We start from the raw sequence: 57671 nt of genomic DNA on the forward strand, positions 1-57671 counted from the left end.
GGCGCCGTTGGTCGGCTGGTCCTCGGTGCCCGGGATGGCGAACTCCTCCAGCGACGCCCAGGCGTCGTTGAACGGTCCCCAGTCCTCGGTGATCCGGCCGTACTCGGACTCCAGCCACAGGTAGTAGCTGAACGCCTCGGACGTGGTCTCGTGGCCGTGGTCCGGGGCCTCGACGATCAGCGTCTCGATGGCGTGGTACGGCACCTTCAGCCCGTTGAAGGTGCGGTAGTAGCCGCTCGACGGGTCGTTGATCTTGTTGTACAGGTCGAGGAAGTCCTGCTGGTACTCCGAGGCCTGCGGTGAGATCTCCTGGACCGGTACGGAGCCGGCGTCGTGGCCCGCGGCGGTCGCCTTGAAGACGGCCTTGGCCAGGTCACCGGTGGTGTCCGCGGAGTTGACGGGCACCTGCTGGACGCGGTCCCAGTTCTCGGGGGTGAACGTCAGCTCCGACTTGGCCGCGCTGATGTCCTTGGTGCCGGAGGCGCGCTCCAGGGTCACCCGCACGTCCGAGGACGGCTTGGCGGACAGCTTGATGCCGACGGTCGTCTCCCCGCCCTGCTTCACCTGCCGCGCGACGGGAGAGGCGATCACGGCCGGCTTCTCCAGGACGTTGACCAGGGACGGGTGCGAGCCGGCCGGCTTGCCGTCCTTGTCGTACGCCTTGGCGGTGATGGAGTACTGGCCCTCGGGGGCGTTCTTCCACTCGCCCTCGAACGGGGCCTTGGAGTCGGTGGCCAGCAGTTTGCTGTCCGCGTAGAACTCGACCTTGGCGACGTCCCCGGTGGTCTTCGCCTTCAGCGGCACGCCCTCGGGGGCCAGCGCGTAGTTGTCCGCGCCCGTCTCCGAGGAGGTGAGAGCGACGCCGATGGCCTGGGCCTCGGCGGATCCGGCGGTCTCGGAGGCGAAGGTCGTCCCCGGCACCACCCCCGCGACGAGAGCGGCGAGGGCGAGTCCTCCCGTGACCGGGCCGGGCCGTAGCCTGCGCCGTAGGTGTGATCTCATTGCCTGCTGGTTCCTCTCTGTCACATGGTGTGGGGCCATATGTGTGGGGCATGGAGGGGTGGTGCTGTCCGGCGTGGACGGGCGCGCCCGGTCGGGGTGTGCGCGTCACACGGTGGATCCGGCCCCGTGAGTGGGCTGTGCGGTGCGGTGCGGCCACTCACGGGGCCGGTGATCGTGGGGGCGGAACGGCCCGGGCGCCGTGGGGTCGGGACGGCGCGGGCGGGCCGGACGGGTGGGGGGTGTGCGGCTCGGGTCCGCGGTTCCTCGTACCGTGCCGTCGTCTACGGCTTCCCGGGAGCCTTACGCGGGTGGGGGGTGGTCAGCTCTCGGCACGGTGCACTGAAACCGCTTCCAGTGCCGGGACTGTAGCGGTCACGCCGGGCTCTGAAAACCCTTACTCGTCAGTCCAGTTGGACAAAGTAAGCGGCTGTGTTCGGCACCACGCCATTCACCAGCGCTTTTGTTGACACGACGGCGGATGAATCGCCACGAGAGCCGAAGTCTCCCCAACTCGCCTCTCTGACCTGCGGGTTGGCAAGTGGTTCGGACCGCTCCTATTGACAGGGCTACCGGCCGCGCTCACTCTAAGAGCGCTCCCAGGTCCTGACCGACGGAGCCGATCACCGGCCGGCCACCGCGCACCCCGTCGTCGGCGCGAGCCCAGTGATCGTCCCGGCACGGCGGCCCGGGCCGGACGGAAGCGACTGCCCTGACCCGGCCTCCGTCCGGCCGACCGCACACCGGCCGCCGTGCCACCGCACCTCCCCGCACCGCGAGCTCCGCCCCCACCCGCACCGCCCGCACCGCCCGCCGCACCCCGCAAGCACCACCCCGCCGCACCACCCGCAAGCAGCACCCCACCCGTACCGCCCCACCGCGAGCACGGAGGCTTGCAGATGAACCCCATCCGACAGCGGACGGGGGACGGACCGCCGCGACGGCGGCCCTCGTCCCCCGTCGCGCTGACGGCTGCCGCGCCGGCCGGCCCGCCGGCGGGCCGGCCGGTGCGGGACGCTGCCGCGGTGGGGAACCGCCGCCTCCTCCCTCCCGGCCGCACCGGGGAATCCCCGTGCGGCGGGAACCGTCCACCCCGAGCTCCGGCACGGCCGACCCCCGCCCGGTCCGTGCCGGATCGGGCGGCCGGGCGGCGCGCACCCCGGCCCTCCGCGGCCGGACGCCGGTCACCGTCCCGGCGGATGCCGCGCCGCCCGCGCCGTCCACCCCGCGGCCGCCGGCCTCCCGGCCGCGGCCGACGCACACCCCCGCCCCGACCCCCGCCCCCTCCGCGGACCGGCCCCGCCCCCGGCCCGTGTCCGGCGCCCGGCGCCGCCACCCCCGTCCGCCGGACAGGCGCCGGACCCCCCGGCCCCTCACGCTCCGGCCCCCGCACCCCCCGGGAGGACTCCACCGACGCCAGCTCCCGCAGCCCACGTCCCGCCCCTGACGTGCCCGGAAGCGCTCCAGATCTCCCTCCTGGAAGCGCTTCCACCTCTCCGGGCCCCGGGCCGGGACCGCTCTCCACCCACCCCCCATGGAGCTTCACCCATGAAGAAATCCTCCTGTGCGGCGGCCGGTGCGGCCACCCTGGCCGTCGCCGCCTTCCTGATACCCGCCCCCGCCGGAGCTTCCGAGGCCGGGCCGGCGGCCGACAGCACGTACTACGTGGACCCCGAGACCCAGTCCGCCAAGTGGGTCGCCGCGAACCCCGGCGACTCACGGGCGGCGGTGATCCGGGACCGGATCGCCTCCGTGGCGCAAGGCCGCTGGTTCACCACGACCAACACCGGCGAGGTCCGTGCCGAGGTCGACGCCTTCGTCGGCGACGCCCAGAGCGCCGGGCAGATCCCGATCATGGTCGTCTACAACATGCCCAACCGCGACTGCGGTGGGGCGAGCAGCGGCGGAGCCGCCAACCATTCCGTATACCGGCAGTGGGTCGACGAGATCGCGGCCGGCCTGAACGGGCGTCCCGCCGCGATCATCATCGAACCCGATGTGCTGGCGCTGATGTCCAACTGCCAGGACGCCTCGCAGCAGCGGGCCACCCAGGAGTCGATGGCCTACGCGGGCAAGGCCCTCAAGGCCGGCTCGGCGGAGGCCAAGGTGTACTTCGACGCCGGCCACTCCCGCTGGCACTCCCCGCAGGAGATGGCCTCCCGGCTGGCCGCCTCGGACATCGTGAACAGCGCCGACGGCATCTCCAACAATGTGTCGAACTACAACCACACGGCCGACGAGGTCGCCTACAGCCAGGCCGTTCTCAACGCCATCGGCTCGAACGAGCTGACCGCCGTGGTCGACACCAGCCGCAACGGCAACGGCCCGGATGCCCGGGGCGAATGGTGCGACCCGCCCGGCCGGGCGATCGGCACCCCCACCACCGCCGACACCGGCCAGGACCGGATCGACGCCTATCTGTGGGTCAAGCTCCCCGGTGAGGCGGACGGCTGTGCCGCCGCGGCCGGGCAGTTCGTGCCGCAGCTCGCCTACGACATGGCCAACGCGGCGCCCGCCGCTGCCACTTCTTCTTCCAGAACTGCTTCCGAGGACGGTGCACGATGAGTGAATCCCGAATCAGCCCGGTGACAGTCGCGTCGGGCGGGAGAGGACTGACCGGCGCGCTGAACCGCAGCAGCGGCCATGTGCTGGGCCTGTTCCGGATCGTCGTCGGCTTCCTCTTCGCCTGCCACGGCGCCGCGACCCTCTTCAACGTCCTCGGCGGTCCGCACGGCGGCGTGGTACCCGAGGTCGGGGCCTGGCCGAGCTGGTGGGCCGCGGCCATCCAGCTCGTCGGCGGCGGCCTGGTCATGCTGGGCGCCTGGACGCGCGTGGCGGCCACCATCTGCTCCGGCTCCATGGCGTACGCCTATTTCGTCAGCCACCAGGGCGAGGCCCTGTTCCCGCTGCAGAACGGCGGCGAGGCCGCCGCGATGTTCTGCTGGGCCTTCCTGCTGATCGCCGTGCTCGGCCCCGGCAGGCTGGCTCTTGATTCGCTTTTCCGCCCGGCGGAGGAGAGGGAGCGGGAGAGCGACGGAAGGAATGCGCTCGCCGTGTGAATTCCGTGCCATTGCACGGATCCGCACAGCCCGGATTACCCCGTATAAAGATCCCTTCGGAGCCCACCGCTTTTCGGTGACGTCACCCGGTGACGTCACCGGAAAGCGGATTGCGGAAGCTTGGCGAATTCCGTCACCGGAAAGGAGAGGCCCGGGTGCCCGGGCCGGGCCGGGGAGTGACCGCCCGGCCGCACCACACCACCCGCCGCACCTGCGGATGTCCCGGATATTCCCTGGTCACAGCGGGCTCCCGAGTTCCCCGGGCGGGCCGGACGCCATGCCGTCCGGCCCGCCCGGGGCTCCCTCGGTGCCCACCGGCCGGCGGTCGTCCGCTGCCGGGCTCCGGGCCCCACCGCACAGCGCTGTACGGAGTGCCGGGAAGTCCGCCGGCAAAGAGCGCGCCAGCCGGTTCGTACCCCACTCACGCCATGGTGGCGGGGTGATGTTTCGCCCGTGCGGCGTTCATTGAAATTCCATGTGTCGGAGGTCTTCTCAGCTTCTTCCGCCACTGGTAGCGTCCTTCGTGTGGGAGCGCTCCCATTGAGCTGTCGGGCGCTTCCCATTCCCCCACCGTCTCGCGTCGGCCAATGCGCCGCGGGATGACACCGAATAGGAGCTCAGATGACAACCGATTCCCCAGGCGGAATGCGAAAAACGCGCTTCCGTCGCGCCGTTACGGCAGTGAGCGCCATGGCGCTCGCCTCCGGTTTCATGATCGCCGCGGGGAACACGGCGAACGGTGACGAGGCGTCCTCCTCGGCGGCCGCGGCGCGCGTGGACAACCCCTACGAGGGCGCCCAGCTGTACGTGAACGAGGACTGGTCCCGGCAGGCGGCGGCGAGCGGCGGCCAGGCCATCGCCGACGAGCCGACCGCCGTCTGGCTGGACCGCATCAAGGCGATCGACTCGGGCTCCGCGGGTGAGAACACCATGGGCCTGCGCGACCACCTCGACGCGGCCCTGGAGCAGGGCGCCGACGCCCTGCAGATGGTCACGTACAACCTGCCCGGCCGGGACTGCGCGGCGCTGGCCTCCCAGGGCGAACTCGGCCCGACGGAGATCGACAAGTACAAGAACGAGTTCATCGACCCGATCGCGGAGATCCTGTCGGACCCCAAGTACGCCGACCTCCGGATCATCAACGTCGTCGAGATCGACTCGCTGCCCAACCTCATCACCAACGTCGGCAGCCGTGAGACGGCCACCGAGAACTGTGACGAGATGCTGGCGAACGGCAACTACGTCAAGGGCGTCGGCTACGCCCTGGCCACCCTCGGCGACATCGAGAACGTCTACAACTACATCGACATCGGCCACCACGGCTGGATCGGCTGGGACGACAACTTCGGTCCCACCGCCGAGCTGCTGCACGAGGCGGCCACCTCCGAGGGCGCCACCGTCGACGACGTCGCGGGCTTCGCCGCCAACACGGCGAACTACGGCGCCACCGAGGAGCCGTACTTCTCGATCGACGACTCCGTCGGCGGGAAGTCGATCCGCGAGGGCTCCAAGTGGGTCGACTGGAACCGCTACGTCGACGAGCAGTCCTTCGCCCAGGCGTTCCGCGAGGAAGCCGTCTCCGCCGGCTTCAACAGCGGCGTCGGCGTCATCATCGACACCTCCCGCAACGGCTGGGGCGGCTCCGAGCGGCCCAGCGGCCCCGGCGACAAGAGCGGCACCGCCGACGAGTACGTCGACTCCAGCCGCATCGACCGCCGTATCCACCTCGGCAACTGGTGCAACCAGGCCGGCGCCGGCCTCGGCGAGCGGCCCACCGCCTCGCCCGCCCAGGGCATCGACGCCTACGCGTGGATCAAGCCCCCGGGCGAGTCGGACGGCGCCAGCGAGGAGGTCGACAACGACGAGGGCAAGGGCTTCGACCGGATGTGCGACCCCACCTACGAGGGGAACGCGCGCAACCAGAACAACATGTCCGGCGCCCTCCCGGACGCGCCGGTCTCCGGTCACTGGTTCCAGGCCCAGTTCGAGGAGCTCATCGAGAACGCCTACCCGCCGGTCAACTGACCACGGTGACGCGCGAGCTGAGCACCGGAGCCGGGTGACCGCCCGACGGTGAACCCCGGTTCGAACGCACAGCCCCGAGGGGCCCGGTACGGCCGATACGGCCGCGCCGGGCCCCTCTTCGCACGCCGGGGCCCCGGGAGGCCGGGACCCGCACCCCGGGTGGCGGCGAGCGGGGCGGCGGCCGCGAGCCGGTGAGCCGGTGAGCGGATCGTGCGGCCCTCCCGTATCCCCCTCCGCAGGACCGGAGCAACCCGGTCCCCGGCGTGTGCGTCTCCCACCTTTGGCCCCGTCCGTCACGGGCAGAGACCATTGGCCAAGAATAAAGCGGGGCAAACGTGAACTGAGTCAAGGATCCCGCTAGCACAGCGTTACGCTTTCGGTATACGGTGACGGCGGCTGGCAACCCGCCGCCCCCACCCCGGCCGCCACGCCCGGGGCCCGCCGATCCCCATCCCGCCGGAGAGGCCATGCCCGACACCCCGGAACCCCATGTCTCGGTGACCCTGGCGGAGATCGCGAGGATCGCGGGTGTCGGCCGCGCCGCGGTGAGCAACTGGCGCCGCCGGCACAGCAGTTTCCCCCGCCCGGTGGGCGGCACCGACGCCAGCCCCCAGTTCTCGCTCTCCCAGGTCGAGGAGTGGCTGCGCGCCCAGGGCAAGCTCGGTGCGGACGAGGGCGGCCGCGAACGCCTCTGGCCGCGCTTCGAGGCGCTGGGCGACCGGGAGCTGATGGGCCTGGCGATCGCCGCCGTCGGCACCCGGGCGGGCCGCGCCGAGCCGGCCGCCGGCCCCTCCCCCCGTCCCACCCCCGAAGACGCCCCCGGAACGCCGCCCGCTCCCTCCGGCTCCGTCCGCCCGCCCGTGGACGCCGAGCTGTCCGAGGCGCAGGAGCAGGCCGTGGAACAGGCGGTGCGGGTGGCGGGCGAGGACGGCCTGGCGGAGACGTTCGGGTTCCTGCTCGGCCGCTGGCTCGGCACCCACGTACGGCAGATCACCACCACCCCCGAACCTCTGGCCGCGCTGATGACGGAGCTCGCCGAGCTGGTCGGCGGCGGGCCGGGGAGCGCGCGGGCCGACGGCGGCCCCTGGACCGTGCTGGATCCCGCGTGCGGCGTCGGCGGACTGCTGACCGCCGCCGTCCACCGGTGGGGCGCGCACGGTGAACTCCGCCTCTCCGGACAGGACAGCGACCCCGTCCTCGTCGATCTGGCCGCCGCCCGGCTGGCTCTCACCGATCCGCGCGAACCGCGGGCGGGCCGCCCCGGGGCCCGGCGCGGCAGGAAGCGGGCGTCCGCCGCCCCGCGCCCCGCGCGCACCACCGATCTCCGGCCGGCGGACTCACTGCGGGAGGACGGCCCCGCGTTCCGCGGTGAGGCGGACGTGGTGCTGTGCAACCCGCCGTTCAACGAACGCGACTGGGGGCACGCCGAACTCGCCACCGATCCCCGCTGGGTCTACGGTCACCCGCCGCGGACCGAGCCCGAACTCGCCTGGGTGCAACACGCGTTGGCCTGCCTGCGGCCGGGCGGCACGGCGGTGCTGCTGCTGCCGCCCGCCGTCGCCTCGCGCCGGGCGGGCCGCCGCATCCGCGCGGCGCTGCTGCGCGCCGGGGCGCTGCGGGCCGTGATCGCCCTGCCGCCCGGTGCCGCGCCGCCGCACGGCGTGGCGCTGCATCTGTGGGTGCTCCGCTCTCCGGTGTCCCCCGCGGAGGCCGGCAGCGACCTGCTCTTCGTCGACGCCGCACAGAGCCGTCCCGGCCGGGCGGCGGGTGCCGCGCCGCCCGCCGGTCCCGGCGCGGACGGGACGGGCACGGCGACGGCGGCGGGCGCCGCGGGCAAGGCCGCCCTCGACTGGACGGTGCTGCGCGACACGGTGCTCACCGCCGTACGCGCCCACCGCGCCCCGGACCCGGACCGCGGGGCCGCCGACGCCGATGTCCCGCCGGGCACCAAGGCCGTTCCCGTCATCGACCTCCTCGACGAGCAGGTCGACCTGACCCCGGCCCGGCACGTACCGGTCGCGGCCCCGGTGGCGGGCCCGGGGCTCGGCGAGTCCTGGTCGGATTTCGGCGGCCTCCTGGACCGGCTGCGCGCCACGGCGGCCGAACTGTCCCCGCTCACGCTCGCCCCGGACGCCGCTGACGCGCCGGGCAGCCAGGGGCCGACCACGGTCGGCGAACTCGCCCGCGCCGGGGCGCTGACCGTCCACACCGGTCAGTCACCGGCGGACGGGGTGGTCCGGGACGCCGCTTCCGCGGCCGTCGACGGCTCGGTTCCGTATCTGACCGTGCAGCATCTCCTGCTGGGCAGCGCGCCCAACGGCCGGGTCTCGCACGCCGACGCGGCCAAGGGGCGCGAGACGGGCACGCTGACGGTGACCGAGCCGGACGATGTCGTCGTCATCGGCTCCTCACGGGTCTTCGACGCCTGGGTGGACGACGGCGGGCCCACGGTCCTCGGCCCCCAGATCCACGCCCTCCGGGTTGATCCGTCGGTCCTCGACCCGTGGTTCCTCGCGGGCTGCCTGCGCGCCCCGGCCAACGCCCGGCAGGCGGGCACCCACGCCTCCGCCACCTCGCGGATCGACGTGCGCCGCCTGCAGATCCCGCGCCTGCCGCTGGCGGAACAGCGGCGCTACGGCGAGGTCTTCCGCCGCCTCGCCTCCTTCGACGGCCTGCTGCGCGAGGCCCGCGCCCTGGGCACGGAGCTGACCCGCACCCTGAGCGACGGCCTCGCCGCGGGCCGCCTCACGGCGGAGGACCGGGGGAACGAGGGCTGAGCCGGGCGGGGCCCGTTTCCCGTGGCGGCGCCGCCACGCCGATGAACCCCCGAGCGCTCATCGGCGTGGCAGCGCCGTGTCGGTGGGCGGGGCCGGGCGGGGCCTCACGTCCGCACGGGCGCCGGAGCACGGTGGCGGCGGGCCCGGCGTACGGGCCGACCGGGTCCGGTGTACGGGTCGGGCGTACGGGCCGGCGGGGAGGGGGTACCGGCCCGTACGGCCGTCCGTCACTTCACCGAGCCGGCCATGACGCCCTGGACGAAGTGCCGCTGGAAGGCGAAGAAGATGGCCACCGGGACGATCAGTGACAGGAACGCGCCGGGTGCCAGGACGCCGATGTTGCTGCCGAACTGCCGCATCTGCGACTGCAGGGCGACCGTCAGCGGCTGGGAGCCGCTGTCGGCGAAGATCAGCGCCACCAGCATGTCGTTCCACACCCACAGGAACTGGAAGATGCCCAGGGAGGCGATCGCCGGCCGGCCCAGGGGCAGCACGAGCCGGGTGAAGATCCGCCACTCGCCGCCGCCGTCCATGCGGGCGGCCTCCAGCATCTCCCGGGGGATCTCCGCGAAGTAGTTGCGCAGCAGGAAGACCGCGAACGGGAGTCCGTAGGCGACGTGGAAGAGGATCACGCCCGGGATGGTCCCGAAGAGTCCGAGCGCTCCGAACATCTTGGCCACCGGCAGCAGTCCTACCTGGACGGGGACGACCAGCATGGCCACGACCACCAGGAAGACCCAGTCGCGGCCGGGGAACTCCAGCCAGGCGAAGGCGTATCCGGCGAGGGCGGCCACCACGATCACCGTGACGGTCGCGGGCACGGAGATCAGTACCGTGTTCCAGAAGGCGTCCACGATGCCCGAGTCCCGCAGCAGGGCCGTGTAGCCGTCGAGGGAGAGCCGGCCGGGGTCGGCGAAGGCGGTCCACCAGCCGCTGGAGGTGTTGTCCTCCTCGGGCCGGAGGGAGGCGACGAGCAGCCCCGCCACGGGGGTCAGCCACACCAGCCCGATGACGGCCAGAAGGACCTGTACCAGGCCGCCCCGGGTCCGCCCGGCCAGCCGGGAGACGAGACCCGGCCGCGGCGGGCCGGCGGTTCCGGCCGGGCCGGCGGCGCGGGTCCGGGCCCGCCGGGCGGACGGGGAGCCGGGCCGGGGGGCGGTCGCGGAACCGGCGGAGTCCGGCGCGGATCCGGGGGTGACGGTTCCCTGGGCGGTCATGGCTGGCTCCTGCGGAAGCGTCGGATGTTGAAGATCATGGCCGGGGTGACGGTGAGCAGCAGCAGTACGCCCAGCGCGCTGCCGAGGCCCTGGTCGTTGCCGCCGCCGAAGGACACCAGCCACATCTGCATGGCGAGCACGCTCGCCTCCTGCTGCACGGGGCCCGGGGCGATGATGTAGACGAGGTCGAAGACCTTCATCACGTTGATCACCAGGGTCACGAAGACCACCGCCAGGACCGGGGCGAGGAGGGGCACGGTGATCCGGCGGAAGATCTGCCACTCCCCCGCGCCGTCCATCCGGGCGGCCTCCAGCACGTCCCGGGGCATCGCGGAGAGCCCGGCGGCGATCAGCACCATCGCGAATCCGGTCCAGATCCACAGGTAGGCGCCGATGATCGCCGGGGTGATCAGCGCGGGGCCGAGCCAGGCGACGCCTCCGTACGGTTCGGCGAAGTTCTTCGCGGGGAGCCGGAGTTCGTAACCGCCCGGCGCGAGGCCGGTGAAGCGGTAGGAGCCGTCGGCGGCCGTGGTGGCCGTTCCCGCCACCTCGCCGTCCCGTACCGCCTCGACGGTCATCCCCGGCAGTCCGCGCTCGGCCGGGTCCACCCGGTCCGGCTCGCCGCCCCCGCCCGGGGTGAAGTCGATCCAGACCACGCCGCGCAGTTCGTCCCCGGCCGCCGGGGCCGCCGCGGCGGTACGGGCCGGTTCCGCCTCCGCGGGCAGGTCCTTGGGCGGGACACCGACGAGGGGCAGGTTCAGGACGCCGCCGGGCGACACCGTCTCCGCGGAGCGGTACGAGCCGTCGGGCCGCTTCTCCAGGATCTCGCCGTCCCGGGCCCGGGCGGTGGGGTAGCCGGTGCTCTCGTCGAAGACGTCGTGCACGCCGACCGCCACCGCGTTGAGCACGCCGCGCTGCGGGTCCTGCTCGTAGACGACGCGGAAGATGATGCCCGCGGCGAGGAAGGAGATCGCCATGGGCATGAACATCAGCAGTTTGAAGGCGGTGGCCCAGCGGATCTTCTCGGTCAGCACGGCGAGGACGAGGCCGAGGCCGGTCAGCAGCGCCGGGGCGACCACCACCCAGACCGTGCTGTTGCGGATGGCCGTCAGGGTGGCCGGGTCGCGGAACATCTCCGCGTAGTTGTCCGCGCCGACGAAGCGGCTCCCGGAGGCGTCGAAGAGGCTCCGGCCGATGGTGAAGAGGATCGGGTAGGCGACGAGCGCGCCCAGCAGGAGCAGCGCCGGCAGCAGGAAGAGGACGGCGGTGAGCCGCCTGCGCCGGGCGGCGCGCCGTCGCCCGGGGGGCACGGCGCCGTCCGCCTTCCGGAGCGGCGCCGTGCCTTCGGTGGTGCCGGGTGCCGCGGCACCCGGCGGGGAGGTGACCGACATGGGGGGTTTCAGTCCTCAGTCCTTGTAGGCCTTGGCCGCGGCGGCCTCGAGCTTCGCCGCCGTCGCCTTCGGGTCGGAGGGGTCGCGGAGGAAGTCCTGCAGCAGCTTCCACTCGCCGACTCCGGCGGTGCCGCCGAAGGCGGCCGGGGCCTGGTCGGACATGTCGAAGCGCACCGCGTCGCCGGCCTCGACCAGGGAGACGGCGATCTCGCGGGTCGTCTCGTCCCGGTACGCCTCGGGCTCGAGGGACTCGTTGGGGGAGATGAAGCCGCCCTCCGCCGCCCAGATCTCCGCGGCTTCGGGGGTGGCCAGGAACTCCACGAGCTGCTGGGCGGCCTCCGGGTTCTTGCCGGCCTTGAGCACGGCGGCCGCGTCCCCGCCGCCCACCACCGGCGGCTTGCCGTCACCGACGGCCGGGAAGGGGAAGAACTTGGCGTCCTCGCCGACCTTCTTCTTGTGGTCGCCGGCGACGATGCCGCCGACGAAGTCGCCCTCGTAGACCATGCCCGCCTCGGGGTCGTTGCCGAAGACCTGCTCGACGGACTCGGGGAAGTCGGTGCGCAGCGCGCCGGCGCCGCCGCCGGCGACGAGGTTCTTGTCCGCGAACAGTTCGCCGAGTGTGGTCAGGGCCTTGACGACGCTGGGGTGGGTCCAGGGGATCTCGTGGGCGGCGAGCTTGTCGTAGTTCTTGGGCCCGGCCTGGGAGAGGTAGACGTTCTCGAACCAGTCGGTGAGCGTCCAGCCGTCCTGGCCCGCGACGGCGAAGGCGGGCATACCGGACTCGGAGAGGGTCTTCCCGGTCTCCAGCATCCGGTCGTAGCTCTCGGGCGGTTCGACGCCGGCCTGCTCGAAGGCGCCGGGGCTGTACCAGACGGTCGACTTGTTGGACGCCTTGAAGTACAGGCCGTAGTACGTGCCGTTGACGGTGCCGTAGTCGCGCCAGACCGGCGCGAAGTGGATGCCGGCCTTCTGGTAGGTCCTGGCGGACAGCTTCTGGAGCCAGCCCTTGTCGGCGAACTGCTGGAGCACGCCCGGCTGGGGGACCATCACCACGTCGGGGGCGTTGCCGCCCTCGATCTTCGTGCCGATGAAGGTGGAGAGGCTGTCGCCGGTGGGGACGAAGCGGGTCTCTGCGCCGGTCTTCTCGGAGAAGGCGTCCAGCACCTTCTGGAAGTTCTTCTGCTCGGTGCCGGTCCACACGCCGGCGACCGTCACCGTCTCGCCCCGGAGCTTCTGGGAGCCGGAGCCGGAGTCCGCGGAGGTGCCGCCGCCGCATGCGGTCGCGGTGAGGGCGAGGCCGAGCACCGCAGTGCCGGCCGCCGTGCGCCGCCGTCTCGTGGTGTGCTTCATCGGGTGGTTCCCTTCGTGGAGAGATCGCTGATCCACCAGGCGGTGGTCGAGCCGGGGAGGATCCCGGCGGGGCAGTCCCCGCTGGCGAGCAGCGGGGTGCCGGGGACGGGCGCCGGTACGGGGTGGAGGCCGAAGTTGACCGCGCACACCAAGCCGTCGCCGCGGACGAAGGCGAGGACCTCCGGCGGGGTCTCCAGCCAGCGCAGGCCGTCCTGGCGCAACTGGGGCAGGGTGCGGCGCAGTTGGAGTCCGTCGCGGTAGAGGTGCCAGAAGGAGCGGGTGTCGGCGAGCGCCCGGTCGGTGGCGTGTTCCGCGAACCACTGGGGCTGCGGCAGCCACGGGCTGGCCGCGCCCTCGCCGGTGGTGAAGCCGAACGGGGAGGCGTGGCCGGACCAGGGCAGCGGCACCCGGCAGCCGTCGCGGACCCGGCGGCGGCTGCCGGTGCGGCGGAAGATGGGGTCGGTGAGCACCTCGTCGGGCAGGTCGACGACCTCGGGCAGTCCGAGTTCCTCGCCCTGGTAGACGTAGGCGGCGCCGGGCAGGGCGAGCATCAGCAGGGCGGCGGCGCGGGCGCGGGCCGGGCCGACGGTGGTGTTCTCGCCCGCGTAGCGGGTGACGGTCCGCACCTGGTCGTGGTTGTTGAGCACCCAGGTGACGGTGGAGCCGGTGCCGGCGATGTCGGTGAGGGCCTCGCCGATGGTCTTCCGGAAGGCGTCGACGTCCCATGCGGCGCTCAGCAGGTCGAAGAAGAACGCCTGGTGCAGTTCGTCGGGGCGTACGTAGCGCGCGTGCTCGCGGGCCGTGGGCACGGACACCTCGCCGACGAGGAGCCGGTCGAACCCGTCGCGGGCGGTGTACTCCTCGCAGACCGCGCGCCAGTCGCGCCACACCTGGTGGACCTCCGGCTGGTTCCAGGCGAGGGGGTTGACCGAGTCGCGGGCGCGTTCGTCGGCCTCCGGGTCCGGGGAGTCGGGGAGTTCGGGGTGTTTGAAGAGGCCGGCGGCGACGTCGATGCGGAAGCCGTCCACGCCGCGGTCGAGCCAGAAGCGCAGGACCTCTTCAAAGGAGCGGCCGGTCTCCGGGTTGCGCCAGTTGAGGTCGGGCTGCTCGGGGGTGAAGAGGTGGAGGTACCACTGGCCGGGCCGGCCGTCGGGTTCGGTGACGCGGGACCAGGCCGGTCCGCCGAACATGGCGCGCCAGTTGTTGGGCGGCAGTTCGCCCCGCTCCCCGCGTCCGTCGGCGAAGTGGAAGCGGGCGCGGTCCGGGCCGCCGGGCTCGTCCGCCAGGGCGGCGCGGAACCACGGGTGCTCGCTGGAGCAGTGGTTCGGGACGATGTCGATGACGACCTTGAGGCCGAGCCGGTGGGCGTCGCCGACGAGGCGGTCGAACTCTGCGAGGTCCCCGAAGGTCTCGTCGACGCCGCAGTAGTCCGCCACGTCGTAGCCGTGGTCGTGGTGCGGTGAGGGGTAGAACGGGCTGAGCCAGATGCCGTCCACACCGAGCTTCTTGAGGTACGGCAGCCCGGCGCGGACGCCGGTGAGGTCCCCGATGCCGTCCCCGGTGCTGTCGAGAAAGCTGCGGACGTAGATCTGGTAGATCACGGCATCCCGCCACCAGTGTGCGGTGGTGGTCGGTGTGGTGGTGGTGAGCATGGCTGACACCTGTTCGCTCGGTCGCTCGGCGGTGCTGCGGCCGCGCTGTTCCGGCGCCGCTGCTATGCATGCATGTTATGTAGCGATGACGAACGGGTGTCAACGAGTGTGCAGCACAAAGCGGCGAGGGTGGGGGGATTCGTCCCGTTATACGGAAGAATTCCCGGCAGGCCGTTACCTAACAGGTAAGTAGAAGAAGGTCTCCCGGAGCATCCGAGAGAACAGCGTGGGGCGGGCCGTCAGCCCTTGCGGACGATCGCCCGGAGCTCCCGCTCCAGACGCGCCACCCCGGACGCGGGCGTCTCCCGCTGCGCCATCACGTCGTGCACCACGGCCTGGACCGCCAGGTTCACCTGCTCGTAGCGCGGGCTCTTCGGCCGCGGCTTCGCGGCCAGCACGCTCTCCCGGAGCGTCGGCAGATACGGAAACCGCCGCACCAGCCCGGGGTCCTCGTACAGCTCCGCCCACACGGGCGGCAGCGCGCCCTCGGTGAGCACCCGCCGCTGGACCGTCTCACTGGTCAGATAGGCCAGCAGGTCCGCCGCCGACTCCTGGTGCCGGGAGCGGGCGTTGACCGCGAGGTTCGAGCCGCCGAGAATGCCCGCGGCGGGACCGTCCCGGCCGGGCAGCGGGACCACGCCGAACCTGCCCGCCACCTTCGACTCCGCGCCGCCGGCCAGCGCGTGGACGTACGGCCAGTTGCGGAGGAAGAGCAGCCGGCCCTCCTGGAAGGCGCGCCGGGACTCCTCCTCCTTGTAGCTGAGGGCCTCATCCGGGATCCATCCCTCCCGCACCCCGTCCGCGAGGAACTCCAGCCCCTCCCGGGCCTCGGGGGAGCCGACCGTGACCCGGCTGCCCTCGTCCGCGAGGATCGAACCGCCGGCGGACTGCACGGCCTCGGCGGCGTTCACCGTCAGGCCCTCGTACGGCAGGAACTGCCCGGCGTAGCCGTCCAGACCGTGCTCCGGGGCCACCGTGCGCGCCAGCCGCTCCAGCTCGCCCCAGGTGCGCGGCGGCTTCTCGCCCGCCCGCTCCAGGATGTCCTTGCGGTAGTAGAGCAGGCCCGCGTTGGTGACATACGGCAGCGCGTGCAGCCGCCCGCCGAAGGTGGCGGTGTCGACCACGGGCGGCAGGAAGCGTTTGACGGGGAAGCGGTCGGCGTTCAGCGGGGCGATCCAGCCGGCCGCGGCGAACTCGGACGTCCAGGCGACGTCGATGTTGAGGACGTCGTAGCGGTCGCTGCCGGAGCGCAGGCTCGTGGACATCTGGGCCCGCACCTCGTCGGCCGCCTCGGGCAGTTCGACGAGCGTGACCTTCTCGTGCGGGTGTGCGCGGTTCCAGTCCGCCAGGACGCCCCGCAGATAGCCGGTGAGGTCGCCGCCCGTCACCAGCGTCAGAGGGCCGCGGCCTCCGGAGCCGGCGGTCCGCTCCCCCGCCCCGGCCTGCGGGCCCGCGTAACCGGCGAGGATCACCGCGGCGGCGAGGAGCCCCCTACCCGCGGCCCGCGTCCACCGCATAGGTTCCTCCTTGGCACTCGGCGCCGGCGGCCCGCCCGGCGTCCAAGGCCCCTGTATACCCGTTGGGCATACGGGATACTAGGGGTCGCGACAATGTGCTGGGGCGATCGGGCTCACAGCCGGAGCCGGCCCCCCAACAAGCAGGTAGGGCCGGGGAAGGAGGCGGGAGTCCGTGCGTCTGCCCCTCCTGGCACTCCTGGCGAAGGGGCCCGCCCACGGATACGAGCTCAAGCAGGCTCTTGAGAAGCTTCTGGGCGCCGCGTACCCTCAGCCGAACATCGGGCAGATCTACGTCACTCTCGGCAGGCTGGAGAAAGCGGGACTGATCGAGGGCGAGGACGTCGCCCAGACGGCGCGGCCGAACAAACGCATCTACCGGCTCACGCCCGCGGGGCGGGAGGCGGTGGCCGCCTGGTTCGAGGAGCCGACCGCCGAGCCCCGGGTGCGGGACGAGTTCTTCATGAAGCTCGCCCTGGCTCCCGACTCGGGGGTGGCCGACCAGATCGCCCTGATCAACAAGCAGCGCCGCCACTACCTCAACACCATGCGCGATCTGTCGAAGCTGGCCGCGGCCGAGGACCGGGACAACCGCGTGGCTCAGCTGCTCATCGAGGGCGCGATGCTGCATCTGCAGGCGGATCTCGACTGGTTGGAGCGTTGTCAGGAGGAGCTGGAGTGAGCCGCGAGAACCACGAGACGGCTCCCGCCGGGGCCGGCGGGACGGGCCCGGCCCGGGAACCGGGTGCGGACACCGCCGGAGAGACGTCCCGCGCCGGTGCCGCGCCCGGTGTCAGCGGTGACGGGCCGGGTGGTCCCCTCCTGCGCGCGGAGGGCCTGGTCAAGACCCACCGCACCGACGGCGCCCCGGTCCGGGCCGTCCGCGGCGTCGACCTGAGCGTGGGCCGCGGCGAGTTCCTGGCGGTCACCGGCCCCTCCGGCGCGGGGAAGTCCACCCTGCTGCACCTCCTGGGCGGACTCGACCGGCCGGACGAGGGACGCATCTGGCTCGACGGCCGCCGGGTGGACGGCTACAGCGAGGCCCGCTGGGCGGTGCTCCGCCGCCGCGGCGTCGGCATCGTCTTCCAGTTCTTCAACCTGGTCTCCCATCTCACGGTGGCCGACAACGTCGAGCTTCCCGCGCTGCTCGCGGGCCGCTCCCCCAAGGAGGCCCGGGAGAGCCGCGCCGAGCTCCTCGCCGACCTCGGTCTGGACGGCAAGGAGAACAGCACGCCCGGCGAGCTGTCCGGCGGCGAGCAGCAGCGCGTGGCCCTCGCCCGCGCCCTCGTCAACCACCCGGACGTGCTGCTCGCCGACGAACCCGCCGGCAGCCTCGACAGCAAGGGCACCCGCGAGGTGCTGCGGCTGCTCTCCCGCTTCCACGCGCGCGGCCAGACCATCGTGCTCGTCACCCACGACGCCCGGATGGCGAGCGCCGCGGACCGGGTGATCAGCCTCTTCGACGGCCGGATCGCGGACGACGCCGTGCTCGGCGGCGGCGCCCCGCGCACCGGCGGCGTGTCCGGCGTGCTCGAACTGAAGGGCTGAACGGAATGCGTGCCACGGTGCGCTGGGTGCGCGCCGATCTCCGGGTGCACCGCGGGGAGGCGCTGTTCCTGGTGCTCGCCACGGCCGGGATCATCGCCTCGCTGCTGCTCGCGGGCGCTTTCCTCACCTACGCCGCCAACCCCTGGCAGCGGGTCTTCACCCAGTCGTCCGGCGCGCATGTGTGGATCCACACCAAGGCGTCGGCCGACGCGGGAACGCTGGCCGGGCTCGACGGGGTCCGGGCCGCGTCCGGGCCGTTCCCCACGGCGGGCGTCACCGCCGAGCTGGGCGGCGACCGGGCGGCGGTGCGGCTGCGCGCCGCCGGGGCCCGGCCGCCCGCGGTCGGCCGCCCGCTGCCCGTCTCCGGACGGTGGCTCGGCCCCGGCACCCCGGACGGCGTCGTCCTGGAGAGCTCGGTGGCCCGCGCCCTGTGGGCCGAGCCGGGTGACGCGCTGCGGGTCCGGGGCCCGGACGGCACCGTCCGCCGGCTGCGGGTGGTGGGCGTCGCCGACAGCGCGGAGCCGCGGTACGCCCCGGGGGAGAACCCCGGCACCGGCTGGGTGCTCCCCGCGGCGCTGGAACGCCTCGCGCCGGAGGAGGACCGCCGCGGCCTCGCGGTGGGTCTGCGGCTGGACGACCCGGAGGACACCGACTTCGCCGTCCAGCAGGCCGTCACCGCGCTCGGCGCCGACCAGATCGCCGAGGTGTCCACCTGGAAGCAGGCGCGGGCCGAGGCCGTCGGCGGCGACCGGCTCCTCGGGCTGCTGCTGGGCGCGTTCGGGATCGGCGCGCTGCTGGCCGCGGCCATGGCGGTCGCGGGCGCGGTCGGCACCCGGGTCCACGGCCATCTGCGGGACATCTCCGTCCTCAAAGCCGTCGGTTTCACCCCCGCGCAGCTCGTCCGGATGTTCCTGGCCGAGTATCTCGCCCTGGCACTGGCCGGGGTGGCCGCCGGAGCCCTCCTCACGGAGCTGCTCGGCCCGCACCTGCCCGGCCGGACCGGGGAGGCGATGCGGCTGTGGCGGGAACTTCCCGAGCACACCTGGGTCCCCCTGGTGACGGCGGCGGGCGCCGTGCTCCTCATCGCCGCCACCACGGCGTCCGCGGCCTGGCGGGCGGGGCGGGTCCCGCCCGTGCCCGTGGCGCGCGCGGCGGTCCCGGCGGGCCGCCGGATGTCGGGCACGGCCCGGCGCGCCCTCGGCCTGCGGCTGCCGCCGGCTCTGGTACTGGGCTGGCGCGGTGCCTTCCACCGGCCCGGGCGGTCGGCCGCCGCCGTCGGACGGCTGGCCGTACCGCTGCTGCTGATCACCGTGGCACTGAGCGCGTGGAGCACCCTCGACCGGTTCGAGAGCCGGCCGGAGGAGGTCGGTCTGGCGGCCTCCCTCGTCGTGCGCGGGGACGGGATGGACGACGGGGAACTGCGGCGGCGGCTGGCCGCCGAGGACGGGGTGGCCGCGGCGCTCCCGGGTGCGGAGGCCGAAGCGCTCGTCCCGGGCCAGACCGGCACGATCACCCTGCGCGGGCTGGGCACGGCGGCCCAGCCGTACCCGTTCTCCATCGCCGAGGGCCGGGCGCCGCGGGGGCCGGACGAGGCGGTGGCCGGGCAGGGACTCCTCGACCTGCTGCACGTGGAGGTCGGCGACTGGGTCCGCATGACCGTCGGCGGCCGCCCGCAGGTGCTCCACCTCGTCGGCCGCAGCATCGAGCCGGAGGACGGCGGGCGGGTGGTCTCCACCTCCCTCGACACCCTGCGGGAGGGCGGCGCCGCGGACGGGCCGGGCTTCTACCGGCTGGTGCCGGCGGAGGGCGCCGATCCGGCGGCCGTCGGCGCCCGGCTGTCCCGGGACGCCGACGGCGGGCTCGACGTACGGGAGACCGCCAATCCGGCGGACCGGCTGTCGTCCGTGCGGGGCGTGATCGTGGGGCTGGTCGCGGTGCTGGCGCTGATCGGTCTCGCGGAGCTGTCGACGACCATCGCCGCGGGCGTGCGGGAGCGCCGCCGTGACCTGCTGGCGCTCAAAGCCATCGGGCTGACGCCTCGTCAGATCATGGCGGTGATCGTGGCGGGCACCGGCTTCACCGCCCTGGCCGCCACCGCGGCCGGCATCCTCCTCGGCGCCCCGGCCGCCGGCTGGCTGATCGACCTCCAGGGCGCCTCCTCCGGTATCGGCGCGGGCATCGCCCAACCGCCGTCACCGGCCGCGCTGGTGCTGATGGGCACCGCCGTGGTGGCCGGGGCGATCGCCGTCTCGGTCCCGCCCGCCGCCCGCGCCGTGCGCCGGCGCCTGGCGGACTCGCTCAGCGACACCCTCTGAGGCGCCGGGGACCTTGCGATCGCACGCGCCGGACGTCGCCGGGCCCCCGTTGAGAAGCTGGACGAGGAAGGTCGTTCACGGCGTGCCTCCGGCGTCGGGGTGTTGCTGACCAGGGGTCGGCTTCCCCGCGCCGTTGGGGCCCGTCACCGCGCCCGCGCGTCCGGAGCGGCGAGCCCGGGCGGGCGGCCGAACGGCCGGTTGCGGTACCGCCTCGGGCACGAAAAACACGTCACGCTCCGCGGTGCCCTGCATCTCGACACGGGCAACGGCGTCCTGCACACTGACCGGCGCGCAGGGGGCATCCGGTGGGTTTCCGGCGGGCACGGCGGACAGATGGGACGGGAGTGCCGGTGGGGAACGCGGCCGCGGACGGAGCCGAGCAGACCCGGCGCGAACCGCCGGCGGCGGAACCGCACACCCAGGGACGGGGAAGCCGCACGGGTCCGCTCTCCCCCAGCCCGGGTTCACAGCACCCCCGGACGGGACAGCCGGGCAGGATCCGCCGCGTCTCCCGGTCCGGCAGCGGGCCCGTGCTGGGCCGGGCACTGCAGATCCTCGGCGCTTTCAGCACGGACCACCCCGAGATGTCGCTGAGCGAGCTGTCCCGGAAATCCGGTCTTCCGGTGTCGACCGTGCACCGGATGCTGGGCGAGCTGACGGCCTGGGGAGCTCTGGAACGGGGTGCGGACGGCCGTTACCGGATCGGCCTGCGGCTGTGGCAGGTCGGCTCGCTGGCGCCGCGCAGCCAGGGACTGCGGGAGCACGCGATGCCGTTCCTGCAGGACCTTTCCCAGATCACCCGCGAGAACGTGCAGTTGGCTGTACGTGAAGGGGCCGAACTCGTCTTCGTCGAGCGCATCGCCGGGTCCGGTGCGGTACCCGTGCTCACCCGCGTGGGCGGGCGGTTCGCCCTGACAGCCACCGGCGTCGGACTGGTGCTGCTCGCGCATGCCCCCGTCGACGTGCAGGAGCAGGTGCTCACCGGCCCCCTCGAGCGCTTCACGCCCCGCACCATCACCGATCCGCAGGTGTTGCGCCGCCTGCTGGCCGGCATCCGGGCCAACGGCTACGCGGTCAGCGAGCGTCAAGTCACGATGGATTCACTGTCGGTCGCCGCCCCGGTGCGCGACGGCGACAACGCGGTGATCGCCGCCGTGTCACTGGTGGTTCACCACGGCAGTGCCTCACCGCGCGCGCTGGCGCAACTCGTCTGCACCAGCGCCCGGGCCATCTCGCGCGCCATGGCCGCGCCGCGCGCCTGACGTCACCGACCGCCCGGGCCTTGCACGCGGGTGACCGCGGGCGGCGGAACACCGTCTGCCGCTCCCCCACGGGCCCACGCACGCAGACACGCAGGCACGCACCCGGGGAGTATTCCGACAATGTTTCCCGGCATCCGGAAAGGCCCCTGGGCGACGGGGCCGGCCAGCGGGCACCATGAACCGACGATGCGGCGTCCGGGCCACCACTCGCCGCCGGGCCACGCCGACCGGGTGTGCGCCACGGGCTCCGACGACCGCACCGCGCTCGGCCCCATAAGAAGCTCGGCCCCCATGAGAACTGCCGCGTCCCGCCCCTTTGGACTCACCTGCCGTTGCGGCCCGGACCGGGCCCGCCGAGAGCGGCACCGGACCCCTACCTGAAGGGAACAACCATGACCGCCTTTGTGCGAAATCAGTGGTACGTCGCCGCTTACGGCCGCGAGGTCGGGCGCGAACTTCTCGGACGGACCGTACTGGGTGAGCCGATCCTGCTGTACCGCACCGAGGACGGCCGGGCCGTGGCGATGTCCGACCGGTGTGTGCACCGCCGGTTCCCCCTGTCCCAGGCACCGAGCCGCCTGGACGGTGACCAAGTGATGTGCGGCTACCACGGTTTCACCTACGGCACCGACGGCATCTGCGTCTTCGTACCCGGACAACAGCGCATCCCGCGCACGGCACGCCTGAAGACCTACCCGGTCATCGAACAGGACTCCTTCCTATGGGTGTGGATCGGCGACCACGAGCCCGGCAGCATCGTGCCGCCGCGCGCCCCCTGGATGGACTCCCCCGACTACACCGTCGTGTCCGGGATGGAGCCGATCGACGGCAACTACGGACTGCTCGTCGACAACCTCCTGGACCTCTCCCACGAGACCTACCTGCACGGCGGCTACATCGGCACCCCGGAGGTCGCGCGGACGCCCATCACCACCGAGGTCGACGACGCGGCCGGGATCGTCTACGTGAGCCGGCACATGGACGACGCGGAGTGCCCGCCGTTCTACGCGAAGTCCACCGGCATCGACACCCGGATCACGCGGTGGCAGGACATCGAGTACCACGCCCCGTGCCTGTACCTGCTCCACTCCCGCATCGCCCCCGTCGGCGCCCCCGGCCCCGCCCCGGACGGCAGCGACCCGCACGCCTTCCATGTGGAGGTCGTCTACGGCATCACCCCCTCCACCGAGCGGACCACCTACGACTTCTGGGCGGTCGCCCGCGACTTCGCGCTCGGCGACGAGAAGGTCAGCGAGTTCCTGCACACCAGCAACCACACCGTGGTCATGCAGGACGTGGTGGCCCTCAACGCGCTGCAGAAGTCCCTGGACACCGAGAAGCCCGGCTACCAGGAGCTGAGCATCAACATCGACACCGGCGGCCTCGCCGCCCGGCGGATCCTCGCCCGCCTGGCACAGGCCGGTGCGGACCAGCCGGCCGCGGTGGCCCGGTGAGGGCCCTCCACCCCGCCGCCCTGACGGGCGACGGCGTCTTCCGTATTCACTGGCTGCTGGGCACGGACCGGCTGCTGGCCGTCTGCCACTGCGGTGCCGAGCGCCAGTTCGAGGATCCGGAGGAGGTGTGGGACTGGCTCCTGGGCCATCCCGAGGACCATCACCCCGGCACCGCCGTCGAGCCCGGCGGCTCCGGCCCCACCCGTCCCCGGCCGCACCCCGTCCCGGCATAGCGGAGGAAGAACCGTGACCACCGTGATCGCCCCGGGCGTCGCGGCCGAGGCCGAGCTCGATCTGACCGTGGCACGCAAGGAGGCCCTCGCGGAGGGCGTCGTGCGCCTGACGCTGACGCGTCCCGGCGGGTCACCGCTGCCCGAGTGGACCCCGGGCGCCCACGTCGATCTGTGTCTCGGCCCCGGCCTGGTACGGCAGTACTCACTGTGCTCCGATCCGGCCGACCGCTCCCGGTGGCAGGTGGCGGTCCTGCGGGAACCGGAAAGCCGTGGCGGCTCGGAACACGTCCACGACCGCCTTCACGAAGGGGCCCGGGTGAGGGTGCGCGGGCCGCGCAACCGCTTCCCGCTGGAGGCATCACCCCGGTACCTGTTCATCGCGGGCGGCATCGGCATCACCCCGATCCTTCCCATGATCGGCCAGGCGGAACGGCAGGGAGCCGCCTGGCACCTGGCCTACGGCGGACGCAGACGCGCCACGATGGCGTTCCGTGAACAACTCCGCGCGGCGTACGGAGAGCGGGTCACCCTCCATCCCCAGGACGAGTGCGGCGTACTCGACCTGAACGGGCTGCCGGCCACCCCTCAGCAGGACACGCTGGTCTACTGCTGCGGGCCCGAGGGTCTGCTGAAGGCCGTGGAGCAGCACTGCTCACTCGCCTGGCCACCGGGCGTACTGCGCCTGGAGCGGTTCGCTCCCGCGGACCCCGCCCCGCGGGGTCCCGGCGAGGCGTTCGAGGTGGAGCTCGCCCGCAGCGGCATCACGGTGTCCGTGCCGCCGGGCCGGAGTGTCCTCCAGGCCGTCGAGGAGGCGGGGGTGCCGGTGCTGTCCTCCTGCCGGGAGGGCACCTGCGGCACCTGCGAGACCGCCGTCCTGGACGGGGCCGTGGACCACCGTGACTCCCTGCTCACACCGGACGAACAAGCCGCCGGCGACACCATGTTCATCTGCGTCTCGCGCGCCGCCTGCCCCCGCCTCGTCCTGGATCTCTGACGGCCCGCCGCCGCCCGTGGCGCCGCCGCGCGAGCCCGCCCTCTGGCCGGTGAAGCAGGAAGAAGAGCCAACAAGCTGCGGGCGTGTTGTCGTTATGGCCGCCCGCGCCACCCGGGTTGAACGCGTGGAATCCGGTGCGCACGGCCCGGCGCCGCGCCGTGTGCGCACTCCCGCGCCGGAGGGGACGGCACTCGGCGCAACGACCGGAAAAATTCCGGAAATTCTCGCTCCCCGGGCGGGCGGCAAACCCCTTCACCCCGGCAGCCGCCCGCCCCGGACAGCCACCCGCCGCATGGCGGAGCCGACCGCTTCGACCTCCCCCTCCGCCCCGCATCCGGTCCGCCGCGCCACCCCCTCTCGGCAACACTCGCCCTCGCTATCCCAACTCGCGTTCCCTATACGGCTCTTGACCTGACTCCGGAGCACCCTTATGGTTACCCAGCTCTTACCGGTAACTCCTCCGAAATATTTCGGTAACGCTGTGTGTCGGAGGGCCGTTCGACGCTCGCGCCGTACGCACCCCCCACCTCCACCCCGCCCCCACCTGGCACCACCGCGAAGAAGGGATGAGCCGTGACCCCGACCGACACCACCACCCCCCGAGCCCCCCACAGGCTCCGCAGACTCCGCAGACTCCGCCGAACCCTGCTGTCCGCGCTGCTCGCGGGCGGCATCGCGCTCACCGCCGCACCCGCCGCCACCGCCGGTTCCACCGGCGCCGACCGCGCCCAGGCCACGATCGTCACCTCCACCGGACGCGGCGGGAACTCCGTCGCCTTCACCTTCGACGACGGCCCCGGCGCCAACACCCCGCAGATGCTGGACGTGCTGAAGAAGAACGGTGTGAAGGCCGTCTTCTGCCTCTGGGGCGACCACGTCCGGCAGAACCCGGACATGGTGCGCCGGATCGTCAACGAGGGCCATACGCTGTGCAACCACTCCATGCAGCACCAGGACATGGGCGGCTGGTCGGCCGACCAGGTCCGGCAGAACCTCGAACAGACCAATAACGCGATCCGCCAGGCCGTGCCGGGCGCCCAGATACCGTACTACCGCGCTCCGTACGGCAGTTGGGGCCAGTCCGCCGACGTGGCGGCCTCCATGGGCATGACGCCGCTGGGCTGGCGCGCCGACATCGCCGACTGGCAGCCGCCGGGCGCCGACACCCTCACGCAGCGCCTGCGCCAGGCCATCACCCCGGGCGCCGTCGTCCTCATGCACGACGGCGGCGGCGACCGCAGCCAGACCGTGACCGCCGTCGACCGGGTCATCCCGGAGTTCAAGGGCCAGGGCTGGAGCTTCGACCTGCCCGCCCGGCAGTAGCCGGCCGCGGGCCCCGCGGCCTCGGGGCCGCCACCCCGCACACCCGCACACCCGCACCCCGCACGACCCGCCGCCGCGGGGACCGCCAGGACTGGGCCGGCCCCCGCGGCGGCTCGGTCGACCCGGGCGACTCCGCCCCGCCCCACTGCGCTCGCCTCGCCCCTGGAGCCGCACCACCGCTCCCGCTCAGACCCGCATCGACCGGCTGAGGTCCGCCGCTGCACCTTTCCCGGCGACACCTCCTTCTCCATCGGCCAGGCACGCGACTAATCCCTCTGGAGGGCGCGCAGGACCGCCGGTGCTTCGTCGCTGTGGACGCGCAATTCGGTGCGTCCGGATTCCGACCGGAATGCCATGGTCGCCTCGTCGGCCGACGTCATCCGGAGTTCCGGGCAGAAGAAGTGCGCGGCCGTGCGGTCGGGGCGACTGGGCTGCCACAGGGGGGCCTCGCTGCCCAGCAGGATGTGGCCGTTCTCCCATGCGCCGTCAGTGAGTTCCGGGTCGCGGAGGTCCACGGGGATGCCGACGCTCTCGCCACGGGTCAGCTTCTGCAGCCTGCGCGCTCTGCGGCGCTTCTGGACGAAACCGACCGGGTTGAGGTGAGTGATGGCCTCCATGACGACGCGGAGGAGTCCGGCGAGGATTTCGCCCATGCGCGTTCACGTCCCTGAGTGATGTCCGGTCGGTGAGCCGTTCCCAACTTGGCTGAGCGGGTGGCAGTTGGCGTGGAGGTGTCCGAGAAGAGGTGAGGCTCCCGGTAGACGGGTTGCCGGCCGAGATCAACCTGTCCGCCCGGAGCTTCACGCGCTTTGTCTACCCATCGGGGATCGATCCGTCCAGCTCGACCCCGCGGTACCTCCCGCCTGCTGTCCGCCCGGCGCCTGAAGCGGGGAACGCGGTGGCGTCGGCTGAGCGCGGACCGGCAGGCCCTGCTGGTCCCGGCCCATACGCGGGCCACGCCGACGAGCCGCGGAGCACGGAACAACGCCCCCATCCCCCCGCAATCGTCTAGCGTCGGTCGGAGCCGGCGTGCTCCGTGCCGGCCCCCCCCGACCGGTCCACGAAGGAGACACGCCATGCCCCTGAACCGTGAAGAGCGTGAGCAGTTCCTGGCCGAACCCCATGTCGCCGCGCTGTCGGTGGACGCGGGCGAGGAGGACCGGGCTCCGCTGTCCGTGCCGATCTGGTACCAGTACCGGCCGGGTGGCGACATCTGGATCATGACGGGTCTCGGCTCCCGCAAGGAACGGCTCATCACCAAGGCGGGCCGGTTCTGCCTGATGGTGGACCGCCTCGAACCGACGATCCGGTACGTGTCCGTGGAGGGCCCGGTCGTCTCCACCACCCCCGCGAAGAAGGAACTGCTGCGGGAGATCTCGGCCCGCTACCTCCCGCCGGAGAAGGTCGACGGCTACGTCGACTTCGCCTGGCAGGAGCACGGGGAACAGGTCGTCATCACCATGCGCCCGCAGCGCTGGGTCAGTTCGGACCTGGGCCAGGTCTGAGCCGCGGACGGCGCCGGCGGTCCGCGGCGCGGCACACCACCGTGCCGCGGCCGCTCGAACGGGCCGGCTCCGTACGGCGGCCGGAGGCGCGGGAACCGAGGTGGGAACCCGGCCGGGGCGCGGCGGCGCGGCTCCGGCCCGCCCCGGCCGGGGGTTCGGGGGGAGCGGCCCGCCGGCCGCCCGCCCGTCGTCCGGCGGCCGGGCCCGGTGAACGTCATCGGTGACATCACCGGCCGGACATTGTCGACGCGGAGTACCCCACTCCCGCGGGCGGCGTGAAAAGGTGGTCCGGTGACCCGGGACGAACTCCTGAACGCCTTGGCCGCCTTGCGCCGGGCCCGTATCGGGGCGGTCCGCGCCCCGCACCAACCACTGTTGCTGCTGTGGCTGCTCGGGCGCTTCACCGCCACCGGCTCCACCGCGGTCGCCTACGAGGAGGCCGAGGAACCGGTCAGCCGGCTGATCAACGATTACGGCCCGGCCGTGATGAGCCCCGCCCTCGCCCGGCAGCGCGCGGCGATGCCGTTCGTCCAGCTGGAGCGCACGCTGTGGGCGCTGTGCGACGGGAACGGGCGGCCGATCGGCCCGGACGCGCCCGAACGCGGCACCTGGCTGCGGGAGCACGGCGCCACCGGCCGGCTCCTCCCCCAGGTCGAACAGTTGCTCGCGGACCCCGGCACGCTCACGGCCGTCGCGCGGATCCTGCTCGACCAGCACTTCACGCCGTCTCTGGAGACCGCCATCCGGGCCGATACGGGCCTGGACTCGCCCGCCGCGAAGGAGGGGGCGGAGCTGTGCCTCCCCTCTCCCGCGCGTGAGCCGCGGCGGCAGCCACCCGTCCGGGCATCCGCTCCGTCCGCCCGCCGGGCCGGCTTCGCCGAGGAGGTGCTGCGGGCCTACGCCTACGCCTGCGCCATGTGCGGCTACGACGGCGCGCTGGGCCGCAACCCGGTCGGCCTCGAAGCGGCGCACATCCGCTGGCACAGCCAGGACGGCCCCGACACGGCCGACAACGCGCTGGCCCTCTGCGCCCAGCACCACACGCTGTTCGACCACGGCGTCCTGGGGCTGACCGAGGATCTGCGCATCCGGGTCTCCGGCCGCTACACCTGCCGCGGCGACGCCGGCCGGGCCGTCGACGACCTCCACGACAAGCGCCTGGCCGCCCCCCGGCCGGGCTCCCCCGCTCCCGCGCCGCGGTACGTCGCCTGGCACTCCCGGCAGGTCTTCAAGCACACGCCGGAGCGGGTGCCCCGGTCCGTACCGGCTCAGGCGGAGGGCGGCGACCGGTAGGCACCGCCCGCTCCCCCGTCCCGGTCCCGGCCTACCGGGGCGCGTGCCGGTCGATCTCGGCGAGTTCACCGGCGTCGAAGTCGAGATTCCCCACGGCTGCGACATTGGCCTCCAGCTGCTCCACGCTGCTGGCCCCGATCAGCGCGGACGTCACCCTCCCCCCGCGCAGCACCCAGGCGAGAGCCATCTGCGCCAGGCTCTGCCCCCGCCGCTCCGCGATCCCGTGGAGCGCCCGGACCCTCTCCAGGGTCTCCGGGGTGATGCCCTCGGCGGTCAGGAAGGGGCTGGAGCCCGCGGCGCGCGAGCCCTCCGGGATCCCCTTGAGGTAGCGGTCGGTCAGCAGGCCCTGGGCCAGCGGCGAGAAGGCGATGGAGCCCGCGCCGGTCTCGTCGAGGACGTCGAGCAGGCCGTCCTCCACCCAGCGGTTGAACATCGAGTACGAGGGCTGGTGGATGAGCAGCGGTGTCCCCAGGCCGGCGAGGATGCGGGCGGCCTCGCGGGTCTGCTCGGGCGAGTAGTTGGAGATGCCCGCGTAGAGCGCCTTGCCCTGCCGCACGGCGGAGTCCAGCGCTCCCATGGTCTCTTCGAGCGGGGTGTCCGGATCGGGGCGGTGGGAGTAGAAGATGTCGACGTGGTCGAGGCGGAGCCGGCCGAGGCTCTGGTCGAGGCTGGACAGGAGGCTCTTGCGGGAGCCCCATTCCCCGTACGGGCCGGGCCACATGTGGTAGCCGGCCTTGGAGGAGACCAGGATCTCGTCGCGGTACGGGCGGAAGTCGCGGGCGAAGATCTCGCCGAAGTTCCGCTCGGCCGCGCCGGGCGGCGGCCCGTAGTTGTTGGCGAGGTCGAAGTGCGTGACGCCCAGGTCGAAGGCGCGGCGCAGGATCGCCCGCTGGGTCTCCAGCGGCTTCTCGTCACCGAAGTTGTGCCACAGCCCGAGGGAGACGGCGGGCAGTTTGAGCCCGCTGCGGCCGGTCCGGCGGTAGGGCATGGTGTCGTAGCGCTGCTCGGCGGCGACGTGAGTCACGGTGCTCCTTGGGACGAGAGGCGAGGGACGGGGGACGAGGACAGCGGGGCCGGGAGTCGGGGACAAGGGGGACGGAAGGACGGAGCGGCGGACGGGACGGGCCTCACCGCGCCGCGGATCACCCTAACCGGACGCGGGCGGAGGCCCACCGCACCGCGCCTCCGCCCGGAGCGCGCCCCGGCCCCGCCGCCCTCTCCGGAACCCCCGCGCCCGCGGCGGCCGGGCTCCGTTCCGTTCTGCAACCGCTTCCGGCCCGGGGACCCGATCCCGGCTCCGGCGGGCGGACGGGCGGGAGACCCCGAGGCCGGCCCCGGCTCCCGTCCGCGCCTCTCCGCGCCTCCCCACGCCGCCCGCCGCCGGAGGGGAGCCCCGCACCGGTCCGGGAATCCCCTGGCCAGGCGGCCGGTACGGCTCGCGGCGCCCGTGGCGGGCCGGGGCGCGCCCCGCGGAGTCCGTCCCAACGGGCTGGGCGCGCAGTCGAGTTCGGCCGACCGTACATCTTGACGGCGCAACCTCCCGCCCCCAAGATGCCGTGGGAGCGCTCCCATACATCTCCTCGCTTCCTGCCCACCCCACATCGCGCGGAAGGACCGAGCCGTGACACAGCATCCGCCCCTCGACCCCCCTCAGAGGGGCCGCCCCCACCGCGGCAGGCGCCGCCTCCTCGGCGCCGTCGCCGTCGCCGGTCTGCTGGGCACCGCCCTGTCGGGGCCCGCCATCGGAGCCGAACCGGGCCCGGAGCTGGTCACGAACGGTGACTTCTCCAACGGCACCACCGGCTGGTGGTTCACCGCCAACCTCCCGGGCTCGGTCGTCGACGGCCGGCTCTGCGCCGAGGTCCCGGCCGGCACCGCCAACCCCTGGGACGCCATCGTCGGCCAGAACGACATCCCGCTGACCGCCGGTGAGAGCTACACCCTCCGCTACACGGCGACCTCCACGGTGCCCGTGACCATCCGCACCAATGTGCAGATGGCGACCGACCCGTACACCGCCGAGCTCAACGCCTCCGACCAGATCGACGAGACCGCGGAGCCCGTCGAGCACATCTTCACCGCGAACGCCGACAACGAGGAGGCCCAGCTCGCCTTCCAGATCGGCGGCAGCGACGAGGCGTACACCTTCTGCGTCGACGACGTCTCGCTGACCGGCGGCGCCGAGCCGCCCGTCTACGAGCCGGAGACCGGCAGCCCGGTGCGGGTCAACCAGGTCGGCTATCTCACCCACGCGGCGAAGAGCGGCACCGTCGTCACGGATGCCACCGATCCCCTCGACTGGACCGTCCAGGACGCCGGCGGCAAGCAGGTGGCGGCCGGGAAGACCAAGCCGGCCGGTACCGACCCGACCTCGCGCCAGAACGTCCACACCTTCGACTTCAGCAAGGTGATGAAGGCGGGCGAGGGCTACACCGTCACCATCGGCGAGGACACCAGCGAGCCGTTCGCCATCGGCGACGACCTCTACTCCTCGCTGCGCTCCGACGCGCTGGCGTACTTCTACCACAACCGCAGCGGCATCGAGATCGAGGCGGACCTGGTCGGCGAGGAGTACGCGCGCCCGGCCGGCCACATCGGCGTCGCGCCCAACCAGGGCGACACCGACGTGCCGTGCCAGGAGGGCGTGTGCGACTACAGCCTCGATGTCTCCGGCGGCTGGTACGACGCCGGTGACCACGGCAAGTACGTCGTCAACGGCGGCATCTCCGTCGCCCAGGTGATGGCCAACTTCGAGCGCACCCTGCACACCGAGGGCGCGGACGGCGCGCCGCTCGGCGACGGCAAGCTGCGGGTGCCCGAGCGGGGCAACGGCGTTCCGGACATCCTGGACGAGGCCCGCTGGCAGATGGACTTCCTGATGAAGATGCAGGTGCCCGAGGGCGAGGAGCTCGCGGGCATGGTGCATCACAAGATCCACGACGCGCAGTGGACCGGTCTGCCGCTGCTGCCCAGCGAGGACCCGCAGCCGCGCGAGCTGCACCCGCCGACGACCGCGGCCACGCTCAACCTGGCCGCGAGCGCCGCGCAGTGCGCCCGCCTCTTCGAGCCGTACGACAAGGAGTTCGCGGCGCGGTGCCTGGAGGCGGCCGAGACCGCCTGGGCCGCGGCGAAGGCCAACCCGGACGTGCTCGCCGACCCGGACGACGGCACCGGTGGCGGCACCTACAGCGACGACAACGTCTCGGACGAGTTCTACTGGGCGGCGGCCGAGCTCTTCGTCACCACCGGTGAGGACACCTACCGCCAGGCCGTGCTCGGCTCCGAGCTGCACGGTGACACCGAGGCGCTCTTCCCGCGCGGCGGCCTGTCCTGGGGCTGGACCGGCGGACTCGGCTCGCTGACCATGGCGACCGTCCCGAGCGACCTGACCGCGGGCCAGCTGGCGGGCGTCCGCGCCACGGTGGCCGAGGCGGCCGACGGCTACGCCGAGGCCTCCCGCAAGTCCGCGTACGGCGTGCCGTACGACCCGGAGGGCAACCAGTACGTCTGGGGCTCCAACAGCCAGGTCCTCAACAACATGATCGTGCTGGCCACCGCCCATGAGCTGACGGGCAAGGCCGGGTACCGCGACGCGGTGCTGCACGGCATGGAGTACCTGCTCGGCCGCAACCCGCTCAACCAGTCCTACGTGACCGGCTACGGCGAGCGGGACTCGAAGAACCAGCACCACCGGTTCTGGGCCAACCAGCTCGACCCCTCGCTGCCGAACCCGGCTCCCGGCTCCGTCGCCGGCGGCCCGAACACCGGCATCGAGGACCCGGTGGCCCAGGACAAGCTGGTGGGCTGTGCCCCGGCGATGTGCTACATCGACGACATCGAGTCCTGGGCGACCAACGAGATCACCATCAACTGGAACGCGCCGCTGGCGTGGGTGGCCTCGTACCTGGACGACCAGGGCAGCGGCATCGTCAAGTACAAGGAGAAGAAGAAGCACCGCAGGCACTGAGCCGGAGCTGCCCGGTTGAGTGAGCGATGCGGCGCGGCGGCCGGGGACACCAACTGGTGTTCCCGGCCGCTCAGTTGTGGGATCCCGCCGTCCGCCGGAGGACTGCCCGAAGGGCGGGGCGGGCCCGTCCGGACGTCCGTCCGCGGAAGGCGCCGCCGGAACCGGCCGGGCACTCCAGCCCGTTCACATCTCTTGACTCCCCGCTCGGCGAGCCTTTAACGTCCGGGAGCCACCTTCCGGAAACTTTCCGGAAACTTCTGAAACGGTTGACCCGACACGGGAGTGCTCCGATGAGACCCATCCGCTTCGCCACCGCCGCGCTCGCCACGGCCGCCCTGTCCCTGCCGCTGGCGGCGACGTCGGCCGCGGCCGACGCGCCCTCCGACCTCCGGACCGCGCCCCGCGCCAAGGACCGGCACGAGAGGCTGCGTTCGGCCGCTCCCGACGGCTTCTACGTGGGCACCGCCGTGGCGGGCGGCGGCCACCACCTCGAACAGGACTACCCGGACCCCTTCACCTCGGACCGGGAGTACCGGAAGATTCTCGGACAGCAGTTCAACTCGGTCTCCGCCGAGAACCAGATGAAGTGGGAGTTCATCCACCCCGAGCGCGACCGCTACGACTTCGGCGCGGCCGACGCCATCGCCGACTTCGCGGACCGCCACCGGCAGGTCGTGCGCGGCCACACCCTGCTGTGGCACAGCCAGAACCCGGAGTGGCTGGAGCAGGGCGACTTCTCGAAGGAGGAGCTGCGCTCCATCCTCAAGGAGCACATCACCACCGTCGTCGGCCGCTACGCCGGCCGGATCCAGCAGTGGGACGTGGCCAACGAGATCTTCGACGAGCAGGGCAATCTGCGCGCCGAGGAGAACATCTGGATCCGCGAGCTGGGACCGGAGATCATCGCCGACGCCTTCCGCTGGGCGCACGAGGCCGACCCCGAGGCCAAGCTGTTCTTCAACGACTACGGCGTGGAGGACGACAACGCCAAGAGCGACGCCTACTACGCGCTCACCCAGGAGCTGCTCGCCCAGGGTGTGCCCGTGCACGGCTTCTCCGCACAGGCCCACCTGAGCACCCGTTACGGGTTCCCGGGCGGCCTGGAGGAGAACCTGCGCCGCTTCGACGAGCTCGGCCTGGAGACCGCCATCACCGAGCTGGACGTCCGCATGGACCTGCCGGAGAGCGGTGTCCCCACCGACGCGCAGCTGGAGCAGCAGGCCGACTACTACCAGCGGACCCTGTCGGCCTGTCTGGCCGTCGAGGACTGCAACTCCTTCACGATCTGGGGCTTCACCGACAAGTACTCCTGGGTCCCGGTGTTCTTCGAGGGCGAGGGCTCCGCGACGGTCATGACGGAGGACTTCGCCCGCAAGCCGGCCTTCCACGCCCTGTACGACACCCTGCTGGACGCCAAGAAGAAGGACTGCAGGAAGCACTGGAAGGGCTGGAAGAAGGACTGGCGGCGCTGAGAGCGCCCCGCCTGCCCACCCGGCGGCCCGCCGCGAACTCCGCGGCGGGTGACCGGATTCCACGGAATCCACCCCGGGCCCGTCCCCGCCGCCTCGTCCCCGGCGGCGACGGGCCCGCCGTACGCGGGCCCGCACCGCGCGCCCCCCACGGTGCGACAGGGTCAGCGCCCGTCCAGGAAAGGAGACGCGATCAGAGCGTGGGTCATCAGCGGCCTTCCTTCCGGATCACGGGGCGGGAGGTCGTGTGCAAGCCGTGAGGGCCGACGCGGCAGTGGATTCCACCGAGCCCATCGCAGGTTCCGCAGGTCTTGCCGGACGAGTTGGTGCCGCTGCCGCCGCAGTCTCCGCAGCTCTCGTTGCGAGGAAGGTGGGAACGCCGGGAGGTGGTGGGGGGTGCGACGGCCACACGGGAGCCTCCGTCCGGAATGGAATCCCGCGTCGGCGTCTCCTCCAGAGGGTCCTCCCAGGTGTGCTGCCCGGCGTGGCCGATGAAGAGACAGCAGCCCTCACCGTCGGCCTCCTGAGCGACCACCGGGCAGTCGGGCAGCACCTTTGACTCCACCTCGGCCCTCCCGTGCCAGCGAAGCCACAACGCGGTTCCGTACGCGCCGAGGTCGTGGATGAGGCCGTAGTGCGCGCCGCCGTGGTGCGTGGACAGCTGACATCGCACAGCCCTGTCGATCCACTCCACGGCCGGCCTCGCCCGTGCTTCTCGCAGCAGGTCCTGGGGCACCCGGCGCCAGTGCGTGCACCGCATCACGGCGCCGCCCACAGAGTCGCAAGAGGGCTCCGCTCCGCGGCGACACCCACACGGCGGGAAGCGTTCCGGGTTGTCAGCGAGCACTGGGGCGCTGCCCACGCGTACGCGGGCAGAGGGCTCCCATGTCCGGCCGGATTCGCGCGATACCCGCAGCGTCATCCGTACGTAGTCCTGTCCGTTCACCATGCGCAGGAGCGTCGCGCTCCGGAGGCCCGGCCGGAAAGGCCAAGCGGGTTACCCAACGTGGGTAATATCACCCTTGGTTGACCAAGAAAAGCGATGTGTAGTCATCACGCCGGAGGGTGCCCGAGATGCCCGAGCCAGCCAGCTCGAAAGAACTCCCGGTCAACCTGCTCACCGACCCGGTGATGATCGAGGCCTGCCGAGCCAGAGACTTCCGACGCGTCTTTCAGCTCGTCAAGGCCCGCGCAGGAATCCATCCGTCGATGGTCGCGCGACGTTGCGACCTCACGCCCAGCCGCGTGGGCGAGGTGATCGCCGGGCGGCGGCAACTGCTGCACATGGACGTGATCGAGCGGATCTCCGACGGGTTGCGCATCCCTGGGCACATGCTCGGTCTGGCGCGACGCCCGTGGGAGGCTCCGCAGAACCCGATCGTCACGCCACGAGAACAAGCCGAGGCACGGAATACCGTCAACGAGCAGATGACCACAGCGCTCTCCGGAGCGAACGTGGACAGTATCCTCACCCTGGCGGCCGACCGGGACCTCAGTCCGTCGGCGCTGGACGCGCTTCACTCATCGATCGAGGACTACTGGCGCCGAGACGACGAACACGGCGGCGAGACCTTACGGCCGGCTGTCATCGGCCAGCTCCGCTACGTCGTGGATCTCCTCAGGGAACAGCGTTCCGCACGCATCCGGAATGGCCTGCACAGCATCGCGGCAGAGCTGGCCCGACTCACTGGGTGGACGCACTTCGACGCCCGCCAGTACAACCAGGCGCGCGCCTACTTCACCGAATCTCTCGGCCTGGCCAAAGCAGTCGGCGATCGCCAGTTCATGGCCAATGTGCTTGCCTGCATGAGCCTCCAGGCGACCTACCAGGACAAGCCCGGGGACGCCCTCGCGCTTGTCACAGCGGCACTGGACCAGACCCGAGCCGCCCCTGGAACAACTCCGCGCGTGCTGGCCATGCTGTCGATGCGCGAAGCCTTCGCCCACGCCGCCCTCGGAAACCACAGCGCCACCCACACCGCGATCTCGGAAGCACACACCCACTTCGACCGCATCGGTTCCGGGGATCCGGACCCACCGTGGGTGACGTACTTCGACGAGACGAAGTTGGTCGTGGACACCGGCATCGCCCACGGCCGCCTGGGCGAAGCCGCCCTCGCCGAACCCCTGATCGCGGACGCATTGCGGCGCGAACACCGGTCGAACCACAGAGGCCGCGCCTTCCACGCCTTCTGGCTCGCCCGCACCCAACTCCAGCGCGGCAAGCTCGACGAGGCGTGTCACACGGCCATGGACGCCCTGGCCTCGGCGGCGGCCGTCAGCTCAAAACGAGTCGTCGGTCATCTCCATGAGTTCCACCGACAGTTGGAGCCCTACCATCGCGAGCCGGACGCAGTTGCGTTCGCGGCCCGGCTCCGGAAAGCCCTGCCGCACCAAGTCAGCGGATCGCCTCGTCCATAAGCACGTACAGCAGCCCGACCAGAGAGCCGCTGCTGACAATCTCACGCCGGTCGATCATGCCCCTCACGTCCGCCAGCGGGATCCACTCGATCCGGTCCGACTCGTTCTTTTCGGTCGGCGGACCTTCGTACGTCGCCCCGTCGGCCCGGAAGACGTAGTGCTGGGAGTCGGTGATCCCATTGGCGGGCTCGGCGTAGATCAGTGGGGTAACCGGGCCGGGCCTCCAGCCGGTCTCCTCAAGAACCTCACGGGCTGCTGCGTCGGCCGGCGTCTCACCCTCTTCGACCAGGCCCATCGGCAATTCCCACGCCCAAGCGTTCGTGATGAAGCGGTGCCGCCACATCATGAGGATCTCGCGCCTCTCATTGACAACGGCAGCCACGGCAAGGTGGCGAAGCTTGACGACGTGGTGCTCCCAGCGGTTTCCGTCCGGTGTCTCGATGTCGGTGAGCCAGAGGTTCACCCACTTGTTCTCGTAGATCAGACGTTCCCCGTGGATTTTCCACTGCATCGCCGCGGCCCCTCTCCATCGGCCTCCAGCATCCCAGAGCAGACTCGGGGAGGTGCCGCGTTCCCAATTTTCGTCACATCGACGAGTACGGGCACGGAAGCATCACGGAGGCTCAGGCCCCCGGCCGCGCCGCCGCCCGGCGGGCCCGCAGGTCGAGCACCGCGACCGCCAGCGCCAGGGTCACCAGCGCCACGGAGACACCGAGGCTGTGGCGGAACGCCGCCGCCCAGTCCCCGTCCCCGTTCCCTCCCGCGCCCAGGCTCGCGAAGAAGACACTTCCCGCGACGGCGATGCCCGTGGCCGAGCCGATCCGCTGGCCGGTCTGCAGCACTCCCCCGGCGCTGCCGCCCTGCGCGGGCGGGACCTCGGCGAGCGTCAGCGTCTGGTTGGGCGAGATGACCGAGCCGCCGCCCAGCCCCGCCAGCAGCAGCGGCAGGGCCATGGCCAGGCCCGCCTGATGGCCCGGCACCTGGTACACCGCCAGCATCACACCGCCCAGCCCGGCCGCCACCGCCAGCAGCCCGGCGACGACCAGCGCCCGCCCGTACCGGTGGACGAAGCGCCCGCTGAACGCCGCCGCGAGCGCCGATCCGAGGGCGAAGGGCGTGATGGACAGCCCGGCCTGCAGGGCGCTGTAGCCGAGCCCCGACTGGAGGTAGAGCGTGAAGACGAAGAAGATCGACGTGAACCCGGCGAAGTAGAACAGCATGATGAGCGAGCCCAGCGCGTAGGAGCGCAGCCCGAACAGCCCCATGTCGACCAGCGGTTGGGCGTGCCGCGCCTGCCGCAGCTCCCACCGGACGAAGACGGCGAGGAACACCAGCGCGGCCGGGATCAGCAGCCATTTGCCCGCGCCCCGCCATTGCTGCGCCTCGACCAGGGGGAGGAGCAGCAGCGCCACGCCGGCGCCGAGCAGAAGGATGCCGACCGGGTCCAGGTCGCGCGCGCAGGGTTTGGTCGCGTTCTCCGGGCCGGGCAGCAGGAAGCGCGCCAGCACCAGGGCGAGCAGGCAGACCGGCAGATTGACGTAGAAGATCCACCGCCAGCCCTCCTCCGGCCCGAAGATCTGGATGATGACCCCGCCGAGCACCGGGCCGACGGCCGTGGAGAGTCCGATGACGGTGCCGAAGTAGCCGAAGGCGCGGCCGCGTTCGGCCCCGCGGAACATCTGCTGGATGAGCGCCGAGACCTGCGGGGTGAGGATGCCGCCGGCGAGCCCCTGCAGGAACCGGGCGAGTACCAGCCAGGTGGAGGACTGCGCCGCCCCGCACAGCGCGCTGGCCACGGTGAACAGACTCATCCCGATCATGAACATCCGGCGCCGGCCCCGGGCGTCCCCGATGCGTCCGGCGGGCACCAGCAGCAGGCCCAGCGCGAGGGCGTAGCCGGAGAGCACCCACTGGATGTCGCTCTCGGGTGCCTCCAGGCCCTCGCGGATGGAGGGCAGCCCGACGTTGACGATCGAGATGTCGAGCAGCGTGATGAACCCCGAGAGCAGGCAGACGGCGAGCGCCTTCCAGCGGTTGGGGTCGGGGACGTACGCGGGCTCGGCCGTGCCGGCAGCCTTGTGGTTCACCATCAGCCCTCTCGTGTGATCACCTCGTCCGAGGATGACGCACCCGGGCGGTGCCGTGCGGCATCCCCGGCGCTCCGCGGACGTCGCCGGTCCCGGGTGTCCCCCGGTCCCGCCTCCGCCGTGCTCCTCATCCCCGGCCGCGCACCCGTCCCCGGCCGCGCTCCCTTCCCCGGAGGTGCGCCGGCGCTGCCGCCCGTCACCCCTTCCGGACGGCCTGAGAGCGCTCTCCCGGCGTCTCGGCGGTGTGTCCCGACCGGGCCGCTCCGCCTGCCCGCACGTCTGCCTCTTTGTCCTCTCTTGAGCCGGTCCGCTGTCATCGGCGTGCGCGGAAGCGGCAGGGTGTGGCCCATTCCGCGGCGTGCTTCCGCGGTGCCCCGCCGGCCCGACGCACCGGCCCGCCTCGTACCCCCGACCCCTCGACCCCTCGACCCCCACCACCTCACGCTCACCGCACAGTCCCGAAGACGCGCACAGCACGTGAAGGCGAGGATCGTATGACCTTGGATCTGTCACCGGACAGCGGGGCCCGGGACGCCGGTCCCCCCGTCCCGGTCCCGGCCGTGGGGCTCGCGGAGCGGCTGCGGGGAGGCGTCAGCTTCCGCCGCGACCAGCTCGGCTTCCTGCAGTGGGCGGCCCGGACCCACGGCGACATCGTGCGGTTCCGCCTCTTCGGCATCCCCATGATCATGCTGAACCACCCGGACCACATCTACCGGGTGCTCGTCGAGCAGCGCACGAAATACGACAAGGACGCGCTGCTCTACCGCCTGGTCCGCCCGGTGCTGCGGGACGGCCTGATCGGCAACCCCGGCGGCGAGCTGTGGCAGCGCCAGCGCCGGCTGATGCAGCCCTCGTTCCGGCCGGTGATCGTCGCCAAGTTCGCCGAGAACATGACCGACGAGACGACCGCGATGCTGGAGCGCTGGGAGCGGCAGTACGCGCCGGGCGCGGTGGTGAACGTCCACGAGGAGTTCGGCGAGCTGGCGCTGCGGATCGTCAACCGTTCGCTGTTCAGCGCCCGGGTCGGCCGCGCGGCGCGGGACTTCGCGGAGGCGTTCACCGAGGCGAACGCGCTGCTGGGCCGGTTCTTCAAGTTCCCGTTCCCGCCGCTGACCGTGCCCACCCCGGCCCACCGGCGGCTGCGCCGGGCCATCGACCGGATGGACGCCTTCGTCGCCTCCTTCGTCCAGCGGCGCACGGCCGCCCCGGGGGACGAGGTCGATCTGCTCACCCTGCTGATGAACGCGGTGGACGAGGACGGTGACGGCCGGGGGATGGAGCCGGAGCAGCTCCACCACGAGGTGCTGAACCTGGTGGTCGGCGCCTACGAGACGACCACCAACGCCCTCTCCTGGATCTTCTATCTGCTCGCCGCGCACCCGGAGGTCGAGCGGAAGCTGCACGAGGAGGCGGACGCCGTGCTCGGCGGCCGGGTGCCGCGCTTCGAGGACATGGCCCGCACCCCGTACGCGCGTTCGGTGGTGGAGGAGACGTTACGGCTGTACTCGCCCGCCTGGCAGTTCATGCGCCGGGCGCGGACGGAGGACCGCATCGGCGGCTTCCACATCCCCGCCCGGTCGAACATCTATCTCAACAGCTATGTGCTGCACCGGCATCCGCAGCTGTGGGACGACCCGGAGTCCTTCGACCCCGGCCGGTTCAGCCCCGAGCGCTCCGCGGGCCGTCCCCGGCACGCCTATATGCCGTTCGGCGGCGGTGAACGCATCTGTATCGGCCAGCACTTCGCCCTGACGGAGCTCCACCTGGTGCTGCTCACCCTCGTGCGGCGGCACCGTTTCCGGCTGCCGCCCGGACAGCCGCCGGTGCGCCCGCAGCCGCTGATCACCCTCCATCCCGAGGGCGGCGTCCCCCTGGAGGTGCATCCCCGGTGAACGGATCCCCACAGCAGGAGACGCGGGCGGGGACGGGCGCGGACGCGAGTGCGGAGGCCGGCGCGGACGCCGTCCACGGGCCGGAGAACGGCTCCGGGTCCGGATCCGGGTCTGGATCCGGGCCCTGGTCCGGAACGGCCCACCAGCCGGACATCCACTGCCCGTTCCCCTCGGAGATGAGCCCTCACGCGGAGCACGCCGAAGCCCATCTGGACGCGTGGGTGGCCCGGTTCGAGGTGGTCCGGGGCACCGTGGCGCGCGAACGCTTCGGCCGCGCCGGGTTCGCGCAGTTCGCCGCCCGGACGTACCCGACGGCCGACCGGGCCCGCCTGGATCTGGTCGCCGACTGGTTCGGCTGGCTCTTCCTCGTCGACGACCAGCTGGACGACGGGCGGGTGGGCCGCGACATCGACAGCGCCCGGCGGGCGATGGACGGCCTGCTCCGGGTCCTGGACCAGGAGGGGCCGGCCGAGGGCGAACGGCCGCCGGGCGAGCCGCCGCTGGCGTGGGCGCTGCGCGATCTGTGGCACCGCACCGCGAGCCGCGCCACCCCCGCCTGGCGGCGCCGTTTCACCGGCCATCTCGCGGCCTGTCTGGAGGCCGCCTGCTGGGAGGCGGAGAACCGTATCGCGGGGGTCGTGCCGGGCGAGACCGAGTACATCGAGCAGCGGCGCCACACCGGGGCGATCTATGTGTGCATGGACCTCATCGACATCGTCGGGGACCTCGGCCTCCCCGAGGCCGTCCACGCCGGTGAGCCCTTCCAGGCGGCCCTGCGGGCCTCCAGTGACGTGGTCGTGTGGACGAACGACTGGTACTCCCTGGGCAAGGAGATGGCGCTGGGCGAGTACCACAACCTGGTGCGGGTCGTGGCGCACGCCCGGCGCCTGACCCTGCGGGAGGCGCTGGAGCACACGGCCGCCGCCATCTCCGCCGAGACACGCCGCTATCTGGTCCACCGGGAACGGCTGCTGGCGGCCCACCCGGAGCACCGGGCCGCCCTCACCACCTACCTGGCGGGCATGGAGTCGTGGATGCGCGGCAATCTCGACTGGTCACGGGCGACCCTGCGCTACCGGGAGCGGGAACGGGGCGGTCTCCCGGCCTATCTGGAGGCGACCCTCGCGCCGGCGGGCACCGAAGGGGGAACGTGATGACCGGCCGGACCGGCGCCCGGACGGAGACCCGGGGGACACCGCCCGGGGAGCCGGGCCCGGTTGGCCCCACGGACCCGGCCGCCGGCCCTGCCGCGGTCGCCACCCCCGGCGCGGACACCGCCGCCGGCGCGGACACGGACGCCGGTACGGACACGGCCTCGGGCGGAACCGCTCCCCCGCCCCCTCCGGCCCCGCCCGCCCCGCTTGCCCCGCCGTTGGCCGTCGCCCTCGCCCGTGAGACCGTTCCGCCCGCCCTCCTGGACTGGATCGCCCGGCTCGGCCCGGACCTGGCCACGCTGTGCGGGTACCAGATGGGGCTGTGCGACGCGGACGGCGCGCCGGCCCCGCCCGGGGCGGCACCGGGCCCGGAGGGCCGCGCCCCGGAGGGCGGGGACTCCTCCGGGCGTTCCGGGGGCGGCAAGCTCGTGCGTCCCGCTCTCGCGCTGGCCACCGCCGCCGCTGCCGGGGCGGAGCCCAAGGAGGCGTTACCGGCCGCGCTCGCCGCCGAACTCGTCCACAACTTCACGCTGTTGCACGACGATGTGATGGACGGCGACCGCGTGCGGCGCCACCGGCCCGCCGCCTGGGTGCGCTTCGGCACCCCGCTGGCCATCCTCGCCGGTGACGGTCTGCTGGCCCTCGCGTTCGAGGTGCTCTCCTCGCACCCGGCGCCCGGCGGCACCGATGTGACCGGCGATCTCGCCCGCGCCCTGCGGCAGTTGTGCCTCGGCCAGGGCCGCGACCTGCTGGCCGCGTCGCTCCCGCCCGCGACGGGAAGCACGCCTCCCGGCACCCCCGGAGCCCCGGGGACGGAGGACACGGCGGCCGGGGCCGTTCGGAAGATCAGTACCGAGGAATGCCTGCGCACGCTGGAGGCCAAGACGGGTGCGCTGCTGGGCTTCGCCTGCCGGGCGGGCGCGGCCTACGCGGGCGCGCCGCCCGCCGCGCAGGAGGCGTTCGAGCAGTTCGGGTCCCGGCTCGGACTGGCGTTCCAGCTCCAGGACGACGTCCTCGGCATCTGGGGACGCCCCGGCAGCACCGGCAAACCGGCTCTCTCCGATCTGCGGGCCCGCAAGCGGAGTGCGCCGGTGGTCGCCGCCCTGGCCTCCGGCAGGGCACCGGGCCGCCGGCTGGCGGAGCTCTACGCACGCCCGGGCCCGCTCGGCGAGGACGAACTCGCGCTCGCCGCCGAACTGGTGGAGGCGGCCGGAGGCCGCGACTGGACCCTGGCCAAGGCGGAACGGTGGCGGGAGGCGGCCTGGGAGAGCCTGCGCCCGCTGGAGCTGTCCGCAACGGGCCTCGCCGGTCTGCGGGAACTCACCGGCCGCCTCACCGACCGCTCCTCCTAGGCCGGGCCGGAGGGCCGCCCCGGTCCCTCCGCCCCGCGCAGGCGCCCCACCCCGGCGTCCCCGCCCCGGCCCTGCCGCCGACCGCCGCCCCCTCCCCCGGGGGCCGGCCGTCACCGCCCCGTCAAGCCCACTCCGTCGTTCCCGCCACCCCGCACCCCGCCCCGCCTCCCACCGACAGAAAGGGTGAGTGGCCTTGCCCCCACGTCCCTCCCCACGTCCCTCCCCGCAGCCCGCCCCCGACCCCGCCGCGGCCACCGGCCCGCAATCGTCACGGGCCCCGGCCACCGCCGCGGCGGACGAACCGGGCGCTTACCGCGCCATACCCGTCGCCCGCCCGGTGAAGGGCCCCGACGGCAGCCGCCCCCGCTTCAGCAGCGACCAGATCGGCTTCCTGGAGCGGGCCGCGGCGGAGTACGGGGACATCTTCCGGTTCCGGCTGTTCGGGATGCCCGTCATCGTCCTGAACAACCCGGACCACATCCACCAGGTGCTCGTCGGCAGCCGGCACAAGTACGACAAGGAGGTGCTGCTCTACAAGCTCGTCCGTCCGGTGCTGCGCAACGGGCTCATCACCAACCCCGGCGGTGAGCTCTACATGCGCCAGCGCCGCATGATGCAGCCCGCGTTCCGCCCTGCCGTGGTGGCCCGGTTCGCCGACGGCATGACGGACGAGACGAACAGCATGCTCGACCGCTGGGGGGACCGGTACCGCCCGGGTCAGGTGGCGGACCTCAGCGCGGAGTTCAGCGAGCTGACCCTGCACATCGTCACCCGCACGCTGTTCAGCGCCCAGGTCGGCGAGACGGCACGCCGCTTCGCCGAGGCCTTCACCGAGACCAACGACATCCTGGGCCGCTTCTTCCGCTTCCCGTTCCCCCCGCTCTCCGTGCCGACCCCGGCGCACCGGCGGCTGCGCCGGGCGATCCGGCGCATGGACGACTGCGTGTCCGCCTTCATCGAACGCAGCAGCACCCCCGCGAACGCGGCGAACTCCGCGGGCCCGGACGCCGGCGCCGGGAAAGCCGGCCACGGCATCGATCTGCTGCACCTGCTGATGAACGCCGTCGACGAGGAGGACGGCGGCGGCATGGACTTCGAACAGCTGCACCACGAGGTGCTCAACATCGTCGTCGGCGCCTATGAGACGACCACCAACGCCATGGCCTGGGCCTTCCAGGTCCTCGCGGAACGCCCGGACATCGAGGCCCGGCTGCACGAGGAGATCGACACGGTGCTGGACGGCCGGCCGCCCGGCATGGACGATCTGCGCCGCACCCCGTATGCCCGCAGGGTCGTCGAGGAGACACTGCGCATGTACTCGCCCGCCTGGCAGTTCATGCGGCGGGCCCGCGAGGAGGACGTGCTCGGCGGCCACCGCATCCCGGCCGGGTCGAACATCTATATCAACAGCTACATCCTGCACCGCCGCCCCGAGTACTGGGAGGACCCGGACGTCTTCGACCCGGACCGCTTCACCCCCGAGCGGTCGAAGGACCGGAACCGGCACGCGTACATGCCGTTCGGCGCGGGGGAACGCATCTGCATCGGGCAGCACTTCGCGCTGGTGGAGCTGCACCTTGTGCTGCTGGCCATCGCCCAGCGCTACCGCTTCACGCTGCCGCCGGGCCAACCGCCCGTCCGGCCGCGGCCGCTGACCACCCTGCACCCGGGCGGCGGCGTCCACCTGGAGGTCCGGCCGCGGTCCGGCGCCGCCGGCGGCACTCCCCCGGCGCACGACGGCGGTGAGGGACGGGACGGCGGCGACGGCGACGGCGGCGGCGGCGGCGAGGCACAGGACGGCCGGCCCGGCCCGGCCGCGGACCCGCGGAGCGCCTCATGACCACCACCGAAACCGGCTCCGCCCCCGGCCCGGGCAGCGGGACCGGCAGCGGCACCGGCACACACCCGCCCACCGGCACCCCCGCGGCATCCGCCACCGAGGGCCGCCGACTCGGCCGCCGCCTCCGCCGTCTCTGCACCCTCCTCGGCCCGATGTACGTCAAGTTCGGGCAGATCCTCTCCACCCGCTCCGACCTCCTCCCGCCGGGAGCCGTCGAGGAGTTGCGCGTCCTGCGGGACAACGGGCGCGCGATGGGCCCGCGGCGCGTCGTACGGACCCTGGAGAAGGAGTACGGCAAACCGCTCGGCCAGGTCTTCGCCTCCTTCGACCCCGTCCCGGTCGCGAGCGCCTCCATCGCCCAGGTGCACCACGCGACGCTCAGGGACGGCGACGGCGGGACGGAGGCGCGGAAGGCCGGAAACAGGTCCGGAAAAAGGTCCGGAAACGGGGACGGCACCGGGACCCGCGTCGCGGTCAAGGTGGTCAAGCGCGGCGTGCCGGCCTCCATGCGGCTGCACCTGGCGCTGCTCCGCGGCCTCGTCCGGACCGCCCACGCCCTGCTGCCGCCGATCCGCACGCTGCGGATGCCGCAGCGCGTCGCCGAGATCGGCCGGCTGCTCGCCGAGCAGCTCAGCATGGAGACCGAACGCGCCAACATGACGGCCGTCGCCGAGAATTTCGCGGGCCATCCCTTCGTCCGCGTCCCCCGCTCCCACCCGGAGCTCTCCACCGACCGGGTGCTGGTCATGGAGTACGTGGAGGGGATCAGGGGCAGCGATTTCGCAGAGGTGGACGTCCCGCCGAGGGAGCTCGCCCGCCGGCTCCAGGACATCCTGCTGACGATGCTGTACCTCGACGGCACCTGCCACGGCGACATGCATCCGGGCAACATCCTCCTCACCCGCGACGGCCGCTTCACCCTGATCGACTTCGGCATCACCGCCTACTACACCGAGGCCGAGAAATGGGGGCTGGTCTCCTTCAACAACGCGGCGATCCACCACCGCTGGGATCTGGCGGTCCGCCGCTTCACGGAGTACTTCGTGGAGACGGACGCCCGCCCGAAGAAGCGGAGAAGGACGAGAGGGAAGGCGCGGACCGAAGCGGCGGCCCCCGCGGAGGCCCTGCTGGCCGACGAGTCCTACACCACCGCCCTCAAGGAGGTCTTCGTCCACCATTTCGAGACGGCCTCCGGCCGCTGGTCGGGCACGGACTTCTTCCGCGACGTCAGCGAGGTGCTGCGCCGCCACGGCGTCTCGTACACGGCCGCCTACACCAAGGGCGAGCTGGCGATGCTCTCCTGCGAGGGCTTCATGGCCCAGATCGACCCGGAGCTCGACATCTGGGAGAACACGCGCCGCTTCGCCGACCGCTACTCGACCTCCCTCAGCGGCGCGGTCAAGGAGCGCTTCGACGCCTACTTCGCGGTGGCCACGCCCAAGTCGCTCGCGATGCGCGACCGCGCCCGGCGGTCCCTGGTGGCCCCGACCCATCTCGACCGCTACTTCTTCCCCAGCGCGTACCCCCTGTTCATCGCCGGGGGCAGCGGGGCGCGGCTGACCGACCTCGACGGCAACGAGTACATCGACCTGGGAGGCGGTGGCGGACCGGCCGTCCTGGGCCGCGGCCACCCCGTGGTCCGGGAGGCGCTGCGCTCGGCGGCCGCCACCTGCAACATCAACGCGCTCGGCCACGAGCCCGAGGTGGCCCTGGCCGAACTCCTGACCGACGCCTTCCCGGGCGCGGACCGGGCGGTGTTCTCGAACTCCGGTACGGAGTCCGCTCTGCACGCCATCCGGCTGTGCCGGGTGCGCCGCCCGGGGGCGCGCCGGATCGCCAAGTTCGAGGGGCACTTCCACGGCTTCTCGGACCAGGCGATGGTGAGCTCCTGGTTCCGGGTGGCGGGGCCGAGGGACGCGCCGGAGGCGGTCGCCGGCTGCCCGGGCACACCCGGCGGGGCGGTCCGCGACACCCTCGTCCTCCAGTTCGGCCACCCGCGCAGCCTGGACATCCTGCGCCGCAACGCCTCCGACGTGGCCGGGGTGCTGGTCGAACCGCTGCCGACGACGGCGGGCGGCATCGACCGGAACTATCTGGCCGCGCTCCGCGCGCTCTGCACCGAACTGGACATTCCCCTGGTGTTCGACGAGGTGGTCTCCGGTTTCCGGGTGGCGTACGGCGGGGTGCAGACGCTCACCGGCATCACCCCGGACCTCACCGTGCTCGGGAAGATCATCGGCGGCGGGCTGCCGTGCGGCGCGCTGGTGGGCACGGCGGAGATGATCGAGTACGGCCGCACGACCGGCGATCCGTTCCGCGACGCCGAGGAACGCGGCTTCCTGGGCGGCACGATGAGCGGCAACCACCTGTCCTGCAGCACGGGCCTCGCGGCCCTGACCCATCTGCGGGACAACCCGGGTGTCTACGCGGACCTGGAACGCCGGACGGAGCTGCTGGCCGACGGCATGCGGGCGGTCGCGGAGGAGCACGGCGTGCCGATGCGGCTGAGGGCCCGCCACTCCGTCTTCTCCCTCGCCTTCACCCACAAGGATTTGCCGTACTTCCGGGACAGCCTCCACGGCGTCAACTTCCGCGCCACCACAGCCCTCGCGTACTGGATGCGGATGTACGGCGTCTACCTGCCGGAACTGCACGCGTTCCTGATCTCCGCCGCCCACACGGACGAGGACGTGGCGAGCGTGCTGCGGAGCTTCGACCGCTCGGTCGGCGAGATGAGGGCCGCGGGACTGTTCGTCACCTGAGTTCCCCTCCGGCTCCTCCGGCTCCTCCGGCTCCGCCCCCTTCTCTCCCTCCCCGGGAAGAGAAGGGGGCAGGAACGCCCACCGAGCCGCCGGGCCCCGCCGGGGCCGTGCTCAGGTCAACGGCCGCCGCGCGACGAGCAGGACGTAGCCGATCTCCGGCAGGTCCCCGAACCGGGGCAGGGCGTCCGCGGAGCCGAGGAACTCGTTTCCGTCGTCCTCCGCGGCTTCCCCGCCGTTCCCGCCATTCCCTCCCGTCCCGCCGTCTCCTCCCGTCCCGCCGTCCCCGCCGTGGCCCCCGTGGCCGTCGGCTTCCGCCAGGATCCGCGCGAAGGCCCGGTAGGTGCGGCGGACGTTCTCCCCGATGTCCGTGAACTCCAGCAGTTCCAGCCCGGCCCGCCGCACGGCGTCCTGGTACTCGTCCGGCCCGGGCAGCCCGGGGGCCTGGAACGCCTGGCACATCTGCTCGACGAACTCCGCGGTCTCCCCGTGGACCGGCCGCCGCAGCAGCACGTCGGCGACCACCAGCCGCCCGCCGGGCCGCAGCGTCCGGGCGGCGCCGGCGAGGGCCCCGGCCCGGTCGGACATGTGCATCAGCGACTCGATCGCCCATGCCCCGTCGAAGGACTCCGCCGCGAAGGGTTCCGTCCCGACCGGCAGCGCCATGGCGTCCGCGTACTGGAACGACACCCGGCCGGTGAGCCCGGACTCCGCCGCCCGGGCCCGGGCGAGCGCGATCTCCTCCTGGCTGACGGAGATCCCGACCACCTTCGCCTCGTCGCGGGCGGCGACGCGTAACGCGGGGCTGCCCGTGCCGCATCCGATGTCGAGCAGCCGCTGCCCCGGTTCCACGGCGAGTCGGCCGGTGACCAGGTCGGTGAGCCGGTCCGTCGCCTCGTCCAGGGAGCTGCGGTCGTCGTCGCTCTCCCAGTATCCGGAGTGGATGTTGCCGCCCGCCGCGCCGTCGACGACGTCCGTGTTCTCGTCGTAGAGCCGGCCGACGTCCTCGGACGACGGAACGGCCTTCCCGGCCGGGCTTTCCTCGTGCATGCGGAACTCCTCATCGCGGCGCGCGGAGCGCGCGGGACGCAGTGGACTGGAACGGTCGGCGGCGGGCCGGCGGCACCACCGCGAGTCCGCCGGGGAGGGCCCTCCCCGGCGGACGGGATCCACGGATGCGGAAGATCCTCCACCAGGGCGCGCCACCGGGCCCATGGGCGCGTGGGCAGCATCGGGTGCCGGGGGTGCCGACCCTTCTGCCCTCTCCCGCCCGTCCCGCCGTCCCGGCTCGCTCCGGCCCGGCATCTGCCGTCTGGGCACGATGACGGTCTGCCAAGGCCCGTGTGCGGCACGGCTGTTGACGTGCGTGTCATGTACGGGCAATCTCATTGCAACGGCTTGCAGCAACTTCCATCGCGCTGCGGGCCGTCGAGCAGTGCTCGCCAGAACCCGGAGGCGCGTCAGGGATTCCCGGCGAAGTCGCGCGGACGCCGCACCCCTCGGCGTCCGTGCCCGTCAGTCGGTCGACCGCGGCCACCCCGGGCCGCGGCAGCCCTCCGCCCCCTGGAGCACGCATGAAACCCACCCCGCACCGGCCGCTCACGCGCGCCCTCGCGGCAGTCGCGGCGGCCTCCGTGCTGCCCGCCCTCCTCGCCGCCACCCCGGCGACCGGGAACACCCCGGCCCGCGCGCCGTCCTCGGCCACCTCCACGACAACCGGCGCCACCACCAACACGGAGGAGAACACCGCGACGGTCTTCTACTCCACCAGGACCAGGAACTGGCAGGCGTACCACCTCCATTACGCCCCGGACGGCGGCTCCTGGACGACCGCCCCGGGTGAGGCAATGGAGGAAGCCTGTACGGACTGGGTCAAGAAGACCGTCGACCTGGGCGGCGCCTCCGGCCTCCGGGCCGCCTTCACCGACGGTTCCGGCACCTGGGACAACAACGCGGGCGAGGACTACGACCTGGGCACCGGCGCCATCACGGTCAAGGACGGGACGGTGGCCCACAGCGACCCGTGCGCCGGCACGGGCCCGGATCCGGAACCGGTACCCGGCGACGACAGCGGCAGCGGTGGCGCCGAGGACACCGGCGGCACGGCCGGCACCGCCACCGTCTACTACGCCACCTCCACCGTCGGCTGGACCACGGCGAACCTCCACTACCAGCCGGACGGAGGCGCCTGGACCACCGTCCCGGGCGTCGGCATGGAACCGGCCTGCACCGGATGGATGCGCAAGTCCGTCGATCTCGGCGGCGCCACGAAGCTGCGGGCCGCCTTCAACAACGGCAACGGCATCTGGGACAACAACGACGGCGCCGACTACACCATCCCGTCCGGCCGCAGCACCGTCGAGAACGGCACCGTCACGGGCGGCGCCGAGGACCCGTGCGCCGCCGAGGCCCCGGACACCGAGGCGCCCACGGCCCCGTCCGGCGTCACCGCCGGCGCCGACGGCACCTCGGTCGTCCTCACCTGGGAGCCGTCCACCGACGACCGCGCGGTCACCCGCTACCAGGTGACCCGCACCGGCGGCAGCAGAGGCACCCTCGTCGCCGACACCGGCTCCACCGTCTTCTCCGATACGGACCTCGAGGAGCAGACCGCGTACTCCTACACCGTCCGGGCCGCGGACGCGGCCGGCAACGTCTCCGCCGCCTCGTCCCCGGCCGCCGCCACCACCGGCGCGAAGCCTACGGCCCCCGCCACCGGGCAGCCGCTGGGCACCGATCCGCGCAAGGACCCGATCTACTTCGTCCTCACGGCCCGCTTCAACGACGGCGACCCGGCGAACAACCGGGGCGGCAGCCAACACGAGAAGTCCGGCAACGCGGCCCACGACGACCCCATGTTCCGGGGCGACTTCAAAGGCCTCGTCGACAAGCTCGACTACATCAAGGGGCTCGGCTTCTCCGCCGTATGGATCACCCCGGTGGTGCTGAACCGCTCCGACTACGACTACCACGGCTACCACGGCTGGGACTTCCACCGGGTCGACCCCCGCCTGGAGTCCGCCGGGGCCTCGTACCAGGACCTGATCGACGCGGCCCACGCCAAGGGCATGAAGATCTACCAGGATGTCGTGTACAACCACAGCTCTCGCTGGGGCGCCAAGGGCCTGTTCACCCCGACCGTTTACGGAGTCCGCGACACCGACTGGAGCTGGTACTACGACGAGCCGAACGACGGCTTCGCGTATGACGGCCTGACCGTCGAGCCGAAGTCCGGGAAGTCGTACTACAACGGCGACCTGTGGTCCACCGCGGAGCCCTCCGGCAACACCTGCCTCAACTGGGGCAAGCCGACCGGCGGCACCTCCCCCGAGGGCTACAGGCTCTACGACTGCCAGTGGCCGAGCCCGACTTCGGGCATGTTCCCGAAGACGTACTACCACAACTGCTGGATCGGGAACTGGGAGGGCGAGGACTCCCGCTCCTGCTGGCTGCACGACGACCTCGCCGACTTCAACACCGAGAACGCGCAGGTGCAGAACTACCTGATCGGCGCCTACGACAAGTACATCGACATGGGCGTGGACGGCTTCCGCGTCGACACCGCCGTGCACATCCCCCGCACCACCTGGAACCGCCGCTTCCTCCCCGCCATCCAGGAGCGGGTGACGGCGAAGCACGGCGCCGGGGCGGCCCGCAACTTCTTCGTCTTCGGCGAGGTGGCCGCGTTCGTCAACGACAAGTGGAACCGCGGCTCGGTCAACCACTCGGCGCAGTTCTACACCTGGAAGGAGCGCAAGGAGTACAGCGCGGACGACGCCGCGGCGGCCCTGGAGATGTACGACTGGGAGCAGGCGCAGGGACCGTCGAACCAGCCGACGTCACAGAACGCCTTCCTCGACGGCAACACATACCGCACCCCGGACCACAGCCGGTTCTCCGGCATGAACGTCATCGACATGCGCATGCACATGAACTTCGGTGACGCCCGCAACGCCTTCCACAACGGCAAGGACTCCGACGACAGTTACAACGACGCCACGTACAACGTCGTCTACGTCGACAGCCACGACTACGGCCCCAACAAGAGCAGCGACCGCTACGCGGGCGGCACCGACGCCTGGGCCGAGAACATGTCGCTGATGTGGACCTTCCGCGGCATCCCGACGCTCTACTACGGCTCGGAGATCGAGTTCAGGAAGGGCGAGAAGATCGACTGCGGCCCGTCCTGTCCGCTGGCGGACACCGGCCGCGCGTACTTCGGCGGCCATCTGGCCGGCGAGGTGAAGGCGTCCGGCTTCGGCACGGTGGAATCGGCGAGCGGAGAGGTCGCGGACACCCTCGCCCAGCCGCTCGCCCGGCATGTGCGGCGCCTCAACCTGATCCGCCGGGCCGTCCCCGCCCTGCAGACGGGCCAGTACTCCACCGAGGGCGTCAGCGGCGGCATGGCGTACAAGCGCCGGTACACCGGCGGCGGCACGGACAGCTTCGCGCTGGTCACGGTCACGGACGGGGCCACCTTCAGTGGCATCCCGAACGGCACGTACACCGACGCCGTCACCGGCGACTCGCGGCAGGTCACCGACGGGGAACTGGCGGTCGGCGCGCCCGGGAAGGGCAATCTGCGCGTCTACGTCCTGGACCTCGGTGGCACGAACGCGGCCCCCGGCAAGGTCGGCACCGACGGGCCGTATCTGAAGTAGGCGCGGGGCCGGGGCCGGACGGCGTCCACCACCGCCCGGCCCCAAGGCCCCGTTCCCCCAACCGAGTTACCGGCCCCGTGTCACCGGCCGCACCCACGGCCCACCGGGCGGACACAGTGCACCATCTTGCGCGAAAGCGACCAGAAGGAGCACTGATGTACCGCACGCACGGCATGTGCCACAGCACCGGCCTCCGCCGGGCGGCCCTGACCGGCGCCGCCGCCCTGACCGCCCTCGCCCTGACGGCGGGCACCGCGTCGGCCCTGCCCGCCGCCCCGGAGGACTCCCGGAGCCCCCGGGACGCACAGGCGACCCGGGCCACGCAGAACCCGCAAGGCGCGGAGGCCTCGCGGAACCCGCAGAGCACTCGGGCGGCGCGGGGCCGGACGGTGTCGTTCCGCACCCACCGCGCGGGCGCGTACTTCTACCACTTCCGCGAGAAGCTGGTGGTCTCCGACTACAAGGCCGACGGCTACGGCGCCCGCGCCTATCTGACCTGGGGCTCCCGCCGTGCCTCCGTCTACGCCGGCGGGGGCAGGAACTCCACCGACGAGAAGGATCTGCGCATCAAGGAGGGCACCCCGGTGTGGCTCCAGCTCTGCACCACGAAGCGCGGCAAGAACCTCCGCTGCACCAAGACCCGCAAGGGCTACGCCTGACCGCGCCCCGCCCCCCGGCCGTCCGCCGGACCCACCACCCGCCCTCCCCACCGGGGGCCGCTATCGGCCATAGAGCTTCAGTCCCACATGGTCGACGATCCACCGGTACGACTCGCTGTCGATCGCGAAGTAGATGCGACCGACACGGTCGGGGGTGGTGTGGTCGTCCAGCTTGATGTGCGGCTGCCGGTCGTAGGGCTTCCTCCTCCCCTCGAACGTGAACTCGTGGAGCCGCGCCCTGCGGAGCCCTTCGTCCAGGGGCGCGTACATCAGGGGGGTCCGGTCACCGATCCAGGACACCAGGGAGCGGCCCAGGCTCCCCCGCCGCGTCCGCCATTCCCTGGCCAGCTCGGCCAGGGTCTCCAGCGCCTCCCACATGCGGTCGGGATACGGATACGCACACCGGCTCCATTCGTCCTTCGCGTTGGCGGTGAACACCAGTGCCCCACCGGACACCTCGGTCCACCGCGCCCAGTCGGATCCGAAGTCCCTCGGCTCGCCCGGCGGCCGTTCCCGTACCTCCTCGGGCTCGGCGGCGGGCGTGGACAGCGCTCCCAACTGCGCGGTGAGGTTGGCGATCTCGATCTGCAGCCGGGCGACCTGATTCTCCAGTTCCTCGTTCCGCACCAGGAGTTCGACCGACTGCGCCCGCTCGTCGTCCAGGGCCTTCAGCAGACCGCCGACCTGTTCGCTCTCGGTGTCCGCGAGATCGTCGAGCAGGGCGTCGGTCTCCGCCGCGCGGACGGAGTCCCAGAGCCTGTCCCGCCCCCGGGCCACCACGCTGAGCGGGGAGAGGAGACGGGTGAGCCTGCCCAGAAGGGCGTCGTGATCACCGTGGAGGTCGCCCGCCTCCCACCACGGCGGGCGTGCCTCCATACCGGGCCAGTACAGCCGGGCGCCGTCGAGCGGCAGCAGATGCGGGCCGACGTCCGAGTTGAAGGCGTGGAAGGCCAGCCAGCCGGAGACGACCACCACATGGGCCAGACCGGCGAGGCGGGAGGCGGCCTTCCGGGCGAAGTCCGCGGGCGGCCCCACGGTGCGGACCGAGGAGACGACGAGCACCGGGAGACGGCGCCCGGGATCCCGGAGCTGCGCGCGGACGACCGGGATCTGCGCGGTGAGCGCCGGCAGCACGACGGCCGTGATCCGGTCGCCCCCGTCCGTGCAGCGGAGCGAGCCGTCTCTCATGACCGCCTTGAGCGCCCGGGGCGGTTTCAGATCCTCCACCCGGGCCGGCGCGAGCAGCCCCTCGTTCTTCCGTCCCATCACCACGCGGAAACCGGTGGTTTCCCCGTACTGGGAGGCCGTCAGCCGGCAGAGGAACCGGCCTCCTCCCCCGGGCAGGTCCTGCTCGATCTCCATCCGCAGCGCCCGGACGTCCGCCGCCACGGTGACGGGGCTCCAGCTCACCCGCTGGTCGGGGCGGCCCTGCCACAGCGCCGCGATGTCGACCGATCCCTTCGCAGCCATCAGCGCGGCACCGGTCAGACCCGTCGTCCTCGGCTCGACATGCTGTTCCATATGCGTCAGCAGGCGCTCGAAGACCCCGGGCCCGCCGCGGGCCTCCGCCGGCGGCACCTCTGACGCCCCTGACGCCCCTGACGCCCCTGACACCTCTGACACCTCGAACCCGACGACGTACAACTGCTGCATGCGCCTCCCCCTCTTCCCACCCGGTTCGTCCGTGCACGGCCGCGACCCGCAGACCGGTGACAACGGGGCGGCGACGGCGGCTGCCGGAGCCACCGGCCACTCATCTCCCTTGCGCACGGGGCGAGTTCCACCCTCGCGGCCAGGGCGCCCGGCGGCGTTCCACAGAGGCCGCGTTCACCCGAGTGAGTGAACGCAGGGCTTCCGGACCGGGCGGCTCCGGGCCCGAGTCCCGTGGCCCGCGGTGGAGTTGAGAAGGCCGAACGGGTAGTTTCGTGCGGGGCCGGGCCACCGGCGGCGGCCGCGAGATCGGCCACGCCCAGCGGCCCCGCACGGGGGACAAGGCTGCGCCGACGGGGGAATGACAGCATGCCGACCTACCACGAAGTGGTCTCCACCGGCCCGCCCATCCTCGGCCCCGGGCGGCACGCAGGGATCCGGCTGGCGTGGGCAGCCGGCTCAGTGCTGCTGCTGACGGCCTGTGGTGTCAGTGCCGACGGGAACGAGGCCCGGGCCCTGACCGGCGACGACATACAGGCGGTACTCCCGGACCGTGAGGCCCTTCCGGGCTGGCAGGAGTTCGGCGAGCCACTCGTCCTGGAGGACCGGGCGCAGTACAAGCACCGGGCGTGTCCCACCGAGGGCTTCCGAGGGTGCGAGGGCTCCCGCTCCTTCGGTCTCGTACAGTTCCGGAGCGGCGACGACCGGAAAACGCTCGTCGGCTACCGGATCACCGCCTACCGGGACGAGCAGACCGCCGCCACGGCGTACGACGTCCTCTGGAAGGGCCACTACCGCAGGGCGGGCGGCCCGGGCGCCCGGAAGCTCGATGTCGGCAAGCCCGGGGACGAGAGGAATGCCCGCCTCGGCACCGCCGGCTCCGGAGGACCGGGCGCGCTGGTGCAGGTGCGGGTCGGCACCGCGCTGGTGGTCGTCGACGTGTCCGGCATCCGCGGGGGCGACCTCGGCGCTTCTCTCGTCAAGGACCTCACCGGCGTGATCAGCGAGCGCGCCCAGCAGGCCCTGAACGGCGAGGACCCGGCCGGCCGGCTCGACGAGTAACGCGCGCGCCCGGCCGGTCGGCTCGGCACGCGCGGAAACAGGCGGCCCCGTGCTCGTCAGCCATCCGCCGCCGCGGAGCACCCGGCAGGGGCCGACGCCTCGCGGCCGTAGAGCCGTAGAGGTGTGCGGCCCGGTGGGACCGCCCGGTGGGACCGCCCGCCGGGCCGCGCGCCTCCTGGTCCGCGGTCGTTCAGCAGCCGCCGCAGCTGTAGAAGGTGACGTCCCAGTGGTTGCTCTCCCGGGCGTAGATGTTGCCCGAGGCGGCCTTGTACTGGGCGGCGCCGTCGGCGCGCTCCCCGATGTAGGTGAAGGTGCCGGTGATGTAGCCGGACAGGCAGGTGGTCGGGTTGAAGTCGAGCTTGTAGCCGTTCCAGTGGCTGTACGTGCCCGAGGCGTGGCCGGTCTCCGTGCCGCCCGTGATCGTCACGGCGCAGCCGCTCGCCGACTTGAGGGTCTCGGCGCCCTGGATCGTCGCCAGGTTGACCTGTTCGAAGGAGGTGCAGGTCGGGTTGTTGCGGTCGCTGCAGTTGCCGCTCGACCGCCAGGAGATCCCGGCGGCGGAGAGCCGCGCGGTGGCCTGGGCGTGGGTGATCTTGGTGACGGCGGCGCCGGACTCCACAGCCGGCGCGGAGGCGGGTCCGGGTGCGGAAGCGGGTGCCGGGAACGGGGCGGCGGTCGCGGCGCCCTGTGTTCCGAGGAGCGTCACCAGAGCGAGTACGGACGCGGCCGTGCCGAACAGTACGGGCCTCTTCACTTTCACTGCCTCCCTGTGGGGGTCGGGGGGCCGGCTCCGGGGTCGGGGGTCCGGCACCCCCGCATGGTGCCGCACTTGACGGTCCACGGACAGATGCCCCGGCGGATCGCCCGGCGGCAGGGCAGGGGGCAGGTCCCCGCCGTGGTGTTCCGATATCCCTTCCGGCGCGTGTCCGCCGACGCACGGGCCCTGACGGGACAGCAGCTCCGCCGGATCCGGCCCACCACCGTGAACTCCCCCTGCCGCGGCGGCAGCGGCCGCTTCAGCCCAGGTGCTGCTCGGCGAACGCCCGGAAGCCGCGGGGCGGGCGGCCCGTGACACGTTCGACGGTGTCCGTGGTGCGGTCCTCGGACCCGCCGGCGATGGCCGCGTCCATACCGGCCAGCAGAGCGGCGAACTCCTCGGGCATGAGGGCCGCCAGGCGCTCGCGCATCCGGTCGGGGGTGATCGGCCGGTGGGTGACGGTCCTGCCCGTGACCTCGCCGAGGACGGCCGCGATGTCGGCGTAGCTCAGCGCCTCGGGGCCGGTGAGCAGCAGGTCGGTGGTGGGCACGGTGTCGTCCGTGAGGGCGCGTACGGCGACCGCCGCGATGTCGTCGGCGTCGATGAAGCCGACCCGGCCCGTCCCGGTGGCGGTCATGATGACGCCGTGACGTCTGATGCTGTCCGCGTGCGGGTGCCGGCCGGTGAAGTTCTGCATGAACCAGGACGGTCGCAGGACGGCCCACTCCTCGAAGATGCCGGGAAGCGCCGTGTGCACCCGGCCGGCGCCCGGCCCTCCGGCGGGGATGGCCGAGGAGCTGAGCAGGACGACGCGGCGCACGCCGGCCGCGCGGGCCCGCTCCAGGAAGGGCAGCATGACGGCGCCCGGGTCCGGGTCGCCCACGGGTGGGACGAGATAGGCGCGGTCCACGCCGTGCAGGGCGCCGTCGTGGGTGGCGGGGTCGTACCAGTCGAAGCGGACGGCTCGGCCGCTTTCGAGGGCTTCCGCGGTGGCGTGGCGGGCCGCGGCTCTCACCGGCCGCCCGTACGGGGCGAGTTGGGACAGGACGCGGCTGCCCGTGTTGCCGGTGGCTCCGGTGACCAAGACAGCGCGGTCGGCGCTCATCGCGTCTCCCCCGGCCCGGCCGGGAGGAACGCCGCGTCGCCCGGGGAGCCCGGGATCGCCGCCGGGTTCCCGTAGTCGCGGTCGTGCGTCATGCGGCCGTCGCGGACCTTCGCCACGGCGACGTACGGCATGTCGTAGGCGGCGCCGGAGGACACCATCCGGCCGGTACCGCGCCATTCGGCGACGATGGTGCCCGGCTCGCGGGTTGCGTGGACCTCCGGCCGGGGGGTCTCGCGGAGGTCGACGTACTCGGGGTGGCCGCGCCTGGAGGCGGCGAGGGCCGCGCCGCCCTCCAGCTTCGCGGGGAAGCCGTCCGGGGCATAGGGGAACTCGGCCACGATGTGCTCGTCGGAGAGGGCGAGCCGGCCGTCGATGTCCTTCTCCAGCAGCAGGGTGAGACTGTGGCGGTACAGGTCCGCAGGCGTCAGGGATGGAGTCATGGGAAGTCCCGTCCTCTAGAATACGGACCGGCGGTCCGCTTCACTGAATATACGGACCGCCGGTCCGCTTTGGCAAGGAGAGGCCGTGACCCGGTGACCCCGCGCAAGGAACGCGCAGACGCCCTGCGCAACCGTGAGGCCGTCCTGACGGCGGCCGACGAACTCTTCAGCCGCAGCGAGAGCCCCCGCGGCGTCTCGATGGACGACATCGCAGCGGCGGCCGGCGTGGGGAAGGGCACCCTCTTCCGCCGCTTCGGAGATCGCTCCGGCCTGATCCGGGCCCTGTTCGCGGCGCGCGTCGAACCCCTGCGCCACGCCGTGGAGGCCGGACCGGCTCCGCTCGGCCCCTCGACGCCTCCCCGGGAGCGCGTGCCGGCGCTGCTCGTGGCCATCCTGCGGTTCAAGACCGACCACCGGCATCTCGCACTGGCCCTGGAGGAGGACGGCGGCAACAGCCCTTACCCGGGCGACCACTACACCTGGTG

The 57671-nt window shown here is 72.6% G+C and carries 42 protein-coding genes and 1 pseudogene (2 of these 43 cut by a window edge); 27 read left to right on the plus strand and 16 right to left on the minus strand.

The annotated features are described in order from the left end of the window. Positions 1-1002 carry the beginning of a glycoside hydrolase family 48 protein gene (locus LIX60_RS04920; protein ID WP_227957362.1) on the minus strand. Its footprint begins 1611 nt before the window's first position, so only the first 1002 of its 2613 coding nucleotides appear in the window; its start codon is at positions 1000-1002; the stop codon falls past the left edge of the window. 1545 nt (positions 1003-2547) lie between these two features. Here LIX60_RS04920 and LIX60_RS04925 point away from each other — a divergent pair. From LIX60_RS04925 to LIX60_RS04940, 4 genes are all read left to right on the plus strand, one after another. Then, positions 2548-3564, plus strand: a complete 1017-nt coding sequence (locus tag LIX60_RS04925) for a glycoside hydrolase family 6 protein (protein ID WP_227962620.1) — start codon at positions 2548-2550, stop codon at positions 3562-3564. Continuing rightward, positions 3561-4058, plus strand: a complete 498-nt coding sequence (locus tag LIX60_RS04930) for a DoxX family protein (RefSeq protein WP_227957363.1) — start codon at positions 3561-3563, stop codon at positions 4056-4058. Before LIX60_RS04925 ends, LIX60_RS04930 begins: the two co-directional genes overlap by 4 nt. A gap of 621 nt (positions 4059-4679) precedes the next feature. After that, a complete protein-coding gene (locus tag LIX60_RS04935; protein ID WP_374117796.1) occupies positions 4680-6083 on the plus strand; it encodes a glycoside hydrolase family 6 protein in 1404 nt (467 codons plus the stop codon). A gap of 467 nt (positions 6084-6550) precedes the next feature. Next, complete coding sequence (locus LIX60_RS04940) at positions 6551-8860, plus strand: N-6 DNA methylase (RefSeq protein WP_227957364.1); 2310 nt, start codon at positions 6551-6553, stop codon at positions 8858-8860. 227 nt (positions 8861-9087) lie between these two features. Here the strand turns inward: LIX60_RS04940 and LIX60_RS04945 are convergent, their stop codons facing one another. The 5 genes from LIX60_RS04945 to LIX60_RS04965 form a co-directional block, all read right to left on the minus strand. Further along, entirely contained in the window at positions 9088-10077 is a 990-nt protein-coding gene (locus tag LIX60_RS04945) for a carbohydrate ABC transporter permease (protein WP_227957365.1), read from the minus strand. Then, positions 10074-11468 carry an ABC transporter permease subunit gene (locus LIX60_RS04950; protein WP_227957366.1) on the minus strand — a complete coding sequence of 465 codons (1395 nt, stop codon included), beginning with the start codon at positions 11466-11468 and terminating at the stop codon, positions 10074-10076. Before LIX60_RS04950 ends, LIX60_RS04945 begins: the two co-directional genes overlap by 4 nt. 15 nt (positions 11469-11483) lie before the next feature. Further along, on the minus strand, positions 11484-12818 hold the full coding sequence (locus tag LIX60_RS04955; RefSeq protein WP_227957367.1) for an ABC transporter substrate-binding protein: 1335 nt from the start codon (positions 12816-12818) through the stop codon (positions 11484-11486). Then, a complete protein-coding gene (locus LIX60_RS04960) occupies positions 12815-14470 on the minus strand; it encodes a glycoside hydrolase family 13 protein (protein WP_227957368.1) in 1656 nt (551 codons plus the stop codon). The genes LIX60_RS04955 and LIX60_RS04960 overlap by 4 nt, the downstream gene beginning before the upstream one ends. A gap of 239 nt (positions 14471-14709) precedes the next feature. Beyond that, complete coding sequence (locus LIX60_RS04965) at positions 14710-15987, minus strand: ABC transporter substrate-binding protein (RefSeq protein ID WP_227957369.1); 1278 nt, start codon at positions 15985-15987, stop codon at positions 14710-14712. 172 nt (positions 15988-16159) lie between these two features. Here LIX60_RS04965 and LIX60_RS04970 point away from each other — a divergent pair, with 172 nt between their 5' ends. From LIX60_RS04970 to LIX60_RS05005, 8 genes are all read left to right on the plus strand, one after another. After that, positions 16160-16666 carry a PadR family transcriptional regulator gene (locus LIX60_RS04970; protein WP_125624245.1) on the plus strand — a complete coding sequence of 169 codons (507 nt, stop codon included), beginning with the start codon at positions 16160-16162 and terminating at the stop codon, positions 16664-16666. A 140-nt stretch (positions 16667-16806) separates the two neighbouring features. Further along, on the plus strand, positions 16807-17532 hold the full coding sequence (locus LIX60_RS04975; RefSeq protein ID WP_227962622.1) for an ABC transporter ATP-binding protein: 726 nt from the start codon (positions 16807-16809) through the stop codon (positions 17530-17532). A 5-nt stretch (positions 17533-17537) separates the two neighbouring features. Then, positions 17538-19847, plus strand: a complete 2310-nt coding sequence (locus LIX60_RS04980; protein ID WP_227957370.1) for an ABC transporter permease — start codon at positions 17538-17540, stop codon at positions 19845-19847. A gap of 530 nt (positions 19848-20377) precedes the next feature. Beyond that, positions 20378-21109, plus strand: coding sequence for an IclR family transcriptional regulator (locus LIX60_RS04985; protein WP_227957371.1), 732 nt, complete (start codon positions 20378-20380; stop codon positions 21107-21109). A gap of 392 nt (positions 21110-21501) precedes the next feature. Continuing rightward, positions 21502-22563, plus strand: coding sequence for an aromatic ring-hydroxylating dioxygenase subunit alpha (locus tag LIX60_RS04990; RefSeq protein WP_227957372.1), 1062 nt, complete (start codon positions 21502-21504; stop codon positions 22561-22563). Next, on the plus strand, positions 22560-22796 hold the full coding sequence (locus tag LIX60_RS04995) for a hypothetical protein (RefSeq protein WP_308101092.1): 237 nt from the start codon (positions 22560-22562) through the stop codon (positions 22794-22796). Before LIX60_RS04990 ends, LIX60_RS04995 begins: the two co-directional genes overlap by 4 nt. Positions 22797-22809: 13 nt before the next feature. Then, entirely contained in the window at positions 22810-23790 is a 981-nt protein-coding gene (locus tag LIX60_RS05000) for a PDR/VanB family oxidoreductase (RefSeq protein WP_227957373.1), read from the plus strand. Positions 23791-24363: 573 nt separating this feature from the next. Continuing rightward, the gene (locus tag LIX60_RS05005; protein ID WP_227957374.1) at positions 24364-25113 is read left to right on the plus strand and encodes a polysaccharide deacetylase family protein; all 750 of its coding nucleotides are present in this window, start codon (positions 24364-24366) and stop codon (positions 25111-25113) included. Positions 25114-25379: 266 nt separating this feature from the next. Here the strand turns inward: LIX60_RS05005 and LIX60_RS05010 are convergent, their stop codons facing one another. After that, positions 25380-25766, minus strand: coding sequence for a hypothetical protein (locus LIX60_RS05010; RefSeq protein ID WP_227957375.1), 387 nt, complete (start codon positions 25764-25766; stop codon positions 25380-25382). Between the two features lie 131 nt (positions 25767-25897). On the opposite strand from LIX60_RS05010, the pseudogene LIX60_RS31910 reads away from it, so the two are divergent. The 3 genes and pseudogenes from LIX60_RS31910 to LIX60_RS05020 form a co-directional block, all read left to right on the plus strand. Next, a pseudogene (locus LIX60_RS31910) lies at positions 25898-26078 on the plus strand (hypothetical protein); the annotation flags it as partial. A gap of 111 nt (positions 26079-26189) precedes the next feature. Then, positions 26190-26618, plus strand: a complete 429-nt coding sequence (locus LIX60_RS05015; protein ID WP_227962624.1) for a pyridoxamine 5'-phosphate oxidase family protein — start codon at positions 26190-26192, stop codon at positions 26616-26618. A 291-nt stretch (positions 26619-26909) separates the two neighbouring features. Continuing rightward, positions 26910-27911, plus strand: a complete 1002-nt coding sequence (locus tag LIX60_RS05020; RefSeq protein ID WP_227957376.1) for a phosphorothioated DNA-binding restriction endonuclease — start codon at positions 26910-26912, stop codon at positions 27909-27911. Positions 27912-27942: 31 nt separating this feature from the next. Here the strand turns inward: LIX60_RS05020 and mgrA are convergent, their stop codons facing one another. Then, positions 27943-28935 carry an L-glyceraldehyde 3-phosphate reductase gene (gene mgrA / locus LIX60_RS05025; RefSeq protein WP_019710821.1) on the minus strand — a complete coding sequence of 331 codons (993 nt, stop codon included), beginning with the start codon at positions 28933-28935 and terminating at the stop codon, positions 27943-27945. Between the two features lie 687 nt (positions 28936-29622). Between mgrA and LIX60_RS05030 the strand changes: the two genes are divergently transcribed. Further along, on the plus strand, positions 29623-31878 hold the full coding sequence (locus LIX60_RS05030; protein WP_227962625.1) for a glycoside hydrolase family 9 protein: 2256 nt from the start codon (positions 29623-29625) through the stop codon (positions 31876-31878). Between the two features lie 290 nt (positions 31879-32168). Beyond that, a complete protein-coding gene (locus LIX60_RS05035; RefSeq protein WP_227957377.1) occupies positions 32169-33350 on the plus strand; it encodes an endo-1,4-beta-xylanase in 1182 nt (393 codons plus the stop codon). 205 nt (positions 33351-33555) lie between these two features. Here the strand turns inward: LIX60_RS05035 and LIX60_RS31705 are convergent, their stop codons facing one another. After that, the gene (locus LIX60_RS31705; RefSeq protein WP_308101093.1) at positions 33556-34020 is read right to left on the minus strand and encodes a hypothetical protein; all 465 of its coding nucleotides are present in this window, start codon (positions 34018-34020) and stop codon (positions 33556-33558) included. Positions 34021-34421: 401 nt separating this feature from the next. Between LIX60_RS31705 and LIX60_RS05045 the strand changes: the two genes are divergently transcribed. Then, the gene (locus LIX60_RS05045) at positions 34422-35768 is read left to right on the plus strand and encodes a hypothetical protein (protein WP_227957378.1); all 1347 of its coding nucleotides are present in this window, start codon (positions 34422-34424) and stop codon (positions 35766-35768) included. Here the strand turns inward: LIX60_RS05045 and LIX60_RS05050 are convergent. Further along, positions 35746-36279 carry an NUDIX hydrolase gene (locus LIX60_RS05050; RefSeq protein ID WP_227957379.1) on the minus strand — a complete coding sequence of 178 codons (534 nt, stop codon included), beginning with the start codon at positions 36277-36279 and terminating at the stop codon, positions 35746-35748. The genes LIX60_RS05045 and LIX60_RS05050 overlap by 23 nt on opposite strands. 112 nt (positions 36280-36391) lie before the next feature. Next, positions 36392-37858 carry an MFS transporter gene (locus LIX60_RS05055; protein ID WP_227957380.1) on the minus strand — a complete coding sequence of 489 codons (1467 nt, stop codon included), beginning with the start codon at positions 37856-37858 and terminating at the stop codon, positions 36392-36394. A gap of 491 nt (positions 37859-38349) precedes the next feature. Here LIX60_RS05055 and LIX60_RS05060 point away from each other — a divergent pair, with 491 nt between their 5' ends. The 5 genes from LIX60_RS05060 (at position 38350) to LIX60_RS05080 (ending at position 46855) form a co-directional block, all read left to right on the plus strand. Beyond that, positions 38350-39747, plus strand: coding sequence for a cytochrome P450 (locus tag LIX60_RS05060; RefSeq protein WP_227957381.1), 1398 nt, complete (start codon positions 38350-38352; stop codon positions 39745-39747). Positions 39748-39923: 176 nt separating this feature from the next. Next, a complete protein-coding gene (locus tag LIX60_RS05065; RefSeq protein WP_227957382.1) occupies positions 39924-40901 on the plus strand; it encodes a terpene cyclase in 978 nt (325 codons plus the stop codon). Then, on the plus strand, positions 40901-42253 hold the full coding sequence (locus LIX60_RS05070) for a polyprenyl synthetase family protein (protein WP_227957383.1): 1353 nt from the start codon (positions 40901-40903) through the stop codon (positions 42251-42253). Before LIX60_RS05065 ends, LIX60_RS05070 begins: the two co-directional genes overlap by 1 nt. A gap of 193 nt (positions 42254-42446) precedes the next feature. Further along, positions 42447-44093, plus strand: a complete 1647-nt coding sequence (locus tag LIX60_RS05075) for a cytochrome P450 (RefSeq protein WP_227957384.1) — start codon at positions 42447-42449, stop codon at positions 44091-44093. Continuing rightward, positions 44090-46855 (plus strand): aminotransferase class III-fold pyridoxal phosphate-dependent enzyme, encoded by a 2766-nt coding sequence (locus LIX60_RS05080; protein WP_227957385.1) that lies wholly within the window; start codon positions 44090-44092, stop codon positions 46853-46855. The genes LIX60_RS05075 and LIX60_RS05080 overlap by 4 nt, the downstream gene beginning before the upstream one ends. 111 nt (positions 46856-46966) lie before the next feature. Here LIX60_RS05080 and LIX60_RS05085 read toward each other — a convergent pair whose 3' ends face one another. Further along, positions 46967-47902, minus strand: coding sequence for a cyclopropane-fatty-acyl-phospholipid synthase family protein (locus LIX60_RS05085; protein ID WP_227957386.1), 936 nt, complete (start codon positions 47900-47902; stop codon positions 46967-46969). Positions 47903-48426: 524 nt separating this feature from the next. Here LIX60_RS05085 and LIX60_RS05090 point away from each other — a divergent pair. Continuing rightward, on the plus strand, positions 48427-51513 hold the full coding sequence (locus LIX60_RS05090; protein ID WP_227957387.1) for a carbohydrate binding domain-containing protein: 3087 nt from the start codon (positions 48427-48429) through the stop codon (positions 51511-51513). Between the two features lie 155 nt (positions 51514-51668). Then, a complete protein-coding gene (locus tag LIX60_RS05095; RefSeq protein WP_227957388.1) occupies positions 51669-52172 on the plus strand; it encodes a hypothetical protein in 504 nt (167 codons plus the stop codon). 60 nt (positions 52173-52232) lie between these two features. Here the strand turns inward: LIX60_RS05095 and LIX60_RS05100 are convergent, their stop codons facing one another. Next, the gene (locus LIX60_RS05100; RefSeq protein WP_227957389.1) at positions 52233-53693 is read right to left on the minus strand and encodes a hypothetical protein; all 1461 of its coding nucleotides are present in this window, start codon (positions 53691-53693) and stop codon (positions 52233-52235) included. A 498-nt stretch (positions 53694-54191) separates the two neighbouring features. Here LIX60_RS05100 and LIX60_RS05105 point away from each other — a divergent pair, with 498 nt between their 5' ends. Beyond that, complete coding sequence (locus LIX60_RS05105; RefSeq protein WP_227957390.1) at positions 54192-54884, plus strand: hypothetical protein; 693 nt, start codon at positions 54192-54194, stop codon at positions 54882-54884. Between the two features lie 190 nt (positions 54885-55074). Here LIX60_RS05105 and LIX60_RS05110 read toward each other — a convergent pair whose 3' ends face one another. The 3 genes from LIX60_RS05110 to LIX60_RS05120 form a co-directional block, all read right to left on the minus strand. Beyond that, complete coding sequence (locus LIX60_RS05110) at positions 55075-55590, minus strand: hypothetical protein (protein WP_374117960.1); 516 nt, start codon at positions 55588-55590, stop codon at positions 55075-55077. Positions 55591-55900: 310 nt separating this feature from the next. Next, positions 55901-56746 (minus strand): NAD(P)H-binding protein, encoded by an 846-nt coding sequence (locus LIX60_RS05115; RefSeq protein ID WP_227957391.1) that lies wholly within the window; start codon positions 56744-56746, stop codon positions 55901-55903. Further along, a complete protein-coding gene (locus LIX60_RS05120; protein WP_227957392.1) occupies positions 56743-57186 on the minus strand; it encodes a nuclear transport factor 2 family protein in 444 nt (147 codons plus the stop codon). The genes LIX60_RS05115 and LIX60_RS05120 overlap by 4 nt, the downstream gene beginning before the upstream one ends. 93 nt (positions 57187-57279) lie before the next feature. On the opposite strand from LIX60_RS05120, the gene LIX60_RS05125 reads away from it, so the two are divergent. Continuing rightward, on the plus strand, positions 57280-57671 hold the 5' portion of the coding sequence (locus LIX60_RS05125) for a TetR/AcrR family transcriptional regulator (protein WP_227957393.1). It continues 193 nt past the right edge of the window; 392 of the gene's 585 nt are visible here — the first part of the coding sequence; its start codon is at positions 57280-57282; the stop codon falls past the right edge of the window.

The sequence above is a fragment of the Streptomyces sp. S07_1.15 genome, from assembly GCF_020739505.1.
GTDB lineage: Bacteria > Actinomycetota > Actinomycetes > Streptomycetales > Streptomycetaceae > Streptomyces > Streptomyces xinghaiensis.

Excerpts from the sequence above, each read along its gene's own strand:
- LIX60_RS05045 (WP_227957378.1), top strand. The coding sequence starts at position 34,422 with ATGCCCGAGCCAGCCAGCTCGAAAGAACTCCCGGTCAACCTGCTCACC.
- LIX60_RS05085 (WP_227957386.1), bottom strand. The coding sequence starts at position 47,902 with ATGCACGAGGAAAGCCCGGCCGGGAAGGCCGTTCCGTCGTCCGAGGAC.
- LIX60_RS05015 (WP_227962624.1), top strand. The coding sequence starts at position 26,190 with ATGCCCCTGAACCGTGAAGAGCGTGAGCAGTTCCTGGCCGAACCCCAT.
- LIX60_RS05100 (WP_227957389.1), bottom strand. The coding sequence starts at position 53,693 with ATGGAACAGCATGTCGAGCCGAGGACGACGGGTCTGACCGGTGCCGCG.
- LIX60_RS04960 (WP_227957368.1), bottom strand. The coding sequence starts at position 14,470 with ATGCTCACCACCACCACACCGACCACCACCGCACACTGGTGGCGGGAT.
- LIX60_RS05095 (WP_227957388.1), top strand. The coding sequence starts at position 51,669 with ATGTACCGCACGCACGGCATGTGCCACAGCACCGGCCTCCGCCGGGCG.
- LIX60_RS04925 (WP_227962620.1), top strand. The coding sequence starts at position 2,548 with ATGAAGAAATCCTCCTGTGCGGCGGCCGGTGCGGCCACCCTGGCCGTC.
- LIX60_RS04940 (WP_227957364.1), top strand. The coding sequence starts at position 6,551 with ATGCCCGACACCCCGGAACCCCATGTCTCGGTGACCCTGGCGGAGATC.
- LIX60_RS04930 (WP_227957363.1), top strand. The coding sequence starts at position 3,561 with ATGAGTGAATCCCGAATCAGCCCGGTGACAGTCGCGTCGGGCGGGAGA.
- LIX60_RS04990 (WP_227957372.1), top strand. The coding sequence starts at position 21,502 with ATGACCGCCTTTGTGCGAAATCAGTGGTACGTCGCCGCTTACGGCCGC.
- LIX60_RS05120 (WP_227957392.1), bottom strand. The coding sequence starts at position 57,186 with ATGACTCCATCCCTGACGCCTGCGGACCTGTACCGCCACAGTCTCACC.
- LIX60_RS04935 (WP_374117796.1), top strand. The coding sequence starts at position 4,680 with ATGACAACCGATTCCCCAGGCGGAATGCGAAAAACGCGCTTCCGTCGC.
- LIX60_RS04955 (WP_227957367.1), bottom strand. The coding sequence starts at position 12,818 with ATGAAGCACACCACGAGACGGCGGCGCACGGCGGCCGGCACTGCGGTG.
- LIX60_RS04950 (WP_227957366.1), bottom strand. The coding sequence starts at position 11,468 with ATGTCGGTCACCTCCCCGCCGGGTGCCGCGGCACCCGGCACCACCGAA.
- LIX60_RS05070 (WP_227957383.1), top strand. The coding sequence starts at position 40,901 with ATGACCGGCCGGACCGGCGCCCGGACGGAGACCCGGGGGACACCGCCC.
- LIX60_RS05115 (WP_227957391.1), bottom strand. The coding sequence starts at position 56,746 with ATGAGCGCCGACCGCGCTGTCTTGGTCACCGGAGCCACCGGCAACACG.
- LIX60_RS04945 (WP_227957365.1), bottom strand. The coding sequence starts at position 10,077 with ATGACCGCCCAGGGAACCGTCACCCCCGGATCCGCGCCGGACTCCGCC.
- LIX60_RS04980 (WP_227957370.1), top strand. The coding sequence starts at position 17,538 with ATGCGTGCCACGGTGCGCTGGGTGCGCGCCGATCTCCGGGTGCACCGC.
- LIX60_RS05010 (WP_227957375.1), bottom strand. The coding sequence starts at position 25,766 with ATGGGCGAAATCCTCGCCGGACTCCTCCGCGTCGTCATGGAGGCCATC.
- LIX60_RS05035 (WP_227957377.1), top strand. The coding sequence starts at position 32,169 with ATGAGACCCATCCGCTTCGCCACCGCCGCGCTCGCCACGGCCGCCCTG.
- LIX60_RS05105 (WP_227957390.1), top strand. The coding sequence starts at position 54,192 with ATGCCGACCTACCACGAAGTGGTCTCCACCGGCCCGCCCATCCTCGGC.
- LIX60_RS05090 (WP_227957387.1), top strand. The coding sequence starts at position 48,427 with ATGAAACCCACCCCGCACCGGCCGCTCACGCGCGCCCTCGCGGCAGTC.
- LIX60_RS05080 (WP_227957385.1), top strand. The coding sequence starts at position 44,090 with ATGACCACCACCGAAACCGGCTCCGCCCCCGGCCCGGGCAGCGGGACC.
- LIX60_RS05055 (WP_227957380.1), bottom strand. The coding sequence starts at position 37,858 with ATGGTGAACCACAAGGCTGCCGGCACGGCCGAGCCCGCGTACGTCCCC.
- LIX60_RS04965 (WP_227957369.1), bottom strand. The coding sequence starts at position 15,987 with ATGCGGTGGACGCGGGCCGCGGGTAGGGGGCTCCTCGCCGCCGCGGTG.
- LIX60_RS05060 (WP_227957381.1), top strand. The coding sequence starts at position 38,350 with ATGACCTTGGATCTGTCACCGGACAGCGGGGCCCGGGACGCCGGTCCC.
- LIX60_RS05065 (WP_227957382.1), top strand. The coding sequence starts at position 39,924 with ATGAGCCCTCACGCGGAGCACGCCGAAGCCCATCTGGACGCGTGGGTG.
- LIX60_RS05050 (WP_227957379.1), bottom strand. The coding sequence starts at position 36,279 with ATGCAGTGGAAAATCCACGGGGAACGTCTGATCTACGAGAACAAGTGG.